Origin of the sequence: Arthrobacter sp. NPDC090010 (assembly GCF_044748305.1) — a bacterium.
In the GTDB taxonomy this organism is placed as follows: domain Bacteria; phylum Actinomycetota; class Actinomycetes; order Actinomycetales; family Micrococcaceae; genus Arthrobacter_E.
The window spans coordinates 352,132-405,956 of record NZ_JBIVFT010000001.1; the positions used below are offsets into that span (position 1 = coordinate 352,132).

59 protein-coding genes and 1 riboswitch (2 of these 60 only partly in view) are annotated in these 53,825 nt (G+C 64.9%); of the genes, 28 read left to right on the plus strand and 31 right to left on the minus strand.

Annotated features, from left to right (window positions below; genetic code table 11):
• Nucleotides 1-468, plus strand: partial view of a citrate synthase gene (locus ACIPXZ_RS01665; RefSeq protein ID WP_400590389.1) — the final stretch only. Its footprint begins 816 nt before the window's first position; the window shows 468 of its 1,284 coding nt (coding positions 817-1,284); its start codon lies off the left edge, out of view; it ends in the stop codon at nt 466-468.
• 192 nt (nt 469-660) lie between these two features.
• On the opposite strand, the gene galE is transcribed toward ACIPXZ_RS01665, so the two are convergent.
• Complete coding sequence (galE, locus tag ACIPXZ_RS01670) at nt 661-1,674, minus strand: UDP-glucose 4-epimerase GalE (protein WP_400590390.1); 1,014 nt, start codon at nt 1,672-1,674, stop codon at nt 661-663.
• A 55-nt stretch (nt 1,675-1,729) separates the two neighbouring features.
• Between galE and ACIPXZ_RS01675 the strand changes: the two genes are divergently transcribed.
• Entirely contained in the window at nt 1,730-2,350 is a 621-nt protein-coding gene (locus ACIPXZ_RS01675) for a TetR/AcrR family transcriptional regulator (protein ID WP_400590391.1), read from the plus strand.
• 78 nt (nt 2,351-2,428) lie between these two features.
• Nucleotides 2,429-3,061 carry a hypothetical protein gene (locus tag ACIPXZ_RS01680; protein ID WP_400590392.1) on the plus strand — a complete coding sequence of 211 codons (633 nt, stop codon included), beginning with the start codon at nt 2,429-2,431 and terminating at the stop codon, nt 3,059-3,061.
• A 27-nt stretch (nt 3,062-3,088) separates the two neighbouring features.
• Here ACIPXZ_RS01680 and ACIPXZ_RS01685 read toward each other — a convergent pair whose 3' ends face one another.
• Both ACIPXZ_RS01685 and dapD read right to left on the minus strand, forming a co-directional pair.
• Complete coding sequence (locus tag ACIPXZ_RS01685) at nt 3,089-3,943, minus strand: hypothetical protein (RefSeq protein WP_400590393.1); 855 nt, start codon at nt 3,941-3,943, stop codon at nt 3,089-3,091.
• A gap of 75 nt (nt 3,944-4,018) precedes the next feature.
• On the minus strand, nt 4,019-5,044 hold the full coding sequence (gene dapD, locus ACIPXZ_RS01690) for a 2,3,4,5-tetrahydropyridine-2,6-dicarboxylate N-succinyltransferase (RefSeq protein WP_400590394.1): 1,026 nt from the start codon (nt 5,042-5,044) through the stop codon (nt 4,019-4,021).
• Between the two features lie 68 nt (nt 5,045-5,112).
• On the opposite strand from dapD, the gene dapE reads away from it, so the two are divergent.
• Entirely contained in the window at nt 5,113-6,222 is a 1,110-nt protein-coding gene (dapE, locus tag ACIPXZ_RS01695) for a succinyl-diaminopimelate desuccinylase (protein WP_400590395.1), read from the plus strand.
• A gap of 62 nt (nt 6,223-6,284) precedes the next feature.
• Here the strand turns inward: dapE and ACIPXZ_RS01700 are convergent, their stop codons facing one another.
• The 4 genes from ACIPXZ_RS01700 to ACIPXZ_RS01715 form a co-directional block, all read right to left on the minus strand.
• Entirely contained in the window at nt 6,285-7,169 is an 885-nt protein-coding gene (locus ACIPXZ_RS01700; protein ID WP_400590396.1) for an amino acid ABC transporter permease, read from the minus strand.
• Complete coding sequence (locus ACIPXZ_RS01705; RefSeq protein ID WP_400590397.1) at nt 7,166-7,813, minus strand: amino acid ABC transporter permease; 648 nt, start codon at nt 7,811-7,813, stop codon at nt 7,166-7,168. The genes ACIPXZ_RS01700 and ACIPXZ_RS01705 overlap by 4 nt, the downstream gene beginning before the upstream one ends.
• 74 nt (nt 7,814-7,887) lie before the next feature.
• Complete coding sequence (locus ACIPXZ_RS01710; protein ID WP_400590398.1) at nt 7,888-8,802, minus strand: glutamate ABC transporter substrate-binding protein; 915 nt, start codon at nt 8,800-8,802, stop codon at nt 7,888-7,890.
• Between the two features lie 63 nt (nt 8,803-8,865).
• Complete coding sequence (locus ACIPXZ_RS01715) at nt 8,866-9,621, minus strand: amino acid ABC transporter ATP-binding protein (protein WP_400590399.1); 756 nt, start codon at nt 9,619-9,621, stop codon at nt 8,866-8,868.
• A gap of 166 nt (nt 9,622-9,787) precedes the next feature.
• On the opposite strand from ACIPXZ_RS01715, the gene ACIPXZ_RS01720 reads away from it, so the two are divergent.
• The 4 genes from ACIPXZ_RS01720 (at nt 9,788) to ACIPXZ_RS01735 (ending at nt 12,548) form a co-directional block, all read left to right on the plus strand.
• Nucleotides 9,788-10,564: a TIGR00730 family Rossman fold protein gene (locus ACIPXZ_RS01720; RefSeq protein ID WP_400590400.1), complete on the plus strand. Its 777-nt coding sequence runs from the start codon at nt 9,788-9,790 to the stop codon at nt 10,562-10,564.
• A gap of 78 nt (nt 10,565-10,642) precedes the next feature.
• The gene (locus ACIPXZ_RS01725; protein ID WP_400590401.1) at nt 10,643-11,017 is read left to right on the plus strand and encodes a DivIVA domain-containing protein; all 375 of its coding nucleotides are present in this window, start codon (nt 10,643-10,645) and stop codon (nt 11,015-11,017) included.
• Nucleotides 11,014-12,270, plus strand: coding sequence for a hypothetical protein (locus ACIPXZ_RS01730; RefSeq protein WP_400590402.1), 1,257 nt, complete (start codon nt 11,014-11,016; stop codon nt 12,268-12,270). Before ACIPXZ_RS01725 ends, ACIPXZ_RS01730 begins: the two co-directional genes overlap by 4 nt.
• Nucleotides 12,271-12,377: 107 nt before the next feature.
• A complete protein-coding gene (locus tag ACIPXZ_RS01735) occupies nt 12,378-12,548 on the plus strand; it encodes a DUF3117 domain-containing protein (RefSeq protein ID WP_400590403.1) in 171 nt (56 codons plus the stop codon).
• Nucleotides 12,549-12,613: 65 nt separating this feature from the next.
• On the opposite strand, the gene ACIPXZ_RS01740 is transcribed toward ACIPXZ_RS01735, so the two are convergent.
• A complete protein-coding gene (locus ACIPXZ_RS01740; protein WP_400590404.1) occupies nt 12,614-13,246 on the minus strand; it encodes an O-methyltransferase in 633 nt (210 codons plus the stop codon).
• Nucleotides 13,247-13,419: 173 nt separating this feature from the next.
• Here ACIPXZ_RS01740 and sigE point away from each other — a divergent pair, with 173 nt between their 5' ends.
• Both sigE and ACIPXZ_RS01750 read left to right on the plus strand, forming a co-directional pair.
• Nucleotides 13,420-14,061, plus strand: coding sequence for an RNA polymerase sigma factor SigE (gene sigE, locus ACIPXZ_RS01745; protein ID WP_400590405.1), 642 nt, complete (start codon nt 13,420-13,422; stop codon nt 14,059-14,061).
• An 84-nt stretch (nt 14,062-14,145) separates the two neighbouring features.
• Entirely contained in the window at nt 14,146-14,511 is a 366-nt protein-coding gene (locus tag ACIPXZ_RS01750; protein WP_400590602.1) for a twin-arginine translocase TatA/TatE family subunit, read from the plus strand.
• A gap of 66 nt (nt 14,512-14,577) precedes the next feature.
• Here ACIPXZ_RS01750 and ACIPXZ_RS01755 read toward each other — a convergent pair whose 3' ends face one another.
• Genes ACIPXZ_RS01755 through ACIPXZ_RS01765 form a run of 3 tightly spaced genes read right to left on the minus strand, consistent with a single transcriptional unit; the run spans nt 14,578 to nt 17,664 of the window.
• Nucleotides 14,578-15,708, minus strand: a complete 1,131-nt coding sequence (locus tag ACIPXZ_RS01755; protein WP_400590406.1) for an Mrp/NBP35 family ATP-binding protein — start codon at nt 15,706-15,708, stop codon at nt 14,578-14,580.
• Nucleotides 15,705-16,388 (minus strand): DUF1003 domain-containing protein, encoded by a 684-nt coding sequence (locus tag ACIPXZ_RS01760; RefSeq protein ID WP_400590407.1) that lies wholly within the window; start codon nt 16,386-16,388, stop codon nt 15,705-15,707. Before ACIPXZ_RS01760 ends, ACIPXZ_RS01755 begins: the two co-directional genes overlap by 4 nt.
• Nucleotides 16,381-17,664, minus strand: a complete 1,284-nt coding sequence (locus ACIPXZ_RS01765; protein WP_400590408.1) for a magnesium transporter MgtE N-terminal domain-containing protein — start codon at nt 17,662-17,664, stop codon at nt 16,381-16,383. Before ACIPXZ_RS01765 ends, ACIPXZ_RS01760 begins: the two co-directional genes overlap by 8 nt.
• 76 nt (nt 17,665-17,740) lie before the next feature.
• Between ACIPXZ_RS01765 and ACIPXZ_RS01770 the strand changes: the two genes are divergently transcribed.
• On the plus strand, nt 17,741-18,658 hold the full coding sequence (locus tag ACIPXZ_RS01770) for a general stress protein (protein ID WP_400590409.1): 918 nt from the start codon (nt 17,741-17,743) through the stop codon (nt 18,656-18,658).
• A gap of 76 nt (nt 18,659-18,734) precedes the next feature.
• Here the strand turns inward: ACIPXZ_RS01770 and ACIPXZ_RS01775 are convergent, their stop codons facing one another.
• Nucleotides 18,735-20,300, minus strand: a complete 1,566-nt coding sequence (locus tag ACIPXZ_RS01775; RefSeq protein WP_400590410.1) for an aminopeptidase P family protein — start codon at nt 20,298-20,300, stop codon at nt 18,735-18,737.
• 163 nt (nt 20,301-20,463) lie between these two features.
• Between ACIPXZ_RS01775 and ACIPXZ_RS01780 the strand changes: the two genes are divergently transcribed.
• The gene (locus ACIPXZ_RS01780) at nt 20,464-21,309 is read left to right on the plus strand and encodes a PHP domain-containing protein (protein WP_400590411.1); all 846 of its coding nucleotides are present in this window, start codon (nt 20,464-20,466) and stop codon (nt 21,307-21,309) included.
• Nucleotides 21,310-21,353: 44 nt separating this feature from the next.
• On the opposite strand, the gene ACIPXZ_RS01785 is transcribed toward ACIPXZ_RS01780, so the two are convergent.
• Nucleotides 21,354-21,974 (minus strand): TetR/AcrR family transcriptional regulator, encoded by a 621-nt coding sequence (locus tag ACIPXZ_RS01785; protein ID WP_400590412.1) that lies wholly within the window; start codon nt 21,972-21,974, stop codon nt 21,354-21,356.
• 36 nt (nt 21,975-22,010) lie between these two features.
• Here ACIPXZ_RS01785 and ACIPXZ_RS01790 point away from each other — a divergent pair, with 36 nt between their 5' ends.
• Complete coding sequence (locus tag ACIPXZ_RS01790; protein WP_400590413.1) at nt 22,011-22,832, plus strand: alpha/beta fold hydrolase; 822 nt, start codon at nt 22,011-22,013, stop codon at nt 22,830-22,832.
• A gap of 12 nt (nt 22,833-22,844) precedes the next feature.
• On the opposite strand, the gene ACIPXZ_RS01795 is transcribed toward ACIPXZ_RS01790, so the two are convergent.
• The 3 genes from ACIPXZ_RS01795 to ACIPXZ_RS01805 form a co-directional block, all read right to left on the minus strand.
• Nucleotides 22,845-23,720 carry a DNA-methyltransferase gene (locus tag ACIPXZ_RS01795; protein WP_400590414.1) on the minus strand — a complete coding sequence of 292 codons (876 nt, stop codon included), beginning with the start codon at nt 23,718-23,720 and terminating at the stop codon, nt 22,845-22,847.
• Nucleotides 23,721-23,728: 8 nt separating this feature from the next.
• Complete coding sequence (locus ACIPXZ_RS01800) at nt 23,729-25,411, minus strand: DEAD/DEAH box helicase (protein WP_400590415.1); 1,683 nt, start codon at nt 25,409-25,411, stop codon at nt 23,729-23,731.
• 222 nt (nt 25,412-25,633) lie between these two features.
• On the minus strand, nt 25,634-27,151 hold the full coding sequence (locus tag ACIPXZ_RS01805) for an RNB domain-containing ribonuclease (RefSeq protein ID WP_400590416.1): 1,518 nt from the start codon (nt 27,149-27,151) through the stop codon (nt 25,634-25,636).
• A 128-nt stretch (nt 27,152-27,279) separates the two neighbouring features.
• Between ACIPXZ_RS01805 and ACIPXZ_RS01810 the strand changes: the two genes are divergently transcribed.
• The 3 genes from ACIPXZ_RS01810 (at nt 27,280) to ACIPXZ_RS01820 (ending at nt 29,808) form a co-directional block, all read left to right on the plus strand.
• Nucleotides 27,280-28,275: a DUF805 domain-containing protein gene (locus tag ACIPXZ_RS01810; protein WP_400590417.1), complete on the plus strand. Its 996-nt coding sequence runs from the start codon at nt 27,280-27,282 to the stop codon at nt 28,273-28,275.
• Nucleotides 28,276-28,397: 122 nt separating this feature from the next.
• Nucleotides 28,398-28,973, plus strand: a complete 576-nt coding sequence (locus ACIPXZ_RS01815) for a DUF805 domain-containing protein (RefSeq protein WP_400590418.1) — start codon at nt 28,398-28,400, stop codon at nt 28,971-28,973.
• A gap of 97 nt (nt 28,974-29,070) precedes the next feature.
• A complete protein-coding gene (locus ACIPXZ_RS01820; RefSeq protein WP_400590419.1) occupies nt 29,071-29,808 on the plus strand; it encodes a DUF805 domain-containing protein in 738 nt (245 codons plus the stop codon).
• Nucleotides 29,809-29,901: 93 nt separating this feature from the next.
• Here ACIPXZ_RS01820 and thiE read toward each other — a convergent pair whose 3' ends face one another.
• Nucleotides 29,902-30,564 (minus strand): thiamine phosphate synthase, encoded by a 663-nt coding sequence (gene thiE / locus ACIPXZ_RS01825; RefSeq protein WP_400590420.1) that lies wholly within the window; start codon nt 30,562-30,564, stop codon nt 29,902-29,904.
• Nucleotides 30,565-30,589: 25 nt separating this feature from the next.
• A riboswitch (TPP riboswitch) is annotated at nt 30,590-30,708 on the plus strand.
• Between thiE and thiO the strand changes: the two genes are divergently transcribed.
• The 3 genes from thiO to ACIPXZ_RS01840 all read left to right on the plus strand — a co-directional run bounded on the left by thiO (nt 30,705) and on the right by ACIPXZ_RS01840 (nt 32,915).
• Complete coding sequence (gene thiO, locus ACIPXZ_RS01830) at nt 30,705-31,889, plus strand: glycine oxidase ThiO (protein ID WP_400590421.1); 1,185 nt, start codon at nt 30,705-30,707, stop codon at nt 31,887-31,889. It overlaps the preceding riboswitch by 4 nt.
• Nucleotides 31,886-32,122 carry a sulfur carrier protein ThiS gene (thiS, locus tag ACIPXZ_RS01835; RefSeq protein WP_400590422.1) on the plus strand — a complete coding sequence of 79 codons (237 nt, stop codon included), beginning with the start codon at nt 31,886-31,888 and terminating at the stop codon, nt 32,120-32,122. The genes thiO and thiS overlap by 4 nt, the downstream gene beginning before the upstream one ends.
• Before the next feature lies 1 nt (nt 32,123).
• Entirely contained in the window at nt 32,124-32,915 is a 792-nt protein-coding gene (locus tag ACIPXZ_RS01840; RefSeq protein ID WP_400590423.1) for a thiazole synthase, read from the plus strand.
• Between the two features lie 141 nt (nt 32,916-33,056).
• Here the strand turns inward: ACIPXZ_RS01840 and ACIPXZ_RS01845 are convergent, their stop codons facing one another.
• From ACIPXZ_RS01845 to ACIPXZ_RS01855, 3 genes are all read right to left on the minus strand, one after another.
• Nucleotides 33,057-33,359, minus strand: coding sequence for a hypothetical protein (locus tag ACIPXZ_RS01845; protein WP_400590424.1), 303 nt, complete (start codon nt 33,357-33,359; stop codon nt 33,057-33,059).
• Between the two features lie 13 nt (nt 33,360-33,372).
• The gene (locus ACIPXZ_RS01850) at nt 33,373-33,597 is read right to left on the minus strand and encodes a DUF3107 domain-containing protein (protein ID WP_400590425.1); all 225 of its coding nucleotides are present in this window, start codon (nt 33,595-33,597) and stop codon (nt 33,373-33,375) included.
• Between the two features lie 343 nt (nt 33,598-33,940).
• Entirely contained in the window at nt 33,941-34,564 is a 624-nt protein-coding gene (locus tag ACIPXZ_RS01855; protein WP_400590426.1) for a TetR/AcrR family transcriptional regulator, read from the minus strand.
• Between the two features lie 102 nt (nt 34,565-34,666).
• Between ACIPXZ_RS01855 and moeB the strand changes: the two genes are divergently transcribed.
• The 3 genes from moeB to ACIPXZ_RS01870 are packed head-to-tail and all read left to right on the plus strand — an operon-like array spanning nt 34,667 to nt 37,206.
• Nucleotides 34,667-35,866, plus strand: a complete 1,200-nt coding sequence (moeB, locus tag ACIPXZ_RS01860; protein WP_400590427.1) for a molybdopterin-synthase adenylyltransferase MoeB — start codon at nt 34,667-34,669, stop codon at nt 35,864-35,866.
• A gap of 39 nt (nt 35,867-35,905) precedes the next feature.
• A complete protein-coding gene (locus ACIPXZ_RS01865) occupies nt 35,906-36,499 on the plus strand; it encodes a PadR family transcriptional regulator (RefSeq protein WP_400590428.1) in 594 nt (197 codons plus the stop codon).
• On the plus strand, nt 36,496-37,206 hold the full coding sequence (locus tag ACIPXZ_RS01870) for an alpha/beta hydrolase (protein WP_400590429.1): 711 nt from the start codon (nt 36,496-36,498) through the stop codon (nt 37,204-37,206). The genes ACIPXZ_RS01865 and ACIPXZ_RS01870 overlap by 4 nt, the downstream gene beginning before the upstream one ends.
• A 198-nt stretch (nt 37,207-37,404) precedes the next feature.
• Here ACIPXZ_RS01870 and ACIPXZ_RS01875 read toward each other — a convergent pair whose 3' ends face one another.
• The 6 genes from ACIPXZ_RS01875 to ACIPXZ_RS01900 form a co-directional block, all read right to left on the minus strand.
• Nucleotides 37,405-38,703, minus strand: coding sequence for an MFS transporter (locus ACIPXZ_RS01875; RefSeq protein WP_400590430.1), 1,299 nt, complete (start codon nt 38,701-38,703; stop codon nt 37,405-37,407).
• Nucleotides 38,694-39,650 (minus strand): phytanoyl-CoA dioxygenase family protein, encoded by a 957-nt coding sequence (locus ACIPXZ_RS01880; RefSeq protein WP_400590431.1) that lies wholly within the window; start codon nt 39,648-39,650, stop codon nt 38,694-38,696. The genes ACIPXZ_RS01875 and ACIPXZ_RS01880 overlap by 10 nt, the downstream gene beginning before the upstream one ends.
• Nucleotides 39,651-39,654: 4 nt before the next feature.
• Nucleotides 39,655-40,392, minus strand: coding sequence for a nitroreductase family protein (locus ACIPXZ_RS01885; protein WP_400590432.1), 738 nt, complete (start codon nt 40,390-40,392; stop codon nt 39,655-39,657).
• A complete protein-coding gene (locus ACIPXZ_RS01890) occupies nt 40,389-41,276 on the minus strand; it encodes a hypothetical protein (protein ID WP_400590433.1) in 888 nt (295 codons plus the stop codon). Before ACIPXZ_RS01890 ends, ACIPXZ_RS01885 begins: the two co-directional genes overlap by 4 nt.
• 915 nt (nt 41,277-42,191) lie before the next feature.
• A complete protein-coding gene (locus ACIPXZ_RS01895) occupies nt 42,192-42,332 on the minus strand; it encodes a hypothetical protein (RefSeq protein WP_400590434.1) in 141 nt (46 codons plus the stop codon).
• A gap of 284 nt (nt 42,333-42,616) precedes the next feature.
• Nucleotides 42,617-43,009, minus strand: a complete 393-nt coding sequence (locus ACIPXZ_RS01900) for a hypothetical protein (protein ID WP_400590435.1) — start codon at nt 43,007-43,009, stop codon at nt 42,617-42,619.
• A 611-nt stretch (nt 43,010-43,620) separates the two neighbouring features.
• Here ACIPXZ_RS01900 and ACIPXZ_RS01905 point away from each other — a divergent pair.
• Nucleotides 43,621-43,896: a hypothetical protein gene (locus ACIPXZ_RS01905; protein ID WP_400590436.1), complete on the plus strand. Its 276-nt coding sequence runs from the start codon at nt 43,621-43,623 to the stop codon at nt 43,894-43,896.
• Here the strand turns inward: ACIPXZ_RS01905 and ACIPXZ_RS01910 are convergent.
• Entirely contained in the window at nt 43,814-44,173 is a 360-nt protein-coding gene (locus ACIPXZ_RS01910; RefSeq protein ID WP_400590614.1) for a hypothetical protein, read from the minus strand. The two genes, ACIPXZ_RS01905 and ACIPXZ_RS01910, sit on opposite strands and share 83 nt — an antisense overlap.
• Nucleotides 44,174-44,837: 664 nt before the next feature.
• Between ACIPXZ_RS01910 and ACIPXZ_RS01915 the strand changes: the two genes are divergently transcribed.
• Nucleotides 44,838-45,587 (plus strand): hypothetical protein, encoded by a 750-nt coding sequence (locus tag ACIPXZ_RS01915; RefSeq protein WP_400590437.1) that lies wholly within the window; start codon nt 44,838-44,840, stop codon nt 45,585-45,587.
• A 216-nt stretch (nt 45,588-45,803) separates the two neighbouring features.
• Here ACIPXZ_RS01915 and ACIPXZ_RS01920 read toward each other — a convergent pair whose 3' ends face one another.
• The 3 genes from ACIPXZ_RS01920 to ACIPXZ_RS01930 all read right to left on the minus strand — a co-directional run bounded on the left by ACIPXZ_RS01920 (nt 45,804) and on the right by ACIPXZ_RS01930 (nt 48,625).
• A complete protein-coding gene (locus tag ACIPXZ_RS01920; protein WP_400590438.1) occupies nt 45,804-46,472 on the minus strand; it encodes an NADPH-dependent F420 reductase in 669 nt (222 codons plus the stop codon).
• 256 nt (nt 46,473-46,728) lie between these two features.
• Nucleotides 46,729-47,511, minus strand: coding sequence for a VOC family protein (locus ACIPXZ_RS01925; protein WP_400590439.1), 783 nt, complete (start codon nt 47,509-47,511; stop codon nt 46,729-46,731).
• Nucleotides 47,512-47,635: 124 nt separating this feature from the next.
• Nucleotides 47,636-48,625, minus strand: coding sequence for an SDR family NAD(P)-dependent oxidoreductase (locus ACIPXZ_RS01930; protein WP_400590440.1), 990 nt, complete (start codon nt 48,623-48,625; stop codon nt 47,636-47,638).
• A gap of 30 nt (nt 48,626-48,655) precedes the next feature.
• On the opposite strand from ACIPXZ_RS01930, the gene ACIPXZ_RS01935 reads away from it, so the two are divergent.
• Nucleotides 48,656-49,195 carry a MerR family transcriptional regulator gene (locus ACIPXZ_RS01935; protein ID WP_400590441.1) on the plus strand — a complete coding sequence of 180 codons (540 nt, stop codon included), beginning with the start codon at nt 48,656-48,658 and terminating at the stop codon, nt 49,193-49,195.
• Nucleotides 49,196-49,240: 45 nt separating this feature from the next.
• Here the strand turns inward: ACIPXZ_RS01935 and ACIPXZ_RS01940 are convergent, their stop codons facing one another.
• Nucleotides 49,241-50,590, minus strand: coding sequence for a glutamyl-tRNA reductase (locus ACIPXZ_RS01940; protein ID WP_400590442.1), 1,350 nt, complete (start codon nt 50,588-50,590; stop codon nt 49,241-49,243).
• Nucleotides 50,591-50,734: 144 nt separating this feature from the next.
• On the opposite strand from ACIPXZ_RS01940, the gene hemE reads away from it, so the two are divergent.
• The 3 genes in view from hemE to hemQ are tightly spaced (at most 55 nt apart) and all read left to right on the plus strand, a layout consistent with a single transcriptional unit that may run on beyond the window.
• Entirely contained in the window at nt 50,735-51,811 is a 1,077-nt protein-coding gene (hemE, locus tag ACIPXZ_RS01945) for a uroporphyrinogen decarboxylase (RefSeq protein ID WP_400590443.1), read from the plus strand.
• A gap of 5 nt (nt 51,812-51,816) precedes the next feature.
• Complete coding sequence (hemG, locus tag ACIPXZ_RS01950; protein WP_400590444.1) at nt 51,817-53,349, plus strand: protoporphyrinogen oxidase; 1,533 nt, start codon at nt 51,817-51,819, stop codon at nt 53,347-53,349.
• 55 nt (nt 53,350-53,404) lie between these two features.
• On the plus strand, nt 53,405-53,825 hold the 5' portion of the coding sequence (gene hemQ, locus ACIPXZ_RS01955) for a hydrogen peroxide-dependent heme synthase (RefSeq protein ID WP_400590445.1). It continues 290 nt past the right edge of the window; only the first 421 of its 711 coding nucleotides appear in the window; its start codon is at nt 53,405-53,407; the stop codon falls past the right edge of the window.

The following is a 53,825-nucleotide window of genomic DNA, read 5'->3' on the forward strand; positions in this document are numbered from 1 at the left end:
GTGCTGAAGATGCTGCGCCAGATCCAGGCCGATGGCATCAAGCCGGAGGACTACATGGAGAAGGTCAAGAACAAGGAAGACGGCGTCCGCCTCATGGGCTTCGGACACCGTGTCTACAAGAACTACGACCCGCGCGCCAAGATCATCAAGGCCACGGCTCATGAGGTTCTGGGCAAGCTCGGTGGCAACGACGAACTGCTGGACATCGCAATGCGCCTGGAGGAGAAGGCCCTCGCGGACGATTACTTCATCCAGCGCAAGCTCTACCCGAACGTGGACTTCTACACGGGCTTGATCTACAAGGCCATGGGCTTCCCGGAGAAGATGTTCACCGTGCTCTTCGCGATCGGCCGCCTGCCGGGCTGGATCGCCCAGTGGCGCGAGATGATCAACGATCCGGCCACCAAGATCGGCCGTCCGCGGCAGCTCTACACGGGTCACCCGGAGCGTAACTACCCGGCGGTCTGATCCCCGGAACGCCTGGAGCCGACGACGGCGGCCGCTCACCTGGAAGGTGGGCGGCCGCCGTCGTCGTTCAGTCAGGAACGCGGAAGCGATTGGCCAGAGGCTCCAGCCGAGCTTGCGAGGTCGGAGGAGGCCATGAGCGCACTCCGGGCCCGATTCCGGTTTCCGGAGCGGCTCGAAGTGACCCCGCGTTGCTCAGGCCGTGTAGCCGTTGGGGTTGTTCTTCTGCCAGCGCCAGTGGTCTTCGCACATCTCATCGAGGGACTTGGTGGTGGACCAGCCGAGATCGGCGAGAGCGGAGGAGGCGTCCGCCCAGAAGGCCGGAAGGTCTCCTTGGCGACGGGCGACGATCTCGTAGGGCAGTTCGTGCCCCACGGCCCGTTCGAAGGACCGCAGCACCTCCAGGACGCTGGACCCCCTGCCGGACCCGAGATTCCAGCGGAAGACGCCCGCGCGCGGCTCGATGTGGTTGAGCGCGGCGAGATGGCCCTCGGCGAGATCGACCACGTGGATGTAGTCACGCAGGCAGGTGCCGTCCGGTGTCTCGTAGTCCCCGCCGAACACCATGAGCTTCTCGCGGCGCCCGACGGCGACCTGCGCGATGAATGGCACGAGGTTGTTCGGGATGCCCTGCGGATCCTCGCCGATGCGGCCCGAAGGATGTGCCCCGACCGGGTTGAAGTAGCGCAGCAGGGCTACGGACCAACGCTCATCGGAGGCCGCCAGATCCGAGAGGATGTCCTCGATCTGTTCCTTGGTACGACCGTAGGGGTTGCTGGCCCCGATCTCCATCTTCTCGATGTACGGGACCGGGTTGTGCTCGCCGTACACGGTGGCCGAGGAACTGAACACGATGCTGCGCACATCGTGGGCGTCCATGGCACGGAGCAGGTTGATCGTGCCGGCGACGTTCCGGTAGTAGTACTCGAGGGGGATCGCGGAGGACTCGCCCACCGCCTTGAGACCCGCGAAGTGGATCACCGAGGAGAAGTCGTGAGCCGCGAAGAGAGCATCCAGGCCTTCTGCGTCCGTGAGGTCCACCGCGTGGAAGGCGACCTTCTTCCCCGTCAGCTCTTCGACGCGGCGAAGCGATTCCTCACTGGAGTTGGACAGGTTGTCCAGCACCACAACGTCCTTGCCGGCCTCGAGCAGAGCCAGGACGGTGTGCGAACCGATGTAGCCGGTACCCCCGGTAACCAAAATCGTCATGCCTACAACCGTATCGCAGCAGGCCGTTTAAGCTCAGGTGTGCTAGAAAAGTAGTGTGCCGAAAGTCGTCAATGCAACAGCCCGCCGCGCCGAAGTGGCGGACGCCGTTTTCCGGATCATCTCCGCCGATGGCCTGTCGAAGGTCTCACTCCGGGAGGTCGCGGCGGAAGCCGGGCTGGTGGTCGGATCGGTACGGCACTATTTCCAGGACAGTGCCGAGCTACTGGAGCACGCCTTCCTGACCGCCAATGAGCGTCTGGAACGTCGCCTGGACGAACAGCTGCCGGAGGTGGAAGCGGCTGCCGAAGACGGCTCTGCCGAACACCTGAGGGAAGGCGCCGTGAGGCTGCTGGCGCAGTTCCTGCCGCTTGAGGGGGACTCCGCAGCCGAATGCTGTGCGCGGATCGAGTTCCGGCTCGCCTCCCGCGGCAACCCCGCACTGCAGGCCGAAGCCGAACGCGGATACCGTGCGTCGGCCGCCGTCGTCGGCCATCTGATTCAGCTGTTCCGGCCTGCCGGTGAGCTGGATGAATTGGTGGTGGAAGCCGAACGTCTGCTCTCGCTTCTGGACGGTCTGTCCCTGCACGCGCTGGTGCACGGTCAGTGGCTCGACGCCACGATGTGCCGCTCGGTGCTGCTGAAGCACCTGGACGAACTTCTGCTCCCCGCCCCCTGAGCCGGGCGCTTCGCCGAGGACTACACTGAAGGCGTCGACCCTGCGCTGTCGGTGAAGACAGGGCCGTGGGAGGTCCGCATGAACGCACGTGAATCAGCTGGAGGGGAAGCCGGGGAACCAGGCTCCTGGACTCTGAGTGTGGGGACATCGTTCCCCATGCTCGTTGCACTGTACCTGCGGGAGAGCGCCGGAATGCACGATGCCGGGCCTCCGACGCTCGCTCCCATCGAACCTCGCGTGCACGGCAGTGAGCACCGCCATCTCATCGCGGACGTGGGCGGGCACGAAGCCCTGCGCATCGAATGGGAGGCCTGGTGGCATCAGCTGATCAGATCCCATTCGGAGCTGACGCAGACGCCCGACATCCCGGAGACGGCCCAGTTCCTCGGCTCTCCCGCTTTGCACCGCGTGGCCAGCGCGCACCGTGGGGCCGCGTACAGCTGGGCTGAAGAGCGGCTCCGTGAGCACACCCACCGCCAGGCAAGACAGGCCGCAACGCTGGAGACGGAGGTCGAAGCGGTGGTCCGTGCGTGCGAGAGGACGCTGGGCCGGCCGGCCCAGGGCTTCACTCTGCGGCTGGTGATCCTGCCGTTCGCGGAGCCACGTGCCTGGTTCGCCGAGCCTGATCTGGTACTACTGAGTCATCAGCTGCCGGACGACCCACCGCTGCTGCGCAGCTACCTGGAACCGATCCTGGAACTGCTGGTCTGAGCGGTCTGGGCTGCCGGTTGGAAGGGCTCAGGCTCCCGGACCTGAAGCGAGCGTGATGACCACCTGGCGGCCTGAAGACTGTGTGGCCCGCCATCCGTCGCGGTTCTCCCGGAGCCAGGTCTGCATGTCGTAGTCGACCCGGTCGATCCCGAACTGCTTCGCGTTGGCGACGGCCCACTGCGCGACGGCCCAGCCGGTGGTGCCGGACGTGCTCACCCGGAGCTCCCGGTTGGAGACCTCGGCGTGGAGAGTGGGGAAGGCCTTGGCGAACTCCTTCTGCGCGGCAGCCGGGTCGCCGGCACCGGTGGAGGGCAGGAGACTGCAACTGAAGGAAGCCGGGGACTGCCCGGTCAGGGACGAGGCGAACGCCCGGCCCTCGCTCTCGTGATCCGCATAGGCTTCCGGGAAGGCCGAACGCTGGACTGTCTGGGCGGCCTCTGTCAGCGGCATCGACTGGTAACCGGGTACCTTCACCAGAGCCTTGTAGAAGGCGCCCGTGGAGTAATAGGGGTCCATGATCTCGGCTTCGGTGCCCCAGCCCTGTGAGGAGCGCTGCTGGAAGAGCCCGCGGGAGTCGGGACCGGCGGCGTCGCCGTAGTTCAGATTGCGGAGGTGGGACTCCTGCAGCGCCGTGGCGATGGCGATGGAGGATGCCCGCGGCGGGAGCCCCTTACTGACGCCGACGGCGGAGATCAGCGCGGCGTAACGTGACTGGTCCGGCGTGAGCTGGAATTTGTCCCCCGACACATCGACGGTGCAGAGCTCGGGACCCTCCGAACGGACGGAACTGGTGAGCTGGACGGCGATCCAGATCCCGCCGGCCAGGAGGCTCAGCAGGAGGAGCAGGGTGATCCAGCGCCTGATGTGGCGACGTCGTGACACGAAGAGGCTTCCGGTCGGGGGCGATGGACGGCAGAGGGTGGGACCTGACGGTCCCACCCTCTCATCTTAGGCGGCTCAGTTGGCGTGCAGGGCTGCGTTCAGTTCCACGGTCTGGCCCTTGCGGGGGAGCGCCTCCACTTCACCGGTGCTGGAATTGCGGCGGAAGAGGAGATTCGGCACGCCGGAGAGGTCCACTGCCTTGACGATCTGCTGGACCTCCTCGCCGTCCGCGTCCTTGGGACCATGGACGCGGACGCGGGTGCCCGCGGTGACGTAGAGACCTGCCTCCACCACTGAATCGTCGCCGATGCTGATGCCGACGCCGGAATTGGCGCCCAGCAGGACCCGCTCGCCCAGGGCTACGCGCTCCTTGCCGCCACCCGAGAGCGTTCCCATGATCGAGGCGCCGCCACCGACGTCGGTGCCGTCCCCGGCCACGACTCCTGCGGAGATTCGGCCCTCGACCATCGACGTTCCGAGAGTGCCGGCGTTGAAGTTGACGAAGCCTTCATGCATGACGGTGGTGCCGTCGGCCAGGTGCGCGCCCAGGCGGACGCGGTCGGCATCGGCGATCCGGACGCCGGTCGGGACGACGTAGTCGACCATGCGGGGGAACTTGTCCACTCCGTACACCGTCACGTTGCCGCGTTTGCGGAGCTTGGCCCGGACCGACTCGAAGCCCTCGGGGAGTGCCGGGCCGAAATTGGTCCACACCACGTTGGCGAGCTTGCCGAACAGGCCGTCGAGGCTGACAGTGTTCGGTGCCACGAGACGGTGGGAGAGCAGGTGGAGACGGAGGTATGCGTCCGCCGTGTCGGCGACAGGGGCGTCCAGATCGATCTGCACGAACACCACCTGCTGCTGGGTGCCGCGATCCTCGTCCGTGCCCGCGGCTGCGGCCTCGACGAGTTCCTTCGGCGCGTTCTCCACGGAGCGGAGGGACTCCGCGGCTTCTCCGAGGGCGGGGGCGGGGAACCACACGTCCAGGACGGTGGCCTCATCGCCGCGCACGGCGATGGTCGCGATGCCGAAGCCATGGGCGGTCCGGCGCGAAGCGTGTGCGTTCAGGTCTGCGGCGTTCTCAGGGGCGGCTGAAGTCATGCCTGCAGTTTATCGGCGCGCCATGACGCCTCAAAAGTAACGGTGTTCAGCGGCAGTAAAGTGAGGAAATGACCGTTCTCGACCTGCATCAGGATGTCTCCCTACTCACCGCGGCCCTGCTCGATATCAACAGCGTCTCCGGAGCTGAGAAGGACATCGCCGACGCGGTGGAGGATGCCCTGCGGGCTCTCGACGCGTTCGAGATCACACGCGACGGGGACTCGATCGTCGCCCGTACGACGGAGGGACATCCCGAGCGTGTGATCCTTGCGGGTCATCTCGACACCGTGCCCCTGCCGACCACGGCCGGCTCGCTCGGCACCGTTCCGAGCAGCTGGACCGGTGAGCCCGGCGCGAGCACCCTGTTCGGACGGGGCGCCGTCGACATGAAGAGCGGTGTCGCCGTGCAATTGGCTCTTGCCGCGGCGATCGGACGTGGAGACCTGACTCCCGGCCGGGACGTGACTTTCGTCTTCTACGATCACGAGGAGGTCGAAGCCTCCAAGAGCGGTCTGGGCCGACTGGTCCGTAACCACCCTCAGCTGCTCGAAGGCGATTTCGCGATCCTCCTGGAACCGACCAACGGGGTGGTGGAAGGCGGCTGCAACGGCACGAGCCGTTTCGAGGTGACCACCCGGGGGGTGGCGGCGCACTCCGCCCGGGCCTGGATGGGCGAGAACGCCATCCACGCCGTGGCACCGGTCCTGACGCGTCTGGCGGCCTACCAGCCCCGAACGATCGCCGTGGACGGGCTGGACTACCGCGAGAGCCTCAACGCCGTGCTCATCCACGGAGGGACCGCCGGGAACGTCATCCCGGATCGATGCGTCGTGGAGATCAATTACCGCTTCGCCCCGGACAAGACGCCGGAGGACGCCGAATTGCACGTCAAACAGCTGATGGAGGGGTTCGACGTCGTCCGCACCGATGCGGCGTCGGGTGCGCGCCCGGGACTGAACCACCCGGCTGCGGCGAGTTTCGTCACTGCCGTGGGTGGCGAGCCGAAGCCCAAGTACGGCTGGACGGACGTCGCTCGCTTCTCGGAACTCGGTGTTCCGGCCGTGAACTTCGGCCCGGGAGACGCTCTGCTGGCGCACAAGGACGATGAGCATGTCGACGCCGAGGCCGTCCGGGCCTGCCTCGCTGCGCTGACTCGGTGGCTGTCTCCGCAGATCTGAGCATGACGCGAAGGAGGCCGTGACCCCGATGGGGTCACGGCCTCCTGTCGTTGGGCGGGTGGTCAGGCACCGCTTGCGCCGCCCAGGCCCGCGAGACCGGCTTGGCCAGCCACGACATCCGGTGTCTGCTCCATGGGGGTCTTGCCGCCCTTCTTCAGGCGGATCTCCACGAGCTTGGCAATGCCGGACAGGATGAGGCACATGCCGATGTAGATCACGGCCGCCACCATGGCGGCCTGGATGATCGGCGAGCCGTACTGGGCCTGGGAACCGAAGTACTTCGCCTGGAACAGGATCTCGTTGTAGGTCACGATGAAGCCGAGTGCGGTGTCCTTCAGGATCACCACCAGCTGTGCCAGTACCAGTGGGAGCATCGCGCGGAAGGCCTGCGGGAAGAGGATGAGGTTCATGACCTGGCTCTTGCGCAGGCCGATCGCCATGCCAGCCTCCTTCTGGCCCTTCGGCAGCGACTCGATGCCGGCTCGGAAGGCCTCCGCGAGGACGGAGCCGTTGTAGAGGGTCAGACCGCCGACGACCGCCGCGTACGGCGGCAAAGCGATCCCGATGCTCGGCAGGCCGTAGTAGATCATCATCATGAGGATCAGCAACGGGACAGCACGGAACAGCTCCACGATCCAGTAGCACGGCACCGATACCCAGCGGTGATCGGAGAGTTTGCCGATGGCCAGCAGCATGCCGAGCACGATGCTGAGCACCGCTGCGAGGGCGAAAGCCGAGAGCGTCGCCCCCACCGCCTGGACGATGGTCTGCTGCACCAGCGGGAAGGTGAAGATTTTCCACTTCGCTGCCGTGAACTGGCCGGTGTCCGCCAGCCGGATGATGATGAAGGCGATGACGCCGAGCACCACGAGAAGGGTGACGATGCCGCCCACCAGGTTGCGGGCTTTCGCCTTGGGGCCGGGCGCGTCGAACAGGACGGAGGTCATCGTGCCACCTTCCACTTCTTCTCGAAGTGCCGTTGGAGCAGGGACAACAGGGCCACCAGGATGATGAAGCCCAGCGCGATCCACAGCAGGCCCACCATGGCCGGCTCGCCGCGCTCGGAGAGATTGGCACGGATGGAACCGGCTTCCATCACCGAGAAGCCCGCTGCCACCGTGGTGTTCTTCAGCAGCGCGATCAGCACGCTGAAGAGCGGAGGGATCACCGCGCGGAAGGCCTGCGGGAGGACGACCAAACTCAGTGTCTGGCCGAACCCGAGTCCGATGGCGCGGGCCGCCTCGGCCTGGCCGACCGGCACCGTATTGATGCCCGATCGGATGGTCTCCGCCACGTAGGTGGCAGTGTAGATGCTCAGGCCCACGATGGCGGCCACCATGAAGGAGATCTGAGGCAGGCCGAGCTTCGGGTATCCGAGGGCGAAGAAGAACAGGATGAGGGTCAGCGGGGTGTTGCGGACCAGGTTGACGTAGCCCGTTCCGACGGCACGCGCCGCGGGGATCGGTGAGACGCGCATGGCGCCCACGATCGTGCCGATGATGAGGGAGAAGATCGCTGAGAAGAAGAACAGGATGATCGTGTTCTTGAAGCCCTCGGTGAAGAGGTCGAGATTGTCGAGCAGGGTACTCACGTTTCAGGCCGCTTTCGCTCGCAGTGGCAGGGCGGTGGTGCGGGAGGAAGGCCTCCCGCACCACCGATGCTGGATTACTGGTAGTCGTCTACGGCAGGCTGGGTCACCTTCTGGCCGGAGGCGCCGAGCGTGGAGTCGTAGATCTTCTCCCAGGTGCTCTTGCCATCCGTGAACATCTTGTTGATGAAGTGACGGAGGGCGGCGTCGCCCTTGGTCAGACCGACACCGTACTTCTCCGTGGTGAACGGCTGGCCGACGACCTTGAGGTTGTCCGGATCCTGAGCGGCGTAGCCGAGCAGGATGGCCTGGTCCGTGGTGACCGCGTCCACGGTGCCACTCTTCAGCGAGTCGACGCACTGCGAGTAGGTGTCGAACTCGATCGGGGTGGCGGTCTTGAAGTTCTCGCGGATGTTCTGGATCGGGGTGGAGCCCGTGGCCGAGCAGACCTTCTTGCCGCCCAGATCCTTCTCGCTGTTGATGGAGGTGTTGTCCTTCTTCACCAACAGGCCCTGACCCGTGATGAAGTACGGACCGGCGAAGTCCACCTGCTTCTTGCGCTTGTCCGTGATGGAGTAGGTGCCGACGTAGTAGTCGATGTCACCGTTCTGGATCGCGGATTCACGGTTGGCCGAGGGGATCGGCTTGAATTCGATCTTGCTCTTGTCGAAGCCCAGCGAGGCGGCGATCCACTTGGCGATCTCCACATCGAAACCGCTGTACTCGCCGGTGGCTGCGTCCTTGAAGCCGAGTCCGGGCTGGTCCTGCTTCACGCCGATGCGGATCTTGCCGGCTGCCTTGATCTTGTCGAAGGTGGGGCTGCCGGTGAGTGAGACGTTCGATGCCACCGTGTAGGGAGCGTCTCCTCCGGATCCGCTCCCATTGGTGGAGCCCGCGTCGCCGCCGGTGCCACCGCACGCGGAGAGCGTGAGCGCCAAGGCGGCCGCGGCTGCGCCGAAGGCGGCTCTGCGGCGAGTGAACAGTGTCTTCATGATGTTTCCCTTTCCGTGGACGGCGCGAAGGCCGGCGGTATGGTGCGAGCCGGTTCCCCGGTCTCAGTGAGTCAGAAGTTTCGAGAGGAAGTCCTTGGCGCGGGAGCTCTTGGGATTGGTGAAGAACTCCTCCGGTTCGGAGTCCTCCACGATCTGGCCGTCTGCCATGAACACCACGCGATCGGCGGCCTTCCGGGCGAAGCCCATCTCGTGGGTCACGACGATCATGGTCATGCCGTCCTTGGCCAGCTGGACCATCACGTCCAGAACCTCGTTGATCATTTCGGGGTCCAGGGCACTGGTGGGCTCATCGAAGAGCATCACCTTGGGCTTCATCGCCAGGGCCCGGGCGATGGCGACCCGCTGCTGCTGCCCGCCGGAGAGCTGGGACGGCAGCTTAGGGGCCTGCTTGCCGACGCCGACGCGGTCCAGAAGGGCCATGGCGTCCTTCTCAGCCGCGGACTTGCCCTGCTTCTTGACCTTGATGGGGCCGAGAGTCACGTTCTCGAGGATGGACTTGTGTGCGAACAGATTGAACGACTGGAACACCATGCCGACGTCGGCACGCAACTGGGCGAGCTGCTTGCCCTCGGCCGGCAGTTCCTTGCCGTCGATGGTGATCCGGCCGTCGTCGATGGTCTCCAGACGGTTGATGGTGCGACAGAGCGTGGACTTGCCCGAACCCGAAGGCCCGATGATCACCACTACCTCGCCGCGCTTCACCTCCAGGTTGATGTCTTGGAGCACGTGAAGCGATCCATAGTGCTTGTTAACGCCCTTGAGGGAGACGAGAGCCTCCCGTTCCTCATGTGCGGTCATGCCTATGACCTTAGTCACAAGATTTGCCATACGTGAACCGTCCCGGGCAATCTCATCCCGATTGTGATGCTTCCTGAGCTGGGCAAACCCCGCCGCAGAGGGGTTCCGGCCCCGCCATTCGTACGGTTCCGGTCAATTCGTGGACCCGCGGGCTACGCTGTGGGGCATGAGCACGCACTTCACCTCACCCCGGAACAACGAACCCCGGCGCCGCGGGCCCGTCGAGCTCCGACGTGGGCAAACAGGCATGCAGATGGCCGACCAGCGACTCCTGGACAGCGGCACGCCGGGAGCGTTCGTGCACTCCGACCCGTGGCGCGTCATGAGGATCCAGAGCGAATTCGTGGAGGGTTTCGGAGCCCTTGCGGATCTGGGCCCGGCCATCAGCGTCTTCGGGTCGGCCAGGACCAGACCGGGGACGCCGTTCTATGAACTCGGGGTGGCGATCGGCAGGAAGCTGGCGGAGAACGGTGTCGCCGTCATCACCGGTGGTGGTCCGGGTTCCATGGAGGCGGCCAACAAAGGTGCGGTCGAGGGCGGAGGCGTCTCCGTGGGCCTCGGCATCGAGCTGCCGTTCGAGCAGGGCATGAACGAGTGGGTGGATCTCGGGATCAACTTCCGCTATTTCTTCGCCCGCAAGACGATGTTCGTGAAGTATGCACAGGGCTTCGTGGTCCTGCCCGGTGGACTGGGCACCCTGGACGAACTCTTCGAGGCGATGGTTCTGGTCCAGACCCACAAGGTGACCTCATTCCCGATCATCCTGGTCGGGGTCGACTTCTGGCAGCCGATGCTGGACTGGATCAAGAGCACCCTGGTCAGTGAGGGCATGGTGTCTCCGCAGGACCTGAATCTCGTTCAGCTCGTGGACGACCCCGACGATGCCGTCCGGCGCGTACTGCATGGCGTCCGCCTGGCGGATCCGGACCAGCGCCCCGAATGACGGCCCCGCCTCGCTCGCAGGCCGGGTGACCGAGGCGTCGGGGAGGGCCGGGCAGAGGGATTCTGGCACCATGGTGGCATGAGTTTCCTCCTGGTCTTCCTCGCCGTCGTGGTGCTGGGCATCGCCGTCGTCATGGCCACCCCGCTGTTGCGCCGCTTTGGCGTGGGTCGGGGTGTCCCCGGTGCCCAGGAGCTGGAGGACGGCTTCGAGGAGCCGTCCGCGCGTCTTCCCGCGGTCCTGCTGCCCGAGAGGCCGACCCCGGCGGATGTGGACCGCCTCCGCTTCTCCCTTGGCTTGCGCGGGTACCGGATGGATCAGGTGGATGAAGTGCTGGACCGGCTGCGTGACCAGCTGACCCTCTTGCAGAGCGAACTCGGCCAGGCACAGGCCGACCTCGCACGGCTCGCGGCGACAGCGGCTGTCCAGGACGACGACGCCGGCAGCCCCGCGTGAGCGCGTTGGAGGAGCAGGAACAGCAACAGCTCCCCGTGCGCCCTGAGAGGCTCCCTCACGCCCTCTGGAGCAGGCCGGGGGCCTGGCCTTGGTGGCTGCAGATCGCGGCGGCCTACGTGGCCGCGCGGGCTTTCAGCTTCCTGGTGTTCTCCGGTGCTGCCTTCAAACAGGGGATCAACCCCTGGATGCAGCCCGCCCCCGGGTACTGGGACTTCGTGACCATCTGGGACGGCCGGTGGTATCAGATCGCAGCGGAGAACGGGTACCCGGCTCAGTTGCCTCTGGACTCTCTCGGCAATGTCCAGGAGAACGCCTGGGCCTTCTACCCCGTACTCCCGTTGCTGGGCAAGGCGCTTTCCGGCGTCGTCGGGATTCCCGTGCTCGCGTCGATGACGGCCATCGCCATGGTGGCGGGCCTGCTGGCGGCCCTGGTGGTCTTCCGCCTCTTTCTTCAGTTCAGTTCACATCGCACGGCCTTCTGGGGCACCGTGTTCGTGGCCTGCTTCCCGGTCTCCGCGATTCTTCAGGTCCCGTATGCGGAGTCACTCAATCTGCTCTTCCTCGCCGCTGCGCTCCTGGCGCTCGTGCAACGGCGTTATGTCTCGGCGATGCCATTCGTGGTACTGGCAGCCCTGTCCCGGCCCATGGGCGTCCCCTTCGGCGCCTTGGTGGGCCTGCTCTGGGCACACCGGCTCTGGGCGCTGTTCAGGGAACGACGCCGGCCCGACCGGGCTGAGACCCGCTCCCTGCTGGCGCACGGCGCCCTGACCCTGGTGGCGTGCACCGCCGCCCTCGCCTGGCCGGCGCTGGCGTGGGCGAGGACCGGCGATATCGCGGCCTACACCAAGACGGAGACGGTCTGGAGGGGCGGCGGTCTGGTGCCGTTCAAGCCATGGTGGGACATGGCCGTGGGTACGCTCGGGCCGGTTCTCGGTCCGGTGGCGCTGCTGGCGTTCCTCGTCTGCTCGGCCTGGGCTCTGCTCAAAGCGCCCGCAGTGCGCAGGATCGGCGTGGAACTGCGCTTGTGGTGTGCGTGCTATCTGATCTACCTGCTGGCGTTCCTTCAGCCGCAGACCAGCACCTTCAGGCTGCTGTTGCCATTGTTCCCGCTTGGCTTGGCAGTGGCCTTCGTGTCCCGCTCCAAGGCCTATCGCTGGACCGTGGTGCTGATGTTCTCCCTGCTCCAGATCGTATGGGTCGTCTGGCTCTGGGCGTGGGCTCAGCTGCCCGGCGGAGGCGACTACCCACCGTGACCGGGGATGACGTCAGCCACGCGGGTTGCTCCAACGATTAGCCTGTGACCTACGACTCGGGGGATAATGGTTGGTGACGCACCCGACGAACGCAAGGAGAATCTCCTATGGCCGCCATGAAGCCCCGGACCGGGGATGGACCCATGGAAGTGACCAAAGAAGGACGCAGTCTCATCATGCGGGTTCCGCTGGAAGGCGGCGGCCGCCTGGTGGTGGAACTCAACACCGCTGAGGCCACTGAACTGCGCAACTGCCTTGCAGGTGTGACCGAGAGCTGAGATGACGGATCGTGATCCGGGGCGGTGGCCGTGAGGCCGCCGCCCTCGTGGTTTTAAGGAAGCTCTCAGCGCTTGACGGCGGCGAGGAGCCCGTCGCCGACGGTGAAGACCGTGGTGAGGACCTTCTCGTCGTCGCGCAGCCCCTTGATCAGCTGGCGGAGCGTCACGGTGACCTGATCGCGGTTCGCGGGGTTGGCGACGCGGTCCCGGTCCAGTGCGTCGTTGAGCAGGGCGATGCCGCCAGGCTTGAGAAGCCGCAGTGCCTGCTGGACGTAGAACGGGGCGTTGCCCTTGTCCGCATCGATGAACACCAGATCGTAGGCGCCGTCGGTCAGCCGGGGGAGCACGTCCTGGGCCTTCCCGGAGATCGTCCTGGTGCGGTTGGCGGGAACACCGGCTTCCGCGAAGGCGACGCGGGCTGCCCGCAGGTGTTCGACATCGTGGTCGATGGAGGTCAGTACGGCATGCGGAGACAGCCCCCGCAGGAGGTAGACGCCGGAGACGCCGGCGCCGGTGCCGATCTCCACGGCCGTACGGGCCTTGGCGGTGGCCGCCAGGACGGACAGGGCGGTGCCGGTGCCCGGCGAAACCGCGGTGACACCGAGTTCGAAGGCCCGCTCGCGCGCCCGGAGCAGGACCTGGTCCTCCTCCGGCAGGCCTTCGCTGAAGGACCAGCTGGCGGACTTATCGGTGCTCATCAGAATTTCGCCCTCTGCGGAATGGGGGTACGGGAACTGGCTCCCCAGAAATTTCACAGGGAACCTTGACATGATAGCCGTCAAAGTGCTGCGGATTGAAGTCGCGTTCAGCGCGAGCCACGGCACACCAGGGCACGGACCGCCATGGGGGATGCACGGGAAGGGAACAGAACATGTTGGACATGACGAAGGCCCCTGACAACGCAGTGGCAGAAGACAGCGGCGCAGCCGTTCAGGAGCCGCAGGGCGAATGGAAGCGGCCCAGCTGGGAGGAAGTGGTGACCAACCACTCCGCCAAGGTCTATCGTCTGGCGTACCGTCTGACGGGGAACCGGCATGACGCGGAGGATCTGACCCAGGAGGTCTTCGTCCGCGCCTTCAAGTCCCTGGACCGCTTCAAGCCGGGAACACTCGACGGCTGGCTGCATCGCATCACGACCAATCTCTTCCTGGATCAGGTGCGTCGCAAGGCCCGCATCCGCTTCGACGGCCTGCCCGAGGACGCGGACCAGCGGATCCCCGGCAATGAGATCGGACCGGAACGCAGCTTCGAGTTCAACAATCTCGACGCGGACATCCAGGAGGCCCTGGAGAAGCTGCCCATCGAATTCCGCACGGCCGTGATCCTCTGTGACATCGAAGGCTTCTCCTATGACGAAGTAGCCACTGCGCTGGGCATCAAGCTCGGCACCGTGCGCTCCCGCATCCACCGTGGTCGCGCGCTTCTGAGGACCGCGCTGGCCGACCGCGATCCGCGTCGTCCTGCCTCGGGACGGCCCCAGCTCAAGCTCCCTCGCGTGGCGGGAATCCACTGACCGGATCCGTTCCGTGTCACTGAAGATCGGCCCTGCCTCCGGGATCGTCCAGGAGGCAGGGGAGAGGGTAGTCTTTCCAACGTGATATTCGGTATTAATGGGCCAGAATTCCTGATCCTGCTGGTCATCGGTGTTCTGGTGATCGGCCCTAAGCGTCTGCCCGAATACACCCAGGGTCTGATGAACCTGGTCCGCGGCGTGCGGAGAATGGCCTCCGGCGCGCGGGACCAGATCAAGGAAGAAGTCGGCATCGACATCGATGAGGTCGACTGGAGGAAGTACGACCCCCGTCAGTACGACCCGCGCCGCATCATCAAAGAGGCCCTTCTCGAGCCCGAGCCCGGTGCTCAGCCGCAGGCGGCCGTCCCCGCGGCGGTGACCGTCCCGCAGCGCGAGGTGATCCGCCTCGCAGAGGGCGAGACGGCACCGTTCGACACCGAGGCGACCTGACCGGCCCGGACAACGACATCTCAGACGACGGCGGCCCGCGTGCATCACGCGAGCCGCCGTCGTCTGTCAGTGTCTTGGGCTGACCCCCAGCGACAGGCCGCTGAGGCCGCGCGGCTGGGCGGCGAGGGCTCCGGCGATCCGTTCCAGTTCCTGGGCCACCGGGGAGGAAGGTGCGCCGACGACGACGGGCAGCCCGCCGTCGCCGCCTTCGCGCAGCGCGATCTCCAGGGGCAGACGTCCGAGCAGGGGCACCGCGTATCCCAAGGTCTCGCTCAGCCGGCGGGAGAGCGTTTCGCCACCGCCGCTGCCGAACACCTCGAGACGCTCGCCTCCGGGAGCATCGAAGTAGGACATGTTCTCAACCACCCCGGCCACGCGCTGCCCGGTCTGCGTCGATACCGTGCCAGACCGTTCGGCGACGTCGGCGGCTGCTGCCTGAGGAGTGGTGACCACGAGCACCTGGGCGTCGGGGAGCAACTGCGAGACCGAGATGGCGATATCCCCGGTGCCCGGGGGAAGGTCCAGGAAGAGGTAGTCCAGATCGCCGAAGTAGACCTCTGAGAGGAACTGCTCCAGGGCACGATGCAGCATGGGGCCACGCCAGGCCACCGGGGTATTGCCCTGCACGAACATCCCGATCGAGATGACTTTCACACCGTGCGCCACCGGGGGCAGGATCATTTCGTCGACGCGGGTAGGGGACTGGGTGATGCCCATGAGACCAGGTACGGAGAAACCATGCACATCCGCGTCGACGATTCCCACGCGGAGACCACGCGCGGCCAGGGCGCAGGCCAGGTTGACCGTCACGGAGGACTTTCCGACCCCGCCCTTGCCACTGGTCACGGCGAAGACCTTGGTGAGGTTGCCGGGCCGGCTGAATGGGATTCCTCGCTCGCCGCCCGGGCCGCGCAACTGCTCCTTCAGCTTCTGACGCTGCTCGGGGGTCATGACGGCGAGCTCCACGCGCACCTCACGAACGCCTGCCACGGCCCCGAGCGCGTTCCCGGCATCCGAGGTGATGGTGTCCCTCAGAGGGCATCCCTGGATGGTCAGAAGGACCCGCAGGTCCACGATCCCGTCCCGGTCCACCTCGACCGAGTCCACCATGCCCAGCTCGGTGATGGGCTTGCGGAGTTCCGGGTCGATCACAGTGTCCAGGGCGCGGAGAAGCGCCTCGCGCGTCGGCAGGCTCATGAACGTGATCCGGGGCCGTCCCCGGCCGATTCGGGCTTGGGTTTGCGCACCTTGGGGATCTGCTGAGTGCGCGGCCCACGTTGCCGGTCGCGCTTGTCCCGGATCTTCTCTTTGACCTTGTCGGCAGTCCGGTCACCCTCGGGGGAGTCGTCCTCGGAAGAGCTGAACTCGTGCTGCGCCTCGATGATGTCCTCGAGCAATGAGCGCATCTCAGCCCGGACGTAGTCACGGGTGGCGACTTCACGGAGGGCGACGCGCAGGGCGGCCAGTTCTCGGGTGAGGTACTCCGTATCGGCGAGGTTCCGCTCGGCGCGCTGGCGGTCCTGTTCCAGGGCGACGCGGTCCCGGTCGTCCTGGCGGTTCTGAGCGAGCAGCAGCAGGGGGGCGGCGTAGGAGGCCTGCAGGGAGAGCATGAGGGTCAGCAGGGTGAAGCCCAATGCCTGCTGGTCGAACTGCCAATCGGCGGGAGCCCAGCTGTTCCAGGCCAGCCAGAAGACACAGAAGATGGTCATGTAGACCAGGAACTGCGGGGTGCCCATGAACCGGGCGAAGCCCTCCGTGGCCTTTCCGAACGCGTCGGGGTTGGGGGAGAAGCGCGGGAAGAACCTGCTCCTGGCGGCGCGTGGCGTGTCCAGGCTGTTCTTCTCGGCGAGTGGGCGGCGTTCCCTCTTATCAGCCATTGCGGCCCCTCAGCTTCTTGTATGGGACGTCTTCGGCATGGGCGCGCCAGTCCTCCGGCAGCAGGTGGTCCAGGACGTCGTCGACGGTGACGGCGCCGACCAGGCGGCCGGACTCGTTCACCACGGGCAGGGCGTTGAGGTTGTAGACCGCCATGATGCGGGCCACCTCGCTGATGTGGGCCTGGTCCTGTACCGGTTCCAGGTTCTTGTCCACCAGATTCCCCAAGGGCTCGGGCGGGGGATAACGCAGCAGTTGCTGGATGTGCACCACCCCCAGGAATCGGCCCGTGGGGGTTTCCAGGGGCGGCCGGGCGATGAAGATCGAGGACGCCAGGGCGGGAGTCAGTTCCTCACGACGGACGTGAGCGAGCGCTTCGGCCACAGTGGCTTCCGGCGGAAGGATGACGGGCACGGGGGTCATGAGACCGCCGGCCGTGTCCTCGTCGTACTCCAGGAGCCGCCGGACGTCTTCCGCTTCCTCCGGTTCCATGAGCTGGAGGAGCTCCTCCTGTTGTGCCTCCGGCAGCTCGGAGAGAAGGTCGGCGGCGTCGTCGGGATCCATCTCCTCCAGGACGTCGGCCGCACGTTCGCGGTCCAGCGAGGAGAGGATCCCCACCTGGTCCTCTTCCGGGAGCTCCTGGAGCACGTCAGCGAGCCGCTCGTCCTGCAGCTCGCTCGCGACCTCGAAGCGTCGTTTGTCGCTCATCTCCTGCAGCGCCTCGGCGAAGTCTGCGGCCTTGAGGTCTTCGTGGCTGGCGACGAAGGCCGTGGCCGCCTGGGGTTCCGCCGCGTTGGCCTGGACGGCGTCCGTCCAGTTGATGATCATGGTCTCGTTGCGCCGCAAGCGCGCCAGAGGGGAGAAGGAGTGCCCACGCCGGACGAAGAGCTTCGAGACGAACCAGTCGCCGGAGCGGTGCTGGTCGATCGCGATGTCCTCGATCGTGGCGGAGCCGGAGCCGTCCGTGAGGGTCACGCGGCTGTCGAACATCTCGGCGACGACCAGGGTCTCCATGCCGCGCTGTTCGAAACGCCGGAGGTTGACCAGACCGGTGCTGATCACCTGGACCTGGTCCATGCTGGTCACCCGCGTCATGGGGACGAAGACGCGTTTCTTCCCGGGAACCTCCACCACCAGGCCTACGGCATGCGGGGGTGCGCCGTTGGCGCGCGCCAGCACCACGACGTCGCGAACACGCCCCAGACGATCGCCGAGGGGGTCGAAGACATCGAGGCCGAGGAGGCGGGCAACGAAGACACGGGAAGTAGGGTTGCTCACCCGCTAAGGCTATCGACTTAGTCCTCGAATGGCTGAATTCTGTCGGAAGGGCGAAAGAATAGGCAAGAATGTGAGTATGTCGAACATGTTTGGTGCACCCAGGATCCCCGAGGAGCTCCGTTCCGTGCCTCAAGGCGTGACGGTGGGCTCCTACACCTCCTACCTCGATGCCCAGAAGGCCGTGGACTACCTGGCGGACCAGCAGTTCCCTGTCCAGTACGTCTCGATCGTGGGCAACGACCTCAAGCTCGTCGAGCGCGTGACCGGGCGCCTGAGCTATCCGCGGGTGGCCGTGTCCGGCCTGCTGAGTGGTATCTGGTTCGGTCTTTTCATCGGTCTGCTGCTCTCCCTGTTCTCGCCGGGTGGCGCCTTCTCGGTGCTGACCTCGGTCCTCATGGGGGCGGCGTTCTTCGCGCTCTTCGGCATCGTCAGTTACGCCATGCAGCGCGGGAAGCGTGACTTCACCTCCACGAGCCAGGTTCTGGCCAGCAGCTACGACGTCATCGTGGCGCCCGAAGTCGCCTCGGAGGCCAGCCGCCTGCTTCAGCAGCTCCCCATGCGGGGCAATGAGCCGGTCCGCGGGGCTGGGCAGGGTCAGGGCTTCCGTCACCCCCAGCAGGGTGGTGAAGGTCAGCAACCTCCGCAGCGTCCTGATGGCTGGGGCAACCCGTACGGTCAGCCGGGGCAACAGCCTCAGCAAGGGCAGCAGCAAGAGCCCCAGACCCCAACCACCCAATCCCCGGACTATCACGATCTGCCGGACGGCCGGCCGCAGTACGGTGTCCGGCTGCCGCACCCCGGGCATGAGCCGCAGGCTCCCAGTCAGCAATCGCCGGCCCAGCAGGCGCCTATCCAGCAAGTGCCAGAGCCGCAGGCCGGTGCGCAGCAAGCAGCAACCCCGGAAACCGAAAGGCCGGACGCGGAATCGCAGCCGCAGGCCGGGCAGGCTCCTGCCGACGGAGAGCGGAAGGAACAGGGCGGTCAGGAACACTGAGCCGCGCTGCTCCGGAGTACGGAAGGGCCCCGTCACCTTGCGGTGACGGGGCCCTTCCGTACTCCGGAGCTGTTCGTCAGCTCTGCTGAGCGGACAGCCAGGCTTCGACGTCGTCCGCAGTGCGCGGCAGTGCGGCACTGAGGTTCACCGCGCCGTCGGCGGTGACCAGGATGTCGTCCTCGATGCGCACGCCGATGCCACGGTACTCCTCCGGCACCGAGAGGTCCTCAGCCTTGAAGTAGAGGCCGGGCTCGATGGTGAAGACCATGCCTTCCACCAGTTCAGCGTCGAGGTAGAGCTCGCGCTTGGCCTGGGCGCAATCGTGGACGTCAAGGCCGAGGTGGTGGCTGGTGCCGTGCGGCATCCAGCGACGGTGCTGCTGGCCGCTCTCCGACACGGCTTCCTCGACGGAGACGGGCAGCAGACCCCACTCAGAGAGGCGCTCGGCCAGGACACGCGTGGCGATCTGGTGGAGTTCGCGGAACTTCAGCCCGGGCTTGGCCGCCGCGAAGGCGGCGTCCGCGGCGTCGAGCACCGCTTCGTAGACACGGCGCTGGACTTCGGAGAAGGCACCGTTCACCGGGAGGGTTCGGGTCACGTCCGCCGTGTAGAGACTCTCGGCCTCGACTCCTGCGTCGAGAAGCAGCAGATCGCCGTCCTTCACCTGACCGTTGTTGTGGATCCAGTGCAGGATGGTCGCGTTGTTGCCGGACGCGGCGATGGTGTCGTAGCCCAGGTCGTTGCCTTCTTCGCGGGCTTTGGCGAAGAACGCTCCTTCGACGACGCGCTCACCGCGGTGGTGGGCGACGGCGCGTGGCAGCGCCTTGGCGACCTCATGGAAGCCTTCGATGGTGGCGGCGACGGCGGCCTTCATCTGCTCGAGCTCCCACTCGTCCTTGACCAGGCGGAGTTCCGAGAGGGCTTCGGTGAGCTTCTCATCCAGAGCGTCGAGAGCGGAGAGGTCGAGATTCTCGGGGTCCTGAGCGGTGTTGTAGCGAGCGGTGTCCACCAGGGCATCGATGTTCTCATCGACCTTGCGGACCAGACGGATGGAGATTCCGCCGATCTCCGAGGCACCGACGTTCTTGGTGATGGCCACCTCGAGTTCGTCCAGGTGGGTGGTGTCGAGGTCCAGGCTGGCCTTCAGTTCGGCAAGCGTGGGGCGGGGACCGATCCAGAACTCACCCGAACGGGCATCGGAGTAGAACTGTTCGGTGTCGCGGCCGGCGAGCGGACGGAAGTAGAGCGTCGCGTGGTGGTTGCCGCCGTCGTCGCCCTGTCCCTCATCGGTGGGTTCCAGAATGAGCACGGCGTCGGGCTCATGGTCCACGCCCAGGCCCGTGAGGTGGGCGAAGGCGGAGTGCGGGCGGAAGCGGTAGTCGGTGTCGTTGGAGCGGACCTTCAGGGGGCCTGCGGGGATCACGAGGCGTTCGCCCTTGAACTGATCCGAGATGGCACGGCGGCGTCGGGCGGCGTGCTCGGCGACGGCGTCCTGAGCCGGGAGCTCCTGCGAGGCGGGGGCCCAGTTGCCGGCCATGAAGGCTTTGAAGGCGTCCGACGACGGTCGCTGCGAACGGTTGTTCACGCGTTCCTCGATCGGCTGGGTGGTGGCATCAGTGGTGTGTTCTGCGGCATTCACCATCTCATCGTCTCACTGATTCGCCCCGGCCAGGATTGCCGAACTCGCGGCTTCGGTGCGAGATCGCTCGTTCATCTTGCGGTTTCGCATCGAAGCCGCGAGTTCGGCGGGTCGAGCGCGGCGCACAGAGAGGAATGACGGCGCCCTCAGGACTACGCTTGGGGGCGTGAGGATCGATCTACATGCGCATTCCAACATCTCGGACGGCACGGAGCCTCCCGCTGAGCTCGTCGCCTCGGCGGCGCGGGCGGGGCTCGACGTCGTCGCGCTGACCGATCACGACACCACCGACGGCTGGGCGGAGGCCTCCGCGGCCGCACAGCAGCACGGCGTCGCACTGGTTCCGGGCATGGAGATCAGCTGCCGGACCCGCGAAGGCATCAGCGTGCATCTGCTGTCCTATCTGCATGATCCGACCCACCCAGGCCTGCTGGAGGAGATCACCAAGGCCCGGGACGCTCGCCTGAGTCGAGCCGAACGCATGGTCGCCTTGCTTTCCGAGGACTATCCGTTGAACTGGGACGACGTCACGCAGCACCTGGCTCCGGGGGCGACGATCGGGCGCCCCCACATCGCCGATGCGTTGGTCGCGGCGGGCATTGTGGCAGATCGTACGGAGGCCTTCGCCACCATTCTGACCTCACATTCGCGCTACTACGTCCAGCACTACGCGGCGGACCCTGCGCTCGCCGTCGAACTCGTGCGCGCTGCCGGAGGGGTTTCGGTTTTCGCGCATCCCGTGGCGCGGGCCCGTGGCCGTGTCGTCGGGGAGCACACCTTCGAGGAGATGATCGATGCCGGCCTCGGCGGCGTCGAGGTCTGGCACCGTGACAACCCGCAAGAGGGGCGTGAGTTCCTGTTGAGCCTCGCGGCCCGGCACGAATTGATCGTGACCGGTTCCAGCGACTACCACGGTGCGGGCAAGCCCAATCTGCTGGGTGAAAATCTTACGGCTCCGGAGCAACTGGCCCGGATCGAGGAACAGGCGAGCGGGAGCGTGGTCCGGGCGTAGGCTTCGGCCGGTCCGCCGATGAGGGGGTGCCGTCTGCTGCCGCGTCAGCCGGCGTGCGGCGCGAGCCGTTGCACGATCAGACCGTGGGCCAGCCTGGCCGTTTCCAGCAGTTCCTGACGTGTCACGCCGAGATTGGATTGTGCTGACAAGCCGTGCCAGACGGCCTGGATGAGACCGGTGAGCGCGCCCGGGTCCGTGCCGGAGCTCAGCTGCCCATCCCGGATGGCCTCGTCGATGCGTGCCCGCAGCGCCTCGGCGTTGGAGTCCTGCAGATCGGCGATGTAGGCCTTGGTATCAAGAGTGTCGGTGGTGTCAGCCATGGCGGCGCTGCTGATGAGGCAGCCGGGATGGGAATCCGTGTCCTGTGTGAATTCGAGGACCGAATCGAGGAGGACCCGCTCGATGACGTCTGCGATGTCGCGTTCCGCGACAGCCTGCCGGTAGATCTCCCGGTAGTGCTCCGCGTAGTTCCGCACGGCCTCCTCGAAGAGCCCGGCCTTGCTGCCGAAAGCGGAGTAGAGGCTTGAGGTCGAGAGCCCGAGTCCGGCGGTGAGGGCCCGCGTCGACGTTCCCGAGTATCCGTAGCGCCAGAACAGCCGTGCGGCACCCAGGATTGCCTGATCACGTTCGAAGGCCGGGGGCCGTCCGCGGTTGCTGGGAGACACCCTTGCATTATAGATCGTTTGCTCCATAATAAATTTATGGAGCAAACGATACAGAATGTATTGACGGTCGACGGCGCCAGCTGGGTCACGGTGGATGTGTACGGCGAACCCGGAACCCCAGGGCTTCTCATGGTGCCGGGCGTGATGAGTGACGCACGCTCCTGGAGCGAGGTTGCAGCGGTCATCGACGCCTGGCCGTCGGTGATGGTCCTGAACCGGCGAGGACGTGCCCCGTCGGGCCCGCTCACACCGGAGTACTCCGTGGACACCGAGGTGGCTGATCTGCTGGCAGTCCTGGACCGATTCGGGCCGGTGGAGGCGCTCTTCGGCTGGAGCTACGGGGGCCTCATAGCCCTGCTTGCGGCCGACCGGAGCACCGTGAAGCAGGTGATCGCCTACGAACCTGTCGGCAGGCCGTTCGCGCTCGACGCGCTCGGAGCCCTGCACGCCGCAGAGGCCGCGGAAGACTGGGACCGGAGCGTCGAGATCGTCAACCGCCGGATCTCCGGTTTTTCAGCGGAATACGTCGACGAACTCAGGGCCGACCCTGGGGTGTGGGGGATGTTGCGCCGCTTCAGCGAGCCGTTGCATGCCGAGCTGGCGGCGCTCAACGCGATCGCACCACCGGAAGCGATGGCACAACGCCCCGCGCGTGTGGATTTGATCCTCGGGCAGCGCAACCGCAACGCGGAACCCTATGGCACGGCATTCGAGGCGATCGAAGGGCGTGTGCCCGGCGCGGTGGTCCACGAACTTGCCGGTCAGGGCCATCTGGCGCATCTCGAGGACCCCGCCGGACTGGGCCGTCTGATCAACGAGCTTGCCCTGGAACGGCAATCGACGAGCGGAGATCGCTGAGCGACCGCCGGGCTAGACGAGACGGTGCAGCTGCGCCGCATCACCCAGTCGCAGCGCCATGATGTCCACGGCCGCAGGATTCTCGTCCACGCAGACGAAACGGCGTCCCGCCTTGGCCGCCACCGAGCCCAGGGTTCCGGAACCGGCGAAGAAGTCCAGGCACCAGTCACCGGGACGTGTGGAAGCGGCGACCATTCGGCGCAACAGACCCTCGGGCTTCTGCGTCGGATAACCGGTCTTCTCCTTGCCGGTGGGCGAGACGATGGTGTGCCACCAGACGTCCGTGGGCAACTTGCCCAGCTGACGTTTCGCCTCCGTGACGAGACCGGGTGCCATGTACGGCTCCCTGTCGACTTCGGCAGCGTCGAAGTGATAACGCTCCGGGTCCTTCACATACACCAGGATGTTGTCGTGCTTGGCCGGCCAGCGACGGCGCGCCCGGGCACCGTAGTCGTAGGCCCAGATGATCTCGTTGAGGAAGCTCTCCCGGCCGAAGATCGCGTCCAGCATCACCTTGGCATAGTGCACTTCCCGGTAGTCCAGATGCAGGTACAGTGTGCCGTCCGGGGCGAGGAGCCTCCAGGCTTCCTGCAAGCGGGGTTCCAGGAAGGACCAGTAGTCCGTGAATGCGTCGTCGTAGCGGTGCAGCTGCCCCCGGACCGTCTGATAGCTGCGGCCCTGGAACCCCACACGGTCGCCCTCGCCTTCGGCACTGCGGACCATGGTGGTCTGCTGCCGACGCTGGACCCGGCCCGTGTTGAAGGGCGGATCGATGTAAATGAGGGTGAAGGAGCCATCCGGCAACGACGGCAGGAACGTGGCGTTGTCCGATTGGACCACCAGGTTCCCGCCGTCGGGGCTCCACAGCGCCTGCGCCGGGCCGGGCATGCGCGTCGTCAGGATTCCTGCGCGGGTGCGCTGCCTTCGGCGCGGTTCACGACTTCGCCGTTGCGGCGGCGGGTGCGGCTGCGCGGACGACGGCGGCGCGCGTCGTCGTCGCTCGTAGCGGTCTGGGGCGCCTGCTCGCGAGCGGGAGCCTCCTGTCCTTCACCGGCCGGCTTGCGAGGACGGCGGCGACGGCGGTTCTCGCCTTCGCCGGAGGAATCCTCGCTGCGCTGCTCGGTGGTGCGGCGCTCGCCGCCGCGGGAACGGCCTCCTGAAGAGGACTGGCGGCCGGCCGGCTGCTTGCGCTGACGCTTGCCGGTCTCGCCCAGGTCCTCAAGCTCTTCGGCATCGACTCCGGCGAGCACACGCTGGTTCTTGGGCAGGCGGCCCTTGGTGCCCTCGGGGATGTCGAGATCCGTGTAGAGGTGCGCCGAGGAGGAATAGGTTTCCACGGGCTCCGCGAAATCAAGACCCAGGGCCTTGTTGATGAGGGCCCAGCGGGGCATGTCCTCCCAGTCCACGAAGGTCACCGCAGTGCCCTTGTTGCCCGCGCGTCCGGTGCGGCCGACGCGGTGCAGGTAGATCTTCTCGTCCTCCACGCACTGGTAGTTGATGACGTGGGTGACGTCGTCGACGTCGATGCCGCGGGCGGCGACATCGGTGGCCACGAGGACGTCCACCTTGTTGTTGCGGAAGGCGCGCAGAGCCTGCTCGCGTGCGCCCTGGCCGAGGTCTCCGTGCAGGGCTGCTGCTGCGAAGCCGCGCTCGACCAACTCGTCGGCCACCTTGGCGGCGGTGCGCTTGGTCTTGGTGAAGATGACCGTGCGACCCCGGCCGCGGGCCTGCAGGATGCGTGCCACGACTTCGATCTTGTCGAGAGCGTGCGCGCGGTAGACGAGCTGACGGATGTCACGCTTGGTCAGGCCCTCGTCGTCCGGGTCGGCGGCGCGGATGTGCGTGGGGCGGGTCATGTAGCGGCGAGCCATGGCGATGACCGGGCCGGGCATGGTGGCCGAGAACAGCATCGTCTGGCGCGTGGCCGGGGTTGCCGCCATGAGGGTCTCGACGTCCGGGAGGAAGCCGAGGTCCAGCATTTCGTCCGCTTCGTCCAGGACGACGGTGCGGATGTTCGAGAGGTTCAGGTGCCGCTGCTTGTAGAGATCGATCAGGCGGCCCGGAGTGCCGACGACGAGCTCGACGCCGTGCTGAAGCGCCTCGATCTGCGGCTCATAGGCGCGGCCGCCGTAGATGGTGGCGATCCGCACCTTGTGCAGGCGGCTGGCGGTGGCCAGGTCGTTGGCGACCTGGACTGCGAGCTCACGCGTGGGAACGATGACGAGGGCCTGAGGCGCACCTGGAACCGGGAGCTTGGCGTAGCCGTCCTCCTCGGCGGTGACGACGCGTTCGAGCGCCGGGATGCCGAAGCCGAGCGTCTTGCCCGTGCCGGTCTTCGCCTGCCCGATGATGTCATGACCGCCCAGGGCCACGGGGAGCGTCAGGGCCTGGATGGGGAAAGGGTGCAGGATGCCCGCCTGGGCCAGGGAATCTGCGATCTCCGCACGGACGCCGAAGTCCGCAAAGGTCTTCTGGACCTCGGCATGGGGCTCGGCCGTGGTGGTGATGGTCTCTTCGGGTTCGACGCTCTCGGTGCCGCCGAGATCCGTCAGGATCTCATGGCTGTGTGTTTCGCTCACGCGTGCCTCCTTGGCATTGCTCCGCCGGGAGTGCCTTGGCGGAATTCGGCCAGGGCTGCTCGAACCCGGCGGTGAGCAGGGCAAGGCGGAGTACGGGGTGGAAGCCGATCGCGGTCTGCGTGAGCCAACTGGTGGCCGTCAGGGGTGCCGGACCGCGGAGCGGGTCCGGACTGGACGATGAAGTTCAATCAACGACCGGGCATCCATGACTACGAAGCCATTCTAGGGGATCGAGGCCGTGCTTCCCGGATTTCCTGCGGGACCGTCGTCCGGAGCCTCCGGCGTCACGAGGCTGAAGGAGACGCTGCGCCGGGCGAGGTCGGCGGCGTCCAGGCGGACCCGGACCTTGGTCCCGGCTTCCATGACGCCTGTGCAACGAGCGCTGACGGCCGGTTCCAGAAGCTGAATACTGGCGGTAGGGGCGCTTCCGTTCTTCCCGTTGCCCGTTGAGATCACGATCGCTTCGAAGACCTCCCCGATCCGCGGTCCCATGAGGGCTGCCTCCACGGTGTCGATCGCGGCACGGTCCAGTTTGGATGAACGCTGGTCCGCCGCCCTCATCAGCTCAGGAACCTCGTGCAGGCTCTCCCGAGCCCAGCCGGGCACGGGCGTCCCTGCGCAGAGTGCCTCGCAGATCACCAGGACCCACCGATCCACCAGCCGCCGCAGGGGTGCCGTGGTGTGCGCGTACGGCGCCCCGATGGCGGCTTGCACGGTGTTCTCCGGCAGCTCGCCGTCGAAAGCCGCGTATTCCGCCCCACGGAAGAGTGCGGCTGCGGCATGCACGATCGCGAGGTCCTTGGCCTGTGAGGGGTCCAAGGTCCGAAGGTACTCGCCATAGCTGATGGATCCTTCTCCGGTCCGCCTCCACGGTTTTCCGAGAGCCGCGGCCTGGCGCTCGAAGGTCATCAGGGAGCGTTCGTCCGGTGCGGGCATGGTGCGCAGGATGCCCGTCTTCGCCCGGAGCATGATGTCAGCGGCTGCCATGCCCGTCATGAGCGAGATCTGGGCGTTCCAGTCCTCGACGGGCAAGGGGGTCTCCGTTTCCAAGCGGTAGGTGCCCGTCTCCGGGTCCTGCTCCACCACCTGTGCGGGGAGCTTCAGGCTCGCACCGCCGCGCTGCCGCTCGAGCTCGATCCGCTTCAAGCCCACTTCCTTCAGGAGCATGAGAGACTCGCCGGCGTTGCCGTCGTCGATGGATTGCTGGACACCCTGGTAGCTGAGTTTCGCCCGGGACTTCACCCTCGCCCGTCTGACGGAGGCCGAGACGACCTCGCCGCTGCCATCGAGGGCGAACTCCCAGAGGAACGCGCCACGTTCGGCATCCGGCAGAAGACTTCCGGCGTCTTCAGAGATCTCTTCAGGGTGCAGGGGGATTCTGCCGTCCGGGGCGTAAAGGGTCAGCCCGCGACGGCGGCACTCGGCATCCAGGGCACCGCCCGGCTGAATGAATGAGGGAACGTCGGCGATCGCGTAACTGACCGCGTAGCCGGTGCCGGATCGCGCGATATGGACCGCCTGATCCAGGTCCGTGGAGCTTGCCGGATCTATGGTGACGAGTTCCAACTCGGTGCGGTCCCAGTCGGGCAAGGACCGTTCCTGCACGGCGCGCAGGGCCTCCTCCATGGCCTCGGGCGGAAAGGCGGAGGGCAATTGCAGTTCTTCGCGTAGGGCGGTGAGGGCCGCGGCCAGACCATCCTGTGCGGCGGGACCTGAGACGGGGATCCAAGTGTGCGTCACACGTCACAGGCTAACGCCCGGTCCAGGGCGCGGGAGCTCCGACATTCCGTCGGAGCCGTTCTGGCATACTGACAGCAAATCATCACCGCACATCACGGCCCCTGGGCCAGTCAGGAGCATGCTCCGCCATGAGCAGCCAGCCGGAACAACAGGGGGAGCGCCCCGCTTCGCCCGAGCCTCAGAACCAGCAGCCGGGCACGCCGCCGCAGCCTCCACGTCCCCCGCAGCTCAGCCCACAGCAGGGAGGCTACTCCGCGGGACAGCAGCAGACGACTTCTCCGGGCTATCCGCAACAACCCGCTCCGCCGCAGCAGAGCTGGGGACAGGGCATGCCGCAGCAGGGTGCCCAGCAGTACTCCGGCCCGCCGCAGCATCCGGCGCAGCAGTACTCGCAGCCTGCGCCGCCTGCTCAGCCGCCGTACACGCCACCGCAGTATCAGGGCGGACAGGCGTATCCGGGGCAGTATCAGCAGCAAGGCCAGCCGGGGCAGGGCCAATATCAGCAGCCGCAGTATCAGCAGCCGGCCCAGTACCAACAGAGCCAGCACCAGCAGAGCCAGTTCCAGCAGCCCGGTTACGGTGCGCCACAGCAGCCGTCAACGCCGTCGTACGCTGCCCCGCAGGGCTTCGGTGGCGCCCCACAGCCGACTGCGACCGCCTACGCGGCCCCGGCAGGCATGGGTTTCGGTGCGGCGATCCGTTCAGGCTTCCAGAACTACACCAAGTTCGGCGGCCGGGCCCGGCGCTCGGAGTTCTGGTGGTGGTTCCTGTTCGTCGCGGTGGTGGTCGTGGTCCTCTCCACGGTGGCGGCCATCTTCTTCAGCTCGGGAATCGGCCAGGCAGTCTCCGAAGGCGACTACACGGAGATCCCGGGTACCGGACAGGTGGAGATCCAGTCCAATGCCTCCATGGTCATGGGATACGTCTTCTGGGGGCTGGCCGGCGTGTTCTCCCTCGGAGTGCTTCTTCCGACGGCTGCTGTGGGCGCACGCCGTCTGCACGACGCCAACTTCAGCGCGTGGTTCCTCCTTCTCTGGCTCGTGCCGCTGGGAGATATCGCTCTGGTGGTCCTCTGGGCGCTGCAATCCAAACCGGAAGGCGCCCGATTCGACCGTAAGGTCTGAGCACCCGCCCGGCCACCGCATGGTCGCCGCACGAAATTCCTGCGGCGACCATGCCATTCCGGGCCGGCCTGGAGTATGACTGGCCTAGGGACATCGACGAACCATCACCGCTGGAGGAAACCATGACTCAGGAACCGCAGTACCCCACAGGGCCGCCCTCCGGGGGAGAGGCCCCCTACGGGCAGTTCGCCCAGCCGCCGCAGTTCTGGGGCCCGCCACCGCTTCCGCCTCTCGCGATCCGTCCCAAGGCCACCTTCACGCAGGCCGTCAAGTCAGGCTTCCGCAACTACGCCAACTTCAACGGGCGGGCGGTCAACTCGGAGTTCTGGTGGTGGTTCGTCTTCGAGTATCTGGTGATGAGCGTGCTGTACCTCACCGCCTATGTGGTGTTCCTGGTGGGAATTCTGAGCTCCGTTGTCGAAGGCGCGCGGGTTGGTTCCCGCTCCGGTTCCCGCCTCCCGACCGCCGACTTCACCTGGAACCCGTTGCTGGTGGTGGCCGTGATCCTCGTGATCGTCCTGCTTCTGGCCGGGCTCGCCCTTTTACTCCCCGGACTGGCCGTCAGAGTGCGGAGACTCCACGACGCCGGCTACAGCGGTTGGTTCGTACTGCTGACGCTGGCCCCGTTCGGCTCAGTCGTCCTCCTCGCACTGCTGGCCATGGAAAGCAGTCCGGAAGGCATGAAATACGGCTATTGACCCAGCTCAATGGGGACTTGTCCCCATAGCGGGGAGCCGCCTGAAGGTCTAGATTTAGAGCAGGACACAGATGCGCAGGTGACGGGAGAAAGCGACCATGACGCAACAACCTGATTGGCAGAACAACAACGGGGGGCAGCAGCCGCCCCAACAACCACCTTACGGGCAGCAGCCGCAACCTCCGCAGCAGCCTCCCTATGGACAGCAGCCGCAGGCGCCGCAGTACGGCACGCCGCAGGGTCAGCCGCAGCCGCCGCAATTCGGTGCCCCGCAGCAGCCCGGGTACGGCCAACAGCCCGGCGGGTATCAGCAGCAGCCGCAGAGCCCCTACGGTCAGCCGGCCTATGGCGGTCTTTACGCACCGTTCGTGCCCCGCCCCAGCGTCGGATTCGTCGATGCGATCAAGCTGGCCTTCAGTAACTACGCCAACTTCAAGGGCCGCGCAGGGCGCAGTGAGTACTGGTGGTGGTTCCTCTTCCGCGCGGTGGTGGCCGGAATTCCGATCGGCATCGGCTACGCCCTGCTGTTCGGCGGCATCATCAGCCAGGCCGCAGTGAGCCGCACCGACAGCTACGGCTACACCTCGAGCTCCAGCTCGGACGTCGTCTTCACCGGCGGCATGGTGTTCGGACTCATCCTGATCATCATCGGTGCCATCATCGGTCTGGCCCTCCTGGTCCCGGACCTCGCCATCGCCTGGCGCCGTCTGCACGACGCGGGCTTCCCCGGCCCGATGTTCTTCCTGGCGTTGATTCCCTACGTCGGCGGGATCATCCTGATCGTGCTCTGTGCGATGCCGAGCAAACCGGAAGGCATGAAGTACGAGGTTCAGTGACCCTCAACTCCTCTGGAACGCCGAAGACCCCCGCCTCATCGCGGGGGTCTTCGGCTTTTCAGGCAGTTGTTCCCAGCCAGGGCAGTGTTTTGCTCAGAGTTCGGGCAGGGCGGCCAGGAGACGCTGTGCAGCGTCAGCAGGATCCTGTGCTTCCGTCACCGCACGGACGACGACCACGCGGCGGGCCCCCGCCTCGACGACCTGAGCCACGTTGCCGTGGTCGATGCCGCCGATCGCGAACCACGGCACGGTGGTCTGGGTCCGAGCGGCATGGCTGACCAGTTCGAGGCCGACGCCGGCCCGGCCGGGCTTCGTCGGGGTGGCCCAGAGCGGACCCACGCAGAAGTAGTCCGTCTCGGCACGTGCCGCGGCAGCGAGCGCATCATCGACCTGCACGGGGGAGTGGGTCGAGAGGCCCAGCACGGCGTCGTCGCCCATCAAGGAACGCGCGGCGGGAAGCGGGAGGTCTTTCTGCCCGACGTGGAGCACCGGTGCACCGGAAATCGACGCGATGTCCGCGCGGTCGTTGACGGCCCAGAGTTTCCCGTGCCGCTGGGCGGCCTCGCGGAGGGCGGCGAGAAGGTCCAGTTCCTCGGCCGCTTCGATGTTCTTGTCCCGCAGTTGGATGATGTCCACGCCTCCGGCGTACGCCGCATCCACGAACCCGGCGAAGTCGCCGCGCTCCCGGCGTCCATCGGTGCAGACGTAGAGACGGGCCGAGGCGAGGGACGGTGTAGCAATTGCTGCGGAACTCATGCGTTCAAGGCTAGCGGCTAGACTGATGCCGTACTGCGGGAGCCGGTTCCGGATGGTCACATTCGCACGGCTGAGAGGGCTTCAGCGCCGACCGCCACACCTGATCCGGTTCGTACCGGCGTAGGGAAGGACACGGAAGCATGCAGGAGCCAGTCGTCGATGTCGCCGTGATCGGTGCGGGGATCGTGGGGCTCGGCATCGCCTGGACGGCGCTTTCCTCCGGCCGCACCGTCGCGCTCATCGACCCCGAGCCTGCCCAGGGGGCCACCTTCGCCGCAGCGGGCATGCTCGCCCCCGTGAGCGAATACCACTACCAGGAGGAAGCCCTTCTCGGCCTGATGGTGGAGTCCTCCCGTCTGTGGCCTGAGTTCGCCGGGTCTTTCGGGGCCCTGGGCGGTTACCGCGAGACGCCCACCCTGGTGCTCGGTTTCGATGCCGCCGACCGGACGGCGCTCGCAGATCTGTGCTCCGTGCAGCGAGGCCACGGGCTCGACGTCGAGCCCGTCACCGTGCGCGAGGCTCGGCGCCTGGAACCGCTGCTCGCGCCTCAGCTCTCGTGCGCCTTCCTCACCCCGGGCGACCACCAGGTCGATCCGCGGCGTTTGCATGCGGCCATGCTGGAGCGCTTCACGGACGACGGCGGGACGCTCATGACCGAGCGCGCGGAGGAGGTCCTCTGGGCGGAGGCCTCGGCCGGCCGGGCTTCGGGCGTGAGACTTTCCTCCGGGCGTACGGTGTGGGCCCGTGAGGTCGTAGTGGCGAACGGGCTTGCCGCAGCGGACCTCGGGGGGCTCCCGGCCGATGTGCGTCTTCCCTTACGGCCCGTGCACGGCGACATCCTCAGGCTCAGAGTCCCCGAACGGCTCAAGCCTTTCCTGACGTCAACGGTGCGGGGGTCGGTGCGGGGCCTGCCTGTCTATCTGGTGCCGCGCGAGGATGGGACGGTGGTGATCGGGGCCACCCAGAGGGAGGACGGACAAAGCGGTGCATCCGCGGGCGGCGTCCATCAGTTGCTCCGGGATGCCCAGCTTCTGGTTCCCGCGGTGGCCGAACTGGAACTGGAGGAAGTGACGGCCCGGGCCAGACCGGGCACGCCGGACAACGCCCCGTTGCTCGGGCGGGTGCGGGGCCCCGACGGGCAGGACCTGCCCGGCCTGGTGATCGCCACGGGCTTCTTCCGCCACGGGGTGCTCCTGACACCGGTGGCAGCCCGTGCGGTGCTTGAGCTTCTCGACGGTACGGGTGGTGACCGGTGGGCGGCATTCCGGCCGGACCGGTTCAGCCCAGGAACTCTTTCGCAACAGACAGTGGAGGCACGCGCATGAACATCACCGTCAATGGTGAACGGCACACGCTGGGGGACGACGCCACCGTCGCTGCCCTGGTGGCCCGGGTGACAGGGCGGGAGATCCTGCCGGACGGCCAGGCCGCGGATGGCCGCCGGGTGGGAATGGCGGTGGCCCGCAACGCCACCGTGATCCCGAGGAGCCTCTGGTCGGGGACCGCCCTGGCCGATGGGGATGAACTCGAACTCGTGACCGCGGTGCAGGGAGGCTGAGATGACCCGGACAATGCATGACGACGATCCTCTGCTGATCGACGGCGTGGAGCTCGGCTCCCGCCTCATCATGGGCACCGGTGGGGCGCCGAGTCTGGACGGCCTGGGCGCGGCACTGCTCGCCTCCGGCACCGAGCTCACCACGGTGGCCATGCGACGGTACAGTCCGGCAGAGAACGGTTCGCTCTTCCAAATCCTCCTCGACCAGGGGATCAGGGTGCTGCCCAATACGGCAGGCTGTTTCACGGCGCGTGACGCGGTGCTGACCGCGGAACTGGCGCGTGAGGCCCTGGAGACCGATTGGGTCAAGCTGGAGGTGATCGCCGACGAGCACACCCTGCTGCCCGACGCCGTCGAACTGGTGGAAGCCACCGAACAGCTGGTGGCCAAGGGCTTCAAGGTCTTCGCCTACACCAACGACGATCCCGTGCTCGCACTGCGCCTGGAACAGCTGGGCGCCGTGGCGGTCATGCCGCTCGGTGCACCCATCGGGACCGGGCTCGGCATTCTGAACCCGCACAACATCGAGGTGATCGTCTCTCGGGCGTCCGTGCCGGTGGTGCTGGATGCAGGGATCGGGACGGCGTCCGATGCTGCGCTGGCCATGGAGCTGGGGTGCGACGCCGTCCTGCTGGCGACTGCTGTGACCCGGGCCCAGGACCCGGTGCGGATGGCGACGGCGTTCCGGCACGCCGTCGTCGCGGGCCGTCTTGCGGCAACAGCAGGGCGGATCCCCAAGCGTGAGCATGCCCTGGCTTCGTCGAGCATGGCCGGCCGGGCGGAGTTCCTCTAGACCGAAACGGTCAACTGGGCCGAAACAGCGAATTCCCGGTGAAGCCGCGTCTTCAAGACGCGGCTTCACCGGGAATTCGTCGTTTCAGCGGTGTGCTGTGTTTCAGCGCAATGCTGGGCGGGGCCGAGCTTCTTGCCGTGCTCAGGCCCGGAGGATATCCGTCAGAGCGGCGGTGTCCGTGGCGGCGCGGCGGGCGCCGAACACCAAGGAGACCAGGAAAGCCGTCGCCGTGCCGAGCACGAGCGGGCCGATCCACGGCAGCCAGGTCCAGCCGGGGAGGTATCCCAGACCGAAGGCGATGAACACGATCCAGGAGATCGCCGCGATCAATACCCCGGCGCCCGCGGGAAGGGCTGCGCCCAGGGCGCTGCGCCGGGGGTTCACGGCCCAGGCGAGCGCTCCGAGCGCCACGACTCCGAGGAGCGGGATGATCAAGGACAGCATGGTCGCCTGCGGCCTAGAGGGCGCCGAAGCCGACGCGGCGCTGCTCTTCCGGACCCACCTCGACGTAGCCCAGGACGGCGGCGGGAATGATCACGCTGCGGCCCTTGACGTCGCTCAGGGAAAGCACGCCGCCGGAGGCGAGCGCCTCGGAAACGGCCTTGGTCACGGTCTCTGCGTCCTCGTCGGACTCGAAGACGATCTCACGGGCCACGTTCTGGATGCCGATCTTAACTTCCACGTTCGCCTCCTGGCGGTTCACTGGCTCCGGCGGACCGGAGCGTCAACAAGCTTTTCCAAGCCTAAGGGGTCTTTCCCCTTCGCGACCCTCCGCATGGCTGAGAGCGAACACGGAGAACGCGTGCCTGTGTCCTGATGCCAGACGTCCTGCCCTGAATGCTCTGCCCTAAATGTCGTGTCTCAAATGTCCGGTGCCAGAGGTCCTGTCCGGCCGAGCTCGCTAGTTCGGTGCGAGCCCGCGAGATTGATGCGCGAGTTCGCACTGAACTAGCGAGCTCGGCGGAAGCAGTACGGACAGGCCGAAGGAGCACGGACAGAACGGCGGCCGGACTGGGCGGCCGGTCTCAGCTTTCCTTGGGGAAGCGGCTGATACCGCGCCAGGCGAGGCGGTAGATGAGGTCGCTGGCGACGTCGAGGTCGAGCCGCCCGTCGGTCTCCAGCCAATAGCGGGCGCTGACCTGCGCGAGCCCGGAGAGGCCACGGCCGAGCAACTGTGCCTCGATCATCGGCAATTTGGTGTCCTCCGCGATCACGCGGGCGACGGCGTCGGCGAAGGTGCGGTTGAGTGTCTCGAGCCGCTCGCTCACATCCTGGTCATTGGTCAGGCCGGACTCGAACACGAGGCGGTGGGCCTGATCGTCACTCGCCATGAACTCGAAATAGGCGCGCATGACGGCCTGGACCCGGAGCTTGTTGTCCGTGGTCGAGTCGATGGCGGTCAGGAGCATCTCCGTCAGGACGGCGAGATGGCTGTCCAGGAGCGCGAGAAAGAGCTCGCGTTTGGAGGGGAAGTGCTGGTAGAGCACGGGCTTGCTGACCCTGGCGGCCTCGGCGATCTCGTCCATGGCGGCACCGTGATAGCCGTTGGCGACGAACACTTCCTGCGCAGCCTGCAGAAGCTGAGCCCGGCGCTCATCCCGGGGAAGGCGCGCCGTGCGAGCGCCGGGGCGTGCATCGCTCACAGTCACATTCCGTCCTTTGCTTTCGTGGCCGTCCTCGGCGAACGGCGTGAAGACAGTCTACTCGCAGGTAACATGACGGCTCCCAGGCACGCGGCATAGATTGGAGGCATGTCTGCGACCGATTCCCGGACCACCCTGCCGCCTCTCGTCGAGCCTGCGGAGGCGCTCAGCCGCGAAGAGCTGGAGCGATACTCCCGGCATGTCATCATCCCTGAGATCGGATCCGTGGGACAGCGCCGGCTCAAGAACGCGCGCATTCTGGTGATCGGCGCGGGAGGCCTCGGATCGCCCGCCCTCCTCTATCTGGCGGCAGCCGGAGTGGGGACGCTCGGTGTGGTGGACGACGACGTCGTGGAGCTGAGCAATCTGCAGCGTCAGGTCATGCACACCGTGGACCGGGTCGGACTTCCGAAGACGGAATCGGCGGCCCAGGCCATCGCTGAGCTGAACCCGCTGGTGACAGTGGTGCAGCACCGTGTCCGCCTCGACAACAGCAACGCCGTCGAGCTGTTCCGCCAGTACGATCTCATCCTCGACGGTGCGGACAACTTCGAGACCCGCTATCTCGTCAACGACGCGGCGGCGATTGCCGGCAAACCCTATGTCTGGGGTTCGATCTTCCGCTTCGACGGGCAGGTCAGCGTGTTCTGGGAGCAGTACGGGCCCACTTATCGCGATCTGTATCCGGAAGCACCGCCGGCGGGCAGTGTTCCGAGCTGTGGTGAGGGGGGAGTCTTCGGCATGCTCTGCGCGGCCGTCGGCTCGCTCATGGTGAGCGAGGCGATCAAGCTGGTGACCGGCGTCGGCCGCTCCTTGCTGGGGCGAGTGGCGCTCTTCGACGCGCTCGGCGGATCGTGGCGGCAGATCAACGTGCTCAAGGACCCGGACGCTCAGCCGATCACGGAGCTGAGCGACTACGCGGCCTTCTGCGGGGTCGCTCCCGAAGAAGAGGCGGCGGAGGATCTGGAGAGCGCGGGTGCGGTGACCGCCACCCAGCTGGCCACGATGCTTGCGGCCCGGGACGCGGGAGGCCGTGATTTCCTCCTGGTCGATGTCCGTGAGACGGGCGAACACGACATCGTCGCCATCCCGGGGGCCGTGCTGATTCCGCAGGGCCGGATTCTGGCAGGGGAGGCCTGGTCGGAGCTGCCGCGGGAGCGGGAGATCGTCTTCCACTGCAAAGGCGGGACGCGCTCGGCCAACGTCCTGGCGGCCGCCCGCCGGGAAGGTTATACGAAGGTCAGTCACCTCGACGGCGGTGTCCTCGCCTGGGTCCGGGACGTCGAGCCCGGGAAGCCGGTCTACTGAAGGTTCCGGCTCTGCTGCGCATTCAATGATGCTATCGACATGTCAAAACAGACATGTCAGAATATGGTCATGTCACTTGCTTTCGCCCTTGTCGGTCTGCTCGCCGTAGAGCCGCAATCGGGCTACTCCTTGTCGAAGACCTTCGGTGAAAGCCTCGGGCGCTACGCGTGGAGCGCCGGGCATCCGGCCATCTACACCGAGCTGTCCGGTCTGGTCGATCGTGGCCTGATCGAGGTCGTCGGTGAAGGCGCTCGCGGAAGCAAGACGTATGCCGCTACGGGAGCAGGCCGGGACGAACTTCGGGCCTGGCTCATGAATGACCCTGTCGGCAGAGCGAAAATCCGCAACGAACCGGTTCTTCGGCTGTTCCTGCTCACGGCCCTTGAGCCATCCGATGCGATCACCGTTCTGCGGCGGCTCATCGAACATGTCGATGCCGAGATGATCGACCTGGCCAGGGCCAGGGCCCGGCATGCTGACCGGATACCGGCAGGTCCGGAAGGGTACGGGCAGCTCGCGGCTGAGTACGGATTACGGGCCGACCGGGCGGTGCGGGACTGGGCGGCATGGGCCATCGACCAACTCCAAAAGCAGCAAGAGAAAGAGCAGCAAGAGAAGGGGACTGCGCCGTGAATGATGCCAGATTCGTAATCTCTGTGCCGGAGGTCGTCCGGGAAAGGCGCGCGGACCTCGACTTCTATAGGCCATCTCTGGAGTCCGGCCCGGCGCCGATGGTCGTCCTGGTCCATGGAGGCCCGATCCCGCCCGGGAAGGACATGCGGGACTCGGTGCTCTTCTCCGGCTACGCGGCTCTCCTGGCCGACCACGGCTGCGCGAGCGTCATGTTCACCCATGGGCTCCACTCGCCGAGTGACTACCCGGCTGCCGCCGCAGACGTGACGCTGGCGGTGGAGCAGGCCAGGGCTCTGCCCGGCGTGGACCCTGAACGGGTCGCCTTGTGGTTCTTCTCGGGAGGAGGGCTACTGGCCGCCGATTGGCTGTCCGCGACCCCACCCTGGCTGAAATGCCTGGCCCTGAGCTATCCGGTACTTGACGCTGACGAGAGCTGGGGTGTGGATCCGCGTTTCCGCCCGGTTCAGGCGCTCAGAGGGCCGGATTCTCCACCGATGCTCTTGACGCGTGTGGGGCGGGAGTCCCCGCAATTCGCTCCCGGTGTTCAGCGCTTTGCGGACGCCGCCCGTCATCAGGACGCACCACTGGAGATCATCGACCTCCCCGATGGCCAACACGCCTTCGATGTCCTCGACCACACTGAGGCATCACGTGAGGCCGTGATGCAGGCCGTCCGATGGGTGTCCAGAATGCTGGCGTCCGCTTAGAAAGCGCCAATGATCCGCAGTCGCGTGCCAGATACGTGCATTCAGGTGATCGGCGAGTCGGTCACCGCACCGACAGTCGCATCCTTAGTTTCGCCGGCAACATCTCGGCCGTGTCTTTGAGGTGTTGTCTCGGGTCGCAAAGTTCAAGCGGTCGGCGGTGTTCAGCCGACCAGGGGACAGTCCTCGACGCTGTGCTATCTATTTGTCCGGCGATGCTGCAGAGACTTTCTTATCGAGTCCGGCCTCTCGTCTATGTCCGGAGGCGAGGAGTGCCCCTCCGATGATCGTGGATAGTCCGCCGAGTGCCACAGCACTCGGCACGATGACCGATCCCGAACCCGGAATGGCGAAGAATGCGGATGCCAGCATTGATGACACGAGGGCGCTGAGCGCCGATGCAGAGTTTGTTGTCGAGGCAATCCGACCTGTCATTTCAGTAGGTGCAGAGTTCAGGACCATTGGTGACTGTACGACAGCGAAGATACTGAAGATGCCGCCTGAAATACCCATGAGAGCGAATGAAGCGATCAAGTCGGGGGTAATGGCCAGAGCAACATATGAAACGCCTAGCATCGAAAGGCTGAAGACATAAATCCGCACCATGCGCCACCTGACAATTAGTTTCGGAGCGAGAAGAGATCCGCAAAGTGCACCCAAGCCAAAAAGGGCCGAAGCGAGTCCATACTGTGAGATTGTTCCGCCTTTGGTCTCCACCCAGAGCAGAATTAGGGCAACATTGTTGATTCCCATTGGGATCCCGTAAAACACGGCGCCAAGAAGCACCGCCCGTAAGGCCGAAACTTCCCAACACACTCGCCAGCCGGTAATGAGAGCTCGGAAAAAATTGACTTTTCTCTGTCTCGACGGGTTTGTCGTCATGTCCGGTCCGGTGGACCGGATTGATAGACTTAATAAGGCTCCGATCGCAAACATTGCCATTATCAAGGCGAGGCTCGGGACCAGCCCCACTTGGACAAAAACGGAGGGCCCAGCGGCGGCCGAACCGATGGATAGCGCGGTGAGGACTGTCATCGAGGTGCTAGCGGCAGCTGGTCGTAATGGCGGAGCGATAATCTGTTGGACGTACTTGGCTCGTGCTGCTAGGAATAGCTGATTGAGCGTCGAACATACAGTAACCAAAATAAGAAGAACTGCGGCGCCAGCAGCCACCCTATCGTAGGCGGGAATTATCCCAATTCCAAGTACCAGGGCAGCCGAAGCGCGACCGCAGTTCGCGACTACTATGGAACGCTTGGCCCCAGAGTTGTCGGCGACAACTCCCACCAGGACGCCAGCAACAATTCGTGGCAGAGTCGACAGGAGGACGTAAAGCCCGATCAGCACTGGACGAATTCCGTCAGCGTTGGTTGAGGCGATGATCCATGCATACACAATTGATTCGAGTAGGAACTCGCCGAGGGTCGTTGATGCAACTATGAGAAGGAGGCGCCGATAGTCGGCGTCCCTGAGTATGTCGAGGCTGCCCGTTACGCCCATGATTGCTCTTCGAGAATCTGGCTGGCTCTCGCCCTGACCGATGGATTTGAGTGTAGCTGGGCGTTGATCAGGGCTTGAACGGCTTCGGGGTCACCCTGAGCGCCCAGCTTTAGCGCCTCCAAGGCGCGCCAATCTTCCCAAACACGATCAAACTGGACGACCTCGGGATGCCGGGTGATCCATGAGGCTTCGGCGTAAGCTCTTGGCGATAGTGTTTCCTTCCAAGTTGAACCGTCATAGGGCTGAAGCGCATTATCACAGATCGGGTCGGAGAACGCCTGGAACCTGGTTTCGATACTAACTCTCCAGCTATTCCCTGTATTGACCGCTCCACCATGCGGCGTGGTTGCGTAGAAAACGATCGCGTCTCCGGGTTCGAGGGTATAAACAGCCCTTGTGCCTAGAGTGGGCGGATCGAGAGTCCAGCCCGACTGATTGTCGCTGGACAACCGGAGTCCCTCTGGTATTTGATTTCCATTGTTCGATGCGTAAACAGGGAGACTCCCCGTTGATTCTGTAACTGGGAACACAGGCGTCCACATCGTCACTTGACGCATGGACCCTTGAAGCTCAAAACAGTCAGCATGGATACTCGGCGCAACTGCCCACCCCTCGGAATCCGGAGGCATAGCACGGACCCAGCGATTCGGATGAACGAACACTTCATCCCCGAATACCTTTGCCAAGGAAACTCGAAACTCTTCGGATCCAGTCAGGGCCCTGATGCGTTCGGAACGCCGTATTATTGGTAGGGAAGCGGCACGAGCTACATTCTCGTCTTCGCCCGCAACAAAATATGGCTGTCCAGCTTCGAATTTACCATCTGAGATTCCCAGGGCTATCAGCTCGTCCAGGACTGCCGACTGGACTGCCGTAAGTAGTTCCTTGTCGTGCACTCCGCGCAGCACCGCATAGCCACGGGAGTTCAGCTCTTCCTTAAGGTCCATGAGGCTAAATCGCCTGGTTTGGGTTCACGGCCGGAACGCCAACCCGCACGAAATGTAAGACATCACGTTCCGGCGGCAGCCCCAGGACGGACGCAACCCTCGCTTCGGAGAGCGCCGGGGTCATGCGGGTGCCCAAGCCGAGGTTTGATGCCAAGAGTGTCAGGGTCTGCGCGTACCGTCCCGCGTCAACAAGCTCCTGAAAGTATGACGAGGTCGAATCTGGACGACATGAAGCGTGATACTCCCAGTCCACCCCAAGGAAGATACCAAGCCCATCACCGTCCGCCCACAATTGGCCTTGAACCATTGAGCTGGACCGAACTTCTGAGTCAGCGAAAAACAGGAGCTGCCTGGGCGAGTTATCTACAAGCCACCATCCGTCGCTCCATCCTTGCACATTCTGGGTACGAATACCGACGAACACTGACGGAGAGGAGCCCTGAATTCGATAGATCTGAGCAATCAGTTCCCTCATCGCCGTCACAGGCAGCTCATTCCGCTGCCAGGCGACGTGAGATCTACGCCGAAGTGCCCGACCTAGATCGTATCCACTGATGATCGACACGGCTGCTTCCGGATGTCCAAAGAGACCAAGTTTATCCGCATCGGGATCTTTCGAAGCCCGAAGGAACTCCAAATATGGTCGATGCCAGTCATATTTCGACCACGAATCAGGAACCCCTAGAAACAGGATCTCCTCCGGGCTGACGCCTTCCCGCATGATCTGCGTAGCTTTCGTCATGAGAACAGTTTTCCCTTCATAATACGAGGCAGGCAGCAGGCGTCTAGATACTCGGAACCGAACTCAATATCGATATCGACGGCACTTTGGTAGTCCCAATTGACATAACTGGCCAAGGCGGCAAGTTGACCATCCGCATGTCCAGCATCGACAAACACTGCCCGCGAGCTACGCGGATCACGATATCGGAACATGTCTCTTTCGATTGCCGCTGCGATCTCAAGTTCAATAATCCACTCACTGCCGAATGAATAGCCGCCCTGAGAACTCAACGGGGTGAGTTCATTCCGTCTTACGTTGAAGTGATAGCGTCCTGAAGGGACTACGGGGCTTTCACGTACTTGGATGAACAGTTCCAGAGGATGCCTGGCTCCGCCTGATGGGATGCTCTTATGCAGGAGCGGCATCTGCATATACTTCGACACAGAATCCTCGTAGGCTACAGTCTTTGAGATTTCACCGAAGACGCCGACGATAACGGTGGAGAACTTTTGAAGTTCAGAATGCGGGATAGCATCGGGCGTCAGGTCCGCAACGCGCGGCAGAGGAATTGACTCAGATCCAGCAAAGGCCGGGATCTCCAGATATGGGCTGGGCCCGTTGGCAGCCTTCGTGAGGTAGGTTCGCATGATCGCAGCATCGTCGCGCAAGGCGTCCTGACCTGTGCTCATATCCATGAAGGGGTAGTCGCGGGTTGCCTCATGGTGTCTATGGTTGGACCGCATCTCGGCACCGACAAAGACACCAGACTGTATCAACTTATCCGCAAGAACTTGAGCCTCCGATGGCTCCAAGTCACACAATTCTTCGAGTACTACGCTTGGCTCAAAAGTGTTCTGCTCTTCCACCAGCCAAGCCCCAAGACCCTGATGGGTAATCACCATCGGAGCAGTAGATGCATGGCCCTGAATTCCTAGGCCTGAGCCAGTATCCCAGGCCAAGAGGCCGGGCGAGAGTCTATATTCCATCATCGGTCACCTTTCGAAGCATGCAAAGACAGAGCCGAGGGCAGGTGAAATCCTGCCCTCGGCTCATGCTCGACGATCTAGCGAGCAGCCTTGGATGGCTGCGGCTTGGGACGCTTCTTGAGGCCCCACGGGGACGCCAGGTTGCAGGTAGAGCTCTGCAGAAGTGCAGTGGTGCCGTTCATCTCGTTCCTATCTATCCCAGGTGATCACTCTTGTGACCAGCGTCTCGTTGAGGCGCATGTCACAAGCTAGCACGAATGTTGTCAGATTAGTCAAGTAGTCGGTCAAACAGATGGGTCGAAATCCTAGGTCTCGACCCTGTGGCAAGCAGCTTCCTGACGTCAGCGGCGCAATGGTCGGGCATGATGGGCCAGCGTCACTGGGCTCTTGATGGAGTAGAGCTACTCGAGATGCAGGAATAACTGCGAAGCGTCCCCCTCCTCTCGTGCCCCAATCGGAGGATTTGGTTGATAACGGCTTGATGCAGATGGGGCTGCGAGCGGCGTCGTTGCGCCCCATCTAGTCCTACTTGCCCCCTGCGAGGCGGGCCGCAGGAAGACTGATCGCGAATGCATCCATCCTGCGTCGAGCAGGTCGGGACGCCTTGTAATCACTAGGGATTGAGGCTGATCCCGGACTTCGAATCGCGACTCCGATGAGACGACGTGCTATCAGTTTGATAGCACCCTGATATCAGCTTAGTAAGCTAATCAAAGAAATAGGTTCGGGTCAGTGAGGCTTGTAGATTTTCTCAGATCAGTGTCCTGATGCATTCCAAGGCGGCGCGAGCAGTTCATCCATACCGACGCCGAAGGCCTTCGCGAGACTCATCTAGGTCTTGAGATCGCCGTTGTACTTCCCTGAGGCTACGTTCAGAAGGGTCGTACGGCTGATGCCTGACGCTTCCGCAAGCTGATCGTGGGTGAGGCAGGACTCCTGCTTCCGGGCGTAGAAGATGTGTCGAAGCTGCATGAGGTCGACGCCCCTAGCCGGCATCCTTCAAGCGTAAGCGAATTGCGACTCGGGCGCAGTAAGAATGTTGTATTATTGGGACAGGCTATCTTGATCTCCTCTGCTACTCGCGAAAGGGATTCGATTATGCCGATTTCCACTTATCAGGTCGGCCGGCCAGCGATTTCGCGACCATCCCTCAGTTGCGAGCTTCTTGACAACGATGATCGCTCTAACGAGCTGAACCTGGGAATCGATGGCTCTGATTTGCCACTCACGGCATACGGCGAGCTTGCGGTAATGATTCATTCAAGAACGGGCCAGTCGGCCCCCAACCGTTCGCCCGGCTGAAGTAGAGTGCCCGTCTGGCTGCTGACCGAGTCCAGGCCAAACTCTTCCGTCAGACCCCTAGTCTTCCTGCTGTCGTACCCGGTGTCGAGGTGGATCGTGATCTGCTCTGGAAGCAGATCTGCGAAAGGAATCCGGGTCTCAAATGCCGGGCGCAGGAACGGTGAGTCGTGGCGATTCGTGGGGGTGATCACGCATCCGACTGGCAAGTCATTGCCTTCGACGATCAGGCCCTGCTTCAGGCCACCGTTACCGCGATCCACCCGAGATCGACCGGCGGCTTCCCTGCCATTCGGGGCCTTAGCGATGCATCCATCGACCGAAACGTTGGTGAAGTCAAGCCCGAGCATTTTGTCGTAGCCACGGAAACTCTCAGCGCCGCGGTTGGCGAAACCCCCGCTTTAGTCCACTCATCTCGTCTGTGCTGGAGGGTCGTCACGGAGCAAGTGCGGTCTTCCGATTGCCGGTAGGACAGGCTGAACGCTGCCATCTCGATCAGCTTCTCAAAGACGATCCGGGCAGAGACGCGAGGTCAAGGACCACCGTTGGGGTGATACACGTCCCGCGCGGGAATGTGGTCCTTAAAGGCCTATCAAAGGGCTCAAGGAATTAGCGCCGAAGAGCGGGCGCAGAGCATTCAAGCCAATGATGAATGGAGCAGGGATCACCGAACCAGGTTTCGGACTCAAACCAAGGTTCCGAATCAAAGCCTGACGGTCATTCATAACTTACCAAGAGTGCGACCCTATTCAGAGTTCCGCTAAGAGGCGCTGCCGATCTCGGGCTCTTACCGCCGAGTGGAGGATCAAGTTTCGCCGGAGGGCCGCTGGTACTACTCGTTATTACAGTCCAACCAAGGCCGGCGGTCGGTGGTTAATAACGGTAGTCTGAGAGTTTTCCGGGAGTAGAGTAGAGAGAAGACGCGTGCCCAGGGGCGAACATAGCAGACAAGCCGCTGACTGTGGCGGAAGCTGCGAAGCTCGCCAAGGTCTCCGAATCGACGTTCTGCTTCTGGATCGAACGCGGTGAGAGCAGGATCGAGCGCTCGCCCGGCCGTCGAATGCGGGTCGGAGAGTCGGAAACTCGATGCCTGAGGGCGCGGCTAGATGGCGAAGACGTTGAACCGTCGCGAATGCCACGCGACGCGGCAATGCCTATATCCAACCAAGATGTTTCGCCAGCAGGGCGGTTGCTGTCCAGAGGCCGGTTCCGAGTGCGGAGCCGGTGGCCGCATTGACCCGATCCGCAACCGAATGACGGGCAGCCTTAAAACGAAATGATCCTGTATCAAGTCCGCCTGCGGACACCTCTTCGAACACTAGCGCGACCTCGTCCGCTTCAGCCTGTTCCTCTTGACTCGCTAGTGCTGCATCATCTCGGATCGCTTCCGCAACCTGCTGATACAGATTCAATGATAGGTCTCCTCCTGATATGGCTTGAAAGCCGCCAACGTTCACCGGGGCATGGACTGGCCCTTGGAAGAAGATATGGCTGTGACCCTGCGGATTTGCCATGATCCTCTTGTATTCCCCGCGAGTTAGGGCGATCGAGGGTAGGAGCTTGCCTTGAATAAGGAAATTTGGGTTCCCGTCTCCAAATTCGATCCGGTTTCGTTGCTTCATCCAAAGCAAAAGGTTCGCTACTTGAAGGTTTTCAAGGCCTAAAGTGTCCCAGTCAAACCGTCGAAAGACAAGCTCATCATTAGCTACGAGCAATAGCCCGCCGGTTAGGTCATTGGAATGCCACTCGTATGACTCTTGGTCCGGGAGAGCGTCTGCTTCAAAGTCGCTCAGTTTCTTCTTCTGCTGCGAAACGCAGGAACCAAAATGTCATTAAAGCCAAGAATGCGGTGGCGGAGTACCATAGAACTTCCATTTTCACACCTCTCGGTGGTTACCTGCGTCCAACAGTAATCGTAGTTCGAGGGAGTTCAGGATTTCCTCAGGTCACATCGCTTCGCACAGCGCTCCAGCTAGTCCGTTCTCGCTCCGTGCGACGCTTGAGGGAGAGGTCTCGCTGCGCCCGCCCAGGGAACCCTGCCCAGAGAATCCGGAAACTCTGTCTGTCACCGCCTTTAGGATCGGTGGTATCCGCGAGGAACAGCTCCGACAAGGAGAAGCCGGTGAGTCGTAAAGGGGATTTACGCTGATGACAACTGTGAAACGCAGGATCCAAGAAGTGAAGCAGCCACGGGGTGGATACATCAATCCACGTAGCCTTGACACTGAAGTGCTGAGCAACCACGCGGTGCTGAACTCAACTGAAAACGTCCACGCCTCAATCACCGGTATGGCTGTGGACTACCTGACCCGACTGGCGAGCGGAGCTTCGCCAATGGAGGCTTTTGAGACTTCACTGCGCGGGGCCTATCTCCTTGAGCAGGCGGCGATACCGGCGCTCTCGGATGCGAAGGAAGCGCTTGGCGAGCTTAAGCCGGGAATCCTGCCGAGCGTAGCAGCCGTCGTGGCAGCCTGCCGCTTGGTCCGATATAACGTGGTATTCAGGACTGGCCCCGGGATGTACAACCCGTATGCTCAGCCTGAGCCTGATCCTGCAACGATTGAGAACATTCAGACGATGGTTGCGAGAGCAGCTGCCTTCTTCGCACAGTATGGCCCGATCATGCTGGATGGCTTCACGTTCGATGGGGCCTACACGGAAATCGTCACTGCCGGTGACGGGGATTTCCTTACCTCGGACACGCTCTGGGATTGCAAGGTCTCAGTCAAGGGTCCGACCAAAGACCACACGCTTCAGGTACTCATGTACTACCTCATGGGCATGAAGTCCGGCCGAGCCGAGTTCCAGTGGATCACTCATCTTGGTGTTTTCAACCCGGGTTTAAACACGGTCTACCGGATTAAGGTTGCTGGTATCCCGGACGACGTAATCACGGAGGTCAGTCGGGATGTGATCGGCTACAACTAACACAGTCGCTGGCCAGCCCTGCGGTGGCTGTCAGACTGGCCCGCGATCTACGTGAATCCCTCGTCCCAACCCTACTGACATCGTTTCGCTTCCTCGGACGGGACTATTGGCGTCCGCTTAGACGGCCAACGGTTCCCGGGCCACTCGTGAGGGCACAGGACGCAGGCTTCTTCGGGACAGCGTGCCGCAGCAGGCAGCGGCGGCACGCTCGCAGATCTATTCGGTGCCGGATGCTCGCACGATCTTGAAGTTGAACTCGGGTCCTCCGAGAGCGCCCATGACACGCAGCCACAAGGGCAGCACCATCTCCATGCCACGTGCGGCGGTGACGTCGCCGAGGTCGAGGACGTCCTGATGACCGAGCTGGGCCAGGAGAACGCCGACCACGTTCTTGGCCTCGGAATCGGCTCCGCAGAGAAATGTCGTTCCCTCTGCCGCGAGATCATGGGTGTTGACCATCACGATGGAACTCATCGTGTTCAAGGCCTTCACCAGCTTCGCCGCAGGGTATTCCCTCTGGATGCTTTCGGCGAGCGAATCGGTGTCCTTCACGAAAAGGGTTGGCGGGAATCCCTTGCTGAAATCGAGAGGATTCGACACATCCCACAGCACTTTTCCTTCGAGATTGCTGCGGCCCGTCGCTGACAGGACGTCGAGGGCATTCACTCCTCCGACGGCGACGACGATGACTTCGGATTGGGCGGCTGCGTCCGAGAAGTGCCCGATGCCCACGGAAGGGTTCTGCGCATGCCACTGCTTGAAGTTCTCATCGTCACGCGTCGTTTCCGGATCGCGCGTACCCAGGATGACGTGGTGCCCGAGGTTGCAGAGCCGCGCAGAGAGCGTGCGACCGACCACTCCGGTGCCCAAAACGGCGATGTTCATGTCAGTTTCTCCCAACTCATGAGGCTTCTTCCAGCTTATAGAGCCAATGCCATGGCGCCGTGTTGTGCCGCCGAACTCGCTGAGATCGTGCGATTTCGCTGTGTCAGGGCACGATCTCGCACCGGATCAGCGGGCTCGGCCGAAGAATGGGAACAAGCAGCGAGTTCGCCGGCGCGAGTCCGGTGAGACAGGACAACCGGCGAGGGGCGGAGACACGGTGCCGCCGCCCCTCGCTTCATGGCTTCTTCCTGAGGCCTCAGGCCTGCTCGGTGGGCAGGGTGATGAGGCCGAAGGCCTCGCCCTGCGGGCCCTGGATGACTGACATCCGGCCGAAGGGGGAGTCCATCGGGGGCATCAGCACCGTGGCACCCAGCTCGACTGCCTTCGCGATGCCGGCGTCGACGTCGTCGGCGGCGAACCAGGCGAGCCAGTAGTTCGGCATGCCCTCGGGCATCTGGCCGTCGTGGTGGATGCCGCCCACTTCCTGGCCATCGCTTGCGCGCTTGAACGTCGAGTACACGAAGCCCTCGCCGGAGATGTCATGGAATTCGACGCCGAACACCGCCGGGTAGAACTCACGAGCCGCATCGTAGTCACGGGTGTGAAGCTCGTTCCAGCACAATGCACCGTGCTCGTTGTAGCGCTCGGCACCGATGTGCGTTCCTGCCTGCCAGATGCCGAAAGCGGCACCCGCGGTGTCGGAGGCGATCGCCATGCGCCCCGAGTCCATGACATCGAAGGGTGGGGCGATGATCTGACCACCGGCGTCACCGACCTTGATGGTGGTGGCATCGACGTCGTCGGCCGCGAGGTAAGTGGTCCAGACGGTCGGCATCTGGGGATCCTGCTTCGATCCGAGGCCGGCGACGGCCTTGCCGTCCAGTTGCGCGAGGACGTAGCCACCGGCTTCCTCGCCACCGGAGAGATACTCCCAGCCGAAGAGTCCGGTGTAGAAGGCCTTCGCGGCCTCGACGTCGTCGCTGCCCAGATCGACCCAGGTGGGGGTTCCTTCGGGCCACGGTTCGTTACGGATGGGCATTTCAGCTCCTTATGTCGTGACGACGCCGAGCGGCGTCAATGGTTAGGAGAGCTGCCTCACGGGATCGTGACGGAGTTTTCGATCCGCGCTGTCGCCCCGCAGGCGGTCGTGGCCCCGCGCCGCATCAGATGATGGGTGTGACGGCGGTGGCTGCGGCGGAGTAGCCCCAGAGGCGTGTGCCGTCAGAGGGGTCCAGGGCCCAGGGTTTCACCCCGCCTGCCACCATGTCCATGTCCGCTTCGGCTGTGGCCTGAGCGACGTCGTTGTCCTGGACGTACACACCGCTCAAGTCGTTCAGCTCCGCTGACGTCAACGCCCAGACTGCTGTGGATGCGCCCTGCTCCGGGGTCTTCAGTTTCAGCGCAGGGTTTGGCGCCCCGGACGCGTCGGCCCAGCCCAAAGCGATCTGCTCTTCCACGGTGAGGTGTCGTTGCAGCGGGGTCATGATGTTGCCCGGATGGACGCTGAATGCCTGTACTCCGATCTTGCCGCCGCGTTCTGCAAGTTCCGCGGCGAACAGTGCATTTGCGCTCTTTGACTGTCCGTACGCGAGCCACGGATCGTATGGTTCCGAGGCGAAGTGAACATCGGCCCAGCGGATTCCGCTCGTGAAGTGCCCCGCGGAGGACATCATGACGACGCGCGCGGCTCGATCCGCGAGAAGAGGCAGTATCCCGGCGATCAGGGCGAAGTGGCCCAAGTGGTTGACGGCGAACTGGTATTCCCATCCTTCGCCCGTTCGCTTTTCCGGGCAGGCCATCACTCCGGCGCTGGCGAGCACGCCATCGAACGGCTTGCCCTCCTCGAGAAGGTCGCGCACGAGTCTGTGCACATCGCGTTGCTCGGACAGATCGGACTCGACAAGGGTGACACGCTCGATTCCTGCCGTCGTCTCGGCCGCGAGATGAGCGCGACGAGAGAGCACGACGACGGACGCGCCCGCCTGTGCAAGGGCGCGGGTCATCTCCAGCCCGATACCGGAGTAGCCACCAGTGACGAGTATCCGCTTGCCGCTGAGATCGACGTCGGAGAGGACATCGCTCGCGGTGTGGTCACGGTTGAACTTGGAGGGAAGGGTGTGCTGACGCTTCAGACGGGTTTTCAGTGAGGTCATGGTGTGACCGTAAGACGTAGAGTGAACTCTATGTCAACCATGGATACTCCGGGGGCCGAGACATCGGAACCGCAGCGCTATTCGATCGGAGAAGTCTCCCAGATCACGGGAGTGGGCATTCATGCGCTCCGTTGGTTCGAACGGGAAGGGCTGTTCCCGATGAAGGTGGAGCGGACCCCCGGAGGACAGCGGATCTTCGACGCCGATATCGTCTACTGGATCACCTTGTGCACAACATTGAGGGAAACCGGAATGCCCATCGCACGGGTGAAAGACTTCGCCGCGCTCGTCGAGGCCGGTCCCGGGAACGAGGAAGACCGGCTCGCTCTCCTTGAGGTGCACGAAGCGACTGTCCGGGAGAAGATCCGCGTCCTTCAGGATTCTCTCGCCGTGATTTCTGCAAAGACCGCCATCTACAGGGCGCATCTCGCTGACGGTACCGCGATCGGTCTGTGGGACCCGACCGTTCCGCCCGGCCGGCATCAGACCGACGGCATCAGGCCGACGGATGGACCCGGACCGACGGATGGACCCGGGGTCTCCAGAGGGCAAGAATCCGCAAAGGACTGACCATGTGAATCGCCGGGCGGGGTGTGAATCCCCGGTGTCGCAACGTCAGGCGCTGAGGTCGCGTGCCTCGTGCGCAGGGCAGTTCTGGTCCTCGGTGGCGGCTACGGGCTGCGGCTCGGCGACGTCGATCCCGTAGAGGGCCTCGATCGCATTGACGTACTGCTCCTGGAGTCCCGCCGCGGCCAGTTCGCGTCCGCGCACCATGGGCGTGTGCAGCAATTGCTTGACCATCCGGCGCAGAGCGAATTCGACTTCCTCGGCAGCCGCCGTGCAGCCGTGCCGGGCCCGGACGCGTTCCATCTCCGAATCCAGCACGGACATGGTGTGTTTCCGCAAGGCCACGATGGCTGTGTCGACGCTCCGCGAGCGGCGCTCGGCTTCGAATTCATACGCGGCGTCAGCCACGATCCTGGTGGCTTCCTGGAGTGATTCCGCCGCTTCCTCCGGTGCGGCCAGCCGCACCGACTCGAGTGTCAGCAACTCGACGCCGTCCAATTCATCGACGGCGGGGTCGAAGTCGCGGCTCAGTGCGAGGTCGATGACGACGAGAGGTTTGGGGTCGGCTCCACGGACCTCTGCGAGTTCAGCTGCGGAGACCCTGCGGTCGGAGCCGCTGCAGCCGATGAGCACATCGGCCTCGGCGATGGCAGCGTCCAGGCTGTCGGCGTCGAGAGCGGCGCCACCGCGGGCGGCGACGAAGTCGCCGGCACGTCCTGAGCCGGAGAACACGCCCACCTGGGTGCAACCGCGTTCCCGCAGCAAGGCCATGGTGGCGCCGGCGTAGGCACCGGTGCCGAACAGCACCACCTTGGTGGATGGCCAGTCACGGTCCTCGGAAAGGTCGGTGGCGAGTTCCAAGGCCACGGAAACGATCGAGAGGCCCCGGCTGCCGAGGGCGGTGCGGGTCCCCACATCCTTGGCGGTGCGGCTGGCGGCCTGGAAGAGCCGGACCAGCCCGGGGCTCGCAGTGCCCGAGTCCTGCGCGGTGATCAGCGCGCGGCGGACCTGGCCGGCGATCTCCCGCTCGCCGACGACGGCGGAGTCCAGTCCAGCGCCGACGGAGAAGAGATGCTTGGACACCTCAGGGCCGTGTCGCAGTGTGAGCGCCTGGGCGACGGTCTTCTCGTCGAGGCCGCTGCGCAGTGTGATGCTGCGCAGGAGCTCATCTCGGGCGGCGTCCAGGCCGTGATCGGTGCTCGCCTCTGCGTAGACCTCGAAACGGTTGCAGGTGGCCAGCACGACGGCGCCGTTCAGCGCTGGAGCAGCTTCGGGCACGGAGGAAAGCGGGGGAGCGTGCAGGCTCCCAGAGGCGACAGCAGAAGCGCCTTTGCTCAATCGAGCAACGGTTTCAAGGTTCAAGTCGGCATGCGTGGCCGTCAGGGAGAAGAGCACCACAGTTCCACTATCTTACGCTCTTCGCACCTTTGTAGAAAACTTCCCGGGATTCCGCGGATCCCAGTGCTGGCGCGGTTTTCGGTGACACTCTGTCACTGACAAAGTGTCGTCAAGTTGGGCCCCGGGAGTGGGGACAATCAAGATATGCCTTCCATGCTCCAGGCCCTTCCGGCTGCCCACCCTCTGGTCACGGGCGCCACCGCTTCCTCTCCGCTGATCACCGCGTACCGGGGTGGAAAGCCTTCCCGGCGTCCCGTCTGGTTCATGCGTCAGGCCGGCCGTTCCCTTCCCGAGTACCGCGCCGTCCGCCAGGGCATCTCCATGCTGGACTCCTGCCTGAAGCCGGAGCTGGCCGCCGAGATCACCTTGCAGCCGGTGCGCCGCCACGATGTCGACGCGGGGATCTTCTTCTCCGACATCGTGATTCCTCTCAAGCTCGCGGGAGCGGGCGTGGACATCGTCCCCGGGGTCGGTCCCGTGCTGGAGCACCCGGTGCGTACCGCCGCCGACGTCGCCCGCCTTCCGAAACTCACGTGGGAGGCGCTTGAGCCGATCCGCGAGGCGGTACGTCTCACCGTGGACGAGCTGGGGTCGACTCCGCTGATCGGTTTCGCGGGTGCCCCGTTCACGCTTGCCGCCTACATGGTGGAAGGGCGCCCCTCCCGTGACCACCTGGGCCCGCGCACGATGATGCACGCCGACCCGGCCAGCTGGGAGGCGTTGGCCGCCTGGGCGGCAGACGCCTCGGGCCTCTTCCTGCGGGCACAGCTCGAAGCGGGTGCTTCCGCGGCGCAGCTTTTCGATTCCTGGGCGGGTTCCCTGGGCCTGGCCGACTACGAGCGTTTCGTCGCCCCTGCCTCGGCCCGTGCCCTGGAGCCCGTCCGTGGTCTCGGAGCCCCGCTGGTGCACTTCGGCACCGGCACCTCGGAACTGCTCGGTGCCATGCACCGGGTGGGCGTGGACGTGATGGGCGTCGACTACCGCCTGCCGCTCGATGAAGCCAGCCGTCGCCTGGGCGGTACGGTGCCGTTGCAGGGCAATATCGATCCTGCTCTTCTTCCGGCCCCGTGGGAGGTTCTGGAGGCTCACGTCCGCGAAGTCATCGCGGCAGGCTCCGAGGCCCCGGGTCACGTGCTGAACCTCGGCCACGGGGTTCCCCCGGAGACGGACCCGGAGGTCCTGACCCGGCTGGTCTCCCTGATCCACTCCATCGGCTACTGAAGGTCATGTCCCAGAGTCACCCCGAATCCGTATCCGGCGGAGGTCGCGCCACGGAGGCCACGAAGGGCCCCGTGCGTGCCGTCGTCGTCGGCGGAGGTGTCTCCGGGCTCCTGGCCGCCTATGAATTGGCGGCGGGCGGCGCAGCGGTGACATTGCTCGAGGCCCGTGCCTCGCTGGGCGGTTCGGTGGGCAGCCATCGGGTCGGTGAGCTGACGCTGGACTCGGGTGCCGAGTCCTTCGCCACGCGCAGCGATGCGATCCCCGACCTCCTCGAGGAACTCGGCCTCGCCGGGGACATCGTCCTGCCCAATCCGGCAGGAGCCTGGGTGCGTCTGCCTCAGGGACCCCGCGAGTTGCCGCGGACCGGAGTTCTCGGGATCCCGGCAGACCCCTGGGACGCGGAGGTCCGCCGGACCCTGGGCTGGAGCGGCTCGCTCCGGGCCAGCCTCGACAGGGTCCTTCCGGCCTCCCTCGGTGCCGGTCCCGATGTCAGCAGTGTGGCTCGCCTCGTACGTCTGAGACAGGGCCGTCGCGTCCTCAAGCGCCTCGTCGAGCCGGTGGTCGGTGGCGTCCATGCCGCCGATCCGGGCTTGCTGGACGTGGACATGGTCGCCCCGGGGCTGCGCCGCCGGATGGCTGAGCACGGTTCTCTGGGTGCTGCGGTCCTGGCTCAGCGCCAGGCGGCCTCAAAGGGCCCCACGACAGCAAACGGCTCCTCTGCCGCTCACGGTGGTGCCCGCAGAGCGGGATCTGCGGTCGCCGGCATCCGCGGCGGCATGCACCGGCTCGTGGAACGTCTGGAGGAGCGGCTTCGTGAGATGGGCGTCCGCATCTTGACCGAGACGAGCGCTCAGGCTGTGGAGCGCTCCACAGTTTCGGGCTGGACGGTCCGGACCTCGGCGGGAGACTTCGACGGCGACCGTCTGGTGGTCGCTCTCGACGGTCCTGCCGCGGTCGAGCTGCTGGCATCTGTCGTGCCTGCGCTGGAGGAGCACCGCCCGCAGCCGGGCGCTGAGATCAAACTCGTCACTCTGGTGGTGAACCGGCCGGAACTCGACGCGCAGCCGAGGGGCACCGGCATCCTGGTGGCTCCTCAGGTGGAGGAGGTCCAGGCGAAAGCCCTGACCCATGCGACGGCGAAGTGGCCGTGGCTGGCGGATCGCGTGGCTCCCGGGGTCCATGTGCTGCGTCTGAGCTACGGCAGGCAGGACGGCTCGCCGGCAGGGCTCTCCTCCGGCCCCGAGAACGATGACGAACTGTTCGCTGCGGCCCTGGCGGATGCCGGCGAGTTGCTGAGCGTCTCCTTGACAGCCTCCGACGTCCTGGACCACGACGTCGTGCGCTGGTCGGGCGCCTTGCCGTTCGCCGCCGTCGGGCACAAGCAGCGGGTCGAGACAATACGGCGTCTCTGCTCCGAGGTGCCGGGGCTCGATGTCGTGGGGGCCTGGCTGTCAGGCACGGGCCTCGCGGCCGTCGTCGCCGATACCCGGTCCCGGCTCTCGCGGCCTGTCACCCAGGAAACCCCGGAGCCCACGTAAACTTCTACGTAGTGTAGAAAATTGATCACTTCCGACGCAGGAGGACACTGAAATCATGAGTCACGCAACAAGCCCGCAGCAGGACGCCTCGTCCGGGGGATCCGTCAACCAGTACTTCACGCTCTGGGCCGTCTTCAAGCGTGCCGGAGCGGCGTCCGTAGCCCGGCCCGAGGGGGCCGTTGAGGACTTCGAAGCGCTCGTCGCGGCTTTCGGTGAGAAGAACGTGACCCTGCGCGGAGCCTACGACGTCTCCGGCATGCGTGCCGAGGCCGATGTGATGCTCTGGCTCCACGGCTCCCAGCCGGAGGAACTGCAGGCTGCGCTGCGCCAGATCCGCCGCAGCCCGCTTTTCACGGCCACCGAACTGGCCTTCTCGGCCATGGGCGTGCACCGGGACGCAGAGTTCGCCAAGAGCCACACCCCGGCGTTCTCCCGTGGTGTGCCCGCCGAGGAATGGCTGTGCGTCTACCCGTTCG

Coding starts and splice junctions, on each gene's coding strand:
- galE (WP_400590390.1), bottom strand. CDS start 1,674: ATGACGATTTTGGTTACCGGGGGTACCGGCTACATCGGTTCGCACACC.
- ACIPXZ_RS01680 (WP_400590392.1), top strand. CDS start 2,429: ATGAACGCACGTGAATCAGCTGGAGGGGAAGCCGGGGAACCAGGCTCC.
- dapD (WP_400590394.1), bottom strand. CDS start 5,044: ATGACTTCAGCCGCCCCTGAGAACGCCGCAGACCTGAACGCACACGCT.
- dapE (WP_400590395.1), top strand. CDS start 5,113: ATGACCGTTCTCGACCTGCATCAGGATGTCTCCCTACTCACCGCGGCC.
- ACIPXZ_RS01700 (WP_400590396.1), bottom strand. CDS start 7,169: ATGACCTCCGTCCTGTTCGACGCGCCCGGCCCCAAGGCGAAAGCCCGC.
- ACIPXZ_RS01710 (WP_400590398.1), bottom strand. CDS start 8,802: ATGAAGACACTGTTCACTCGCCGCAGAGCCGCCTTCGGCGCAGCCGCG.
- ACIPXZ_RS01715 (WP_400590399.1), bottom strand. CDS start 9,621: ATGACCGCACATGAGGAACGGGAGGCTCTCGTCTCCCTCAAGGGCGTT.
- ACIPXZ_RS01720 (WP_400590400.1), top strand. CDS start 9,788: ATGAGCACGCACTTCACCTCACCCCGGAACAACGAACCCCGGCGCCGC.
- ACIPXZ_RS01725 (WP_400590401.1), top strand. CDS start 10,643: ATGAGTTTCCTCCTGGTCTTCCTCGCCGTCGTGGTGCTGGGCATCGCC.
- ACIPXZ_RS01735 (WP_400590403.1), top strand. CDS start 12,378: ATGGCCGCCATGAAGCCCCGGACCGGGGATGGACCCATGGAAGTGACC.
- ACIPXZ_RS01740 (WP_400590404.1), bottom strand. CDS start 13,246: ATGAGCACCGATAAGTCCGCCAGCTGGTCCTTCAGCGAAGGCCTGCCG.
- sigE (WP_400590405.1), top strand. CDS start 13,420: ATGTTGGACATGACGAAGGCCCCTGACAACGCAGTGGCAGAAGACAGC.
- ACIPXZ_RS01755 (WP_400590406.1), bottom strand. CDS start 15,708: ATGAGCCTGCCGACGCGCGAGGCGCTTCTCCGCGCCCTGGACACTGTG.
- ACIPXZ_RS01760 (WP_400590407.1), bottom strand. CDS start 16,388: ATGGCTGATAAGAGGGAACGCCGCCCACTCGCCGAGAAGAACAGCCTG.
- ACIPXZ_RS01770 (WP_400590409.1), top strand. CDS start 17,741: ATGTCGAACATGTTTGGTGCACCCAGGATCCCCGAGGAGCTCCGTTCC.
- ACIPXZ_RS01775 (WP_400590410.1), bottom strand. CDS start 20,300: ATGGTGAATGCCGCAGAACACACCACTGATGCCACCACCCAGCCGATC.
- ACIPXZ_RS01790 (WP_400590413.1), top strand. CDS start 22,011: ATGGAGCAAACGATACAGAATGTATTGACGGTCGACGGCGCCAGCTGG.
- ACIPXZ_RS01795 (WP_400590414.1), bottom strand. CDS start 23,720: ATGCCCGGCCCGGCGCAGGCGCTGTGGAGCCCCGACGGCGGGAACCTG.
- ACIPXZ_RS01810 (WP_400590417.1), top strand. CDS start 27,280: ATGAGCAGCCAGCCGGAACAACAGGGGGAGCGCCCCGCTTCGCCCGAG.
- ACIPXZ_RS01815 (WP_400590418.1), top strand. CDS start 28,398: ATGACTCAGGAACCGCAGTACCCCACAGGGCCGCCCTCCGGGGGAGAG.
- ACIPXZ_RS01820 (WP_400590419.1), top strand. CDS start 29,071: ATGACGCAACAACCTGATTGGCAGAACAACAACGGGGGGCAGCAGCCG.
- thiE (WP_400590420.1), bottom strand. CDS start 30,564: ATGAGTTCCGCAGCAATTGCTACACCGTCCCTCGCCTCGGCCCGTCTC.
- thiO (WP_400590421.1), top strand. CDS start 30,705: ATGCAGGAGCCAGTCGTCGATGTCGCCGTGATCGGTGCGGGGATCGTG.
- thiS (WP_400590422.1), top strand. CDS start 31,886: ATGAACATCACCGTCAATGGTGAACGGCACACGCTGGGGGACGACGCC.
- ACIPXZ_RS01840 (WP_400590423.1), top strand. CDS start 32,124: ATGACCCGGACAATGCATGACGACGATCCTCTGCTGATCGACGGCGTG.
- ACIPXZ_RS01845 (WP_400590424.1), bottom strand. CDS start 33,359: ATGCTGTCCTTGATCATCCCGCTCCTCGGAGTCGTGGCGCTCGGAGCG.
- moeB (WP_400590427.1), top strand. CDS start 34,667: ATGTCTGCGACCGATTCCCGGACCACCCTGCCGCCTCTCGTCGAGCCT.
- ACIPXZ_RS01865 (WP_400590428.1), top strand. CDS start 35,906: ATGTCAAAACAGACATGTCAGAATATGGTCATGTCACTTGCTTTCGCC.
- ACIPXZ_RS01875 (WP_400590430.1), bottom strand. CDS start 38,703: ATGGGCGTAACGGGCAGCCTCGACATACTCAGGGACGCCGACTATCGG.
- ACIPXZ_RS01880 (WP_400590431.1), bottom strand. CDS start 39,650: ATGGACCTTAAGGAAGAGCTGAACTCCCGTGGCTATGCGGTGCTGCGC.
- ACIPXZ_RS01885 (WP_400590432.1), bottom strand. CDS start 40,392: ATGACGAAAGCTACGCAGATCATGCGGGAAGGCGTCAGCCCGGAGGAG.
- ACIPXZ_RS01890 (WP_400590433.1), bottom strand. CDS start 41,276: ATGGTGATTACCCATCAGGGTCTTGGGGCTTGGCTGGTGGAAGAGCAG.
- ACIPXZ_RS01895 (WP_400590434.1), bottom strand. CDS start 42,332: ATGCAGCTTCGACACATCTTCTACGCCCGGAAGCAGGAGTCCTGCCTC.
- ACIPXZ_RS01900 (WP_400590435.1), bottom strand. CDS start 43,009: ATGCTCGGGCTTGACTTCACCAACGTTTCGGTCGATGGATGCATCGCT.
- ACIPXZ_RS01910 (WP_400590614.1), bottom strand. CDS start 44,173: ATGGCAAATCCGCAGGGTCACAGCCATATCTTCTTCCAAGGGCCAGTC.
- ACIPXZ_RS01920 (WP_400590438.1), bottom strand. CDS start 46,472: ATGAACATCGCCGTTTTGGGCACCGGAGTGGTCGGTCGCACGCTCTCT.
- ACIPXZ_RS01925 (WP_400590439.1), bottom strand. CDS start 47,511: ATGCCCATCCGTAACGAACCGTGGCCCGAAGGAACCCCCACCTGGGTC.
- ACIPXZ_RS01930 (WP_400590440.1), bottom strand. CDS start 48,625: ATGACCTCACTGAAAACCCGTCTGAAGCGTCAGCACACCCTTCCCTCC.
- ACIPXZ_RS01935 (WP_400590441.1), top strand. CDS start 48,656: ATGTCAACCATGGATACTCCGGGGGCCGAGACATCGGAACCGCAGCGC.
- hemE (WP_400590443.1), top strand. CDS start 50,735: ATGCCTTCCATGCTCCAGGCCCTTCCGGCTGCCCACCCTCTGGTCACG.
- hemG (WP_400590444.1), top strand. CDS start 51,817: ATGTCCCAGAGTCACCCCGAATCCGTATCCGGCGGAGGTCGCGCCACG.